Source organism: Methanobrevibacter sp. UBA412 (assembly GCA_002495685.1).
Lineage (GTDB): Archaea > Methanobacteriota > Methanobacteria > Methanobacteriales > Methanobacteriaceae > Methanobrevibacter_A > Methanobrevibacter_A acididurans.
Window position 1 is genome coordinate 1 of the sequence record DAGJ01000016.1, and the last position, 57,671, is coordinate 57,671.

Annotated in this window: 55 protein-coding genes and 1 riboswitch (1 of these 56 running past the window's edge); of the genes, 31 read left to right on the top strand and 24 right to left on the bottom strand. The window is 26.2% G+C overall.

Annotation, left to right across the window (positions count from 1 at the left end; genetic code table 11):
* Nucleotides 1-87 precede the first annotated feature (87 nt).
* From BP997_RS04400 to BP997_RS04410, 3 genes are read right to left on the bottom strand one after another with little or no spacing between them, the layout of a single operon-like run.
* Nucleotides 88-612 carry a beta-class carbonic anhydrase gene (locus tag BP997_RS04400; RefSeq protein WP_409198330.1) on the bottom strand — a complete coding sequence of 175 codons (525 nt, stop codon included), beginning with the start codon at nt 610-612 and terminating at the stop codon, nt 88-90.
* 43 nt (nt 613-655) lie between these two features.
* Entirely contained in the window at nt 656-1,162 is a 507-nt protein-coding gene (gene ilvN, locus BP997_RS04405) for an acetolactate synthase small subunit (RefSeq protein WP_409198329.1), read from the bottom strand.
* Nucleotides 1,163-2,872 (bottom strand): acetolactate synthase large subunit, encoded by a 1,710-nt coding sequence (locus BP997_RS04410; protein ID WP_409198328.1) that lies wholly within the window; start codon nt 2,870-2,872, stop codon nt 1,163-1,165.
* A gap of 198 nt (nt 2,873-3,070) precedes the next feature.
* Here BP997_RS04410 and purD point away from each other — a divergent pair, with 198 nt between their 5' ends.
* From purD to BP997_RS04430, 4 genes are all read left to right on the top strand, one after another.
* On the top strand, nt 3,071-4,384 hold the full coding sequence (gene purD / locus BP997_RS04415) for a phosphoribosylamine--glycine ligase (protein ID WP_409198327.1): 1,314 nt from the start codon (nt 3,071-3,073) through the stop codon (nt 4,382-4,384).
* Between the two features lie 188 nt (nt 4,385-4,572).
* Nucleotides 4,573-5,475 carry an ornithine carbamoyltransferase gene (argF, locus tag BP997_RS04420; protein ID WP_409198326.1) on the top strand — a complete coding sequence of 301 codons (903 nt, stop codon included), beginning with the start codon at nt 4,573-4,575 and terminating at the stop codon, nt 5,473-5,475.
* Nucleotides 5,476-5,703: 228 nt separating this feature from the next.
* On the top strand, nt 5,704-6,132 hold the full coding sequence (locus BP997_RS04425; protein ID WP_413825482.1) for a universal stress protein: 429 nt from the start codon (nt 5,704-5,706) through the stop codon (nt 6,130-6,132).
* 84 nt (nt 6,133-6,216) lie between these two features.
* Nucleotides 6,217-7,656 (top strand): B12-binding domain-containing radical SAM protein, encoded by a 1,440-nt coding sequence (locus tag BP997_RS04430; RefSeq protein ID WP_413825479.1) that lies wholly within the window; start codon nt 6,217-6,219, stop codon nt 7,654-7,656.
* A gap of 77 nt (nt 7,657-7,733) precedes the next feature.
* Here BP997_RS04430 and argS read toward each other — a convergent pair whose 3' ends face one another.
* The 5 genes from argS to hcp all read right to left on the bottom strand — a co-directional run bounded on the left by argS (nt 7,734) and on the right by hcp (nt 13,608).
* A complete protein-coding gene (argS, locus tag BP997_RS04435) occupies nt 7,734-9,443 on the bottom strand; it encodes an arginine--tRNA ligase (RefSeq protein WP_409198323.1) in 1,710 nt (569 codons plus the stop codon).
* 158 nt (nt 9,444-9,601) lie between these two features.
* Nucleotides 9,602-10,024, bottom strand: a complete 423-nt coding sequence (locus tag BP997_RS04440) for a signal peptidase I (RefSeq protein WP_413825476.1) — start codon at nt 10,022-10,024, stop codon at nt 9,602-9,604.
* Nucleotides 10,025-10,109: 85 nt separating this feature from the next.
* Nucleotides 10,110-11,765, bottom strand: coding sequence for a dihydroxy-acid dehydratase (gene ilvD / locus BP997_RS04445; protein WP_413825474.1), 1,656 nt, complete (start codon nt 11,763-11,765; stop codon nt 10,110-10,112).
* Between the two features lie 173 nt (nt 11,766-11,938).
* Nucleotides 11,939-12,265, bottom strand: coding sequence for a cupin domain-containing protein (locus tag BP997_RS04450; RefSeq protein ID WP_409198320.1), 327 nt, complete (start codon nt 12,263-12,265; stop codon nt 11,939-11,941).
* A gap of 38 nt (nt 12,266-12,303) precedes the next feature.
* Nucleotides 12,304-13,608, bottom strand: a complete 1,305-nt coding sequence (gene hcp, locus BP997_RS04455; RefSeq protein ID WP_409198319.1) for a hydroxylamine reductase — start codon at nt 13,606-13,608, stop codon at nt 12,304-12,306.
* Between the two features lie 151 nt (nt 13,609-13,759).
* Between hcp and BP997_RS04460 the strand changes: the two genes are divergently transcribed.
* From BP997_RS04460 to BP997_RS04485, 6 genes are all read left to right on the top strand, one after another.
* A complete protein-coding gene (locus BP997_RS04460) occupies nt 13,760-14,527 on the top strand; it encodes a TrmB family transcriptional regulator (RefSeq protein ID WP_409198318.1) in 768 nt (255 codons plus the stop codon).
* 42 nt (nt 14,528-14,569) lie between these two features.
* Nucleotides 14,570-15,028, top strand: a complete 459-nt coding sequence (locus BP997_RS04465) for a ribonuclease domain-containing protein (protein WP_413825468.1) — start codon at nt 14,570-14,572, stop codon at nt 15,026-15,028.
* Nucleotides 15,029-15,042: 14 nt separating this feature from the next.
* Entirely contained in the window at nt 15,043-15,285 is a 243-nt protein-coding gene (locus tag BP997_RS04470) for a barstar family protein (protein WP_413828900.1), read from the top strand.
* Between the two features lie 174 nt (nt 15,286-15,459).
* A complete protein-coding gene (locus BP997_RS04475; protein ID WP_409198315.1) occupies nt 15,460-17,295 on the top strand; it encodes a threonine--tRNA ligase in 1,836 nt (611 codons plus the stop codon).
* A gap of 262 nt (nt 17,296-17,557) precedes the next feature.
* Complete coding sequence (locus BP997_RS04480) at nt 17,558-18,781, top strand: bifunctional 5,6,7,8-tetrahydromethanopterin hydro-lyase/3-hexulose-6-phosphate synthase (protein WP_413828902.1); 1,224 nt, start codon at nt 17,558-17,560, stop codon at nt 18,779-18,781.
* A 91-nt stretch (nt 18,782-18,872) separates the two neighbouring features.
* Nucleotides 18,873-19,142 carry a zinc ribbon domain-containing protein gene (locus BP997_RS04485; protein WP_409198313.1) on the top strand — a complete coding sequence of 90 codons (270 nt, stop codon included), beginning with the start codon at nt 18,873-18,875 and terminating at the stop codon, nt 19,140-19,142.
* A gap of 6 nt (nt 19,143-19,148) precedes the next feature.
* Here the strand turns inward: BP997_RS04485 and BP997_RS04490 are convergent, their stop codons facing one another.
* Nucleotides 19,149-19,688, bottom strand: coding sequence for a hypothetical protein (locus BP997_RS04490; RefSeq protein ID WP_409198312.1), 540 nt, complete (start codon nt 19,686-19,688; stop codon nt 19,149-19,151).
* A gap of 99 nt (nt 19,689-19,787) precedes the next feature.
* On the opposite strand from BP997_RS04490, the gene BP997_RS04495 reads away from it, so the two are divergent.
* From BP997_RS04495 to hisB, 5 genes are all read left to right on the top strand, one after another.
* Nucleotides 19,788-20,369 (top strand): flavodoxin family protein, encoded by a 582-nt coding sequence (locus tag BP997_RS04495; RefSeq protein ID WP_409199050.1) that lies wholly within the window; start codon nt 19,788-19,790, stop codon nt 20,367-20,369.
* 125 nt (nt 20,370-20,494) lie between these two features.
* A complete protein-coding gene (locus BP997_RS04500; RefSeq protein WP_413825456.1) occupies nt 20,495-22,054 on the top strand; it encodes a flippase in 1,560 nt (519 codons plus the stop codon).
* Nucleotides 22,055-22,179: 125 nt separating this feature from the next.
* Nucleotides 22,180-22,875: a winged helix-turn-helix domain-containing protein gene (locus BP997_RS04505; RefSeq protein ID WP_409198310.1), complete on the top strand. Its 696-nt coding sequence runs from the start codon at nt 22,180-22,182 to the stop codon at nt 22,873-22,875.
* Nucleotides 22,876-22,931: 56 nt separating this feature from the next.
* Nucleotides 22,932-23,123: a 4Fe-4S dicluster domain-containing protein gene (locus tag BP997_RS04510; protein WP_413826783.1), complete on the top strand. Its 192-nt coding sequence runs from the start codon at nt 22,932-22,934 to the stop codon at nt 23,121-23,123.
* A gap of 75 nt (nt 23,124-23,198) precedes the next feature.
* Nucleotides 23,199-23,777: an imidazoleglycerol-phosphate dehydratase HisB gene (hisB, locus tag BP997_RS04515; protein ID WP_413826780.1), complete on the top strand. Its 579-nt coding sequence runs from the start codon at nt 23,199-23,201 to the stop codon at nt 23,775-23,777.
* Between the two features lie 126 nt (nt 23,778-23,903).
* Here the strand turns inward: hisB and BP997_RS04520 are convergent, their stop codons facing one another.
* The 5 genes from BP997_RS04520 to BP997_RS04540 form a co-directional block, all read right to left on the bottom strand.
* Nucleotides 23,904-24,734: a F420-dependent methylenetetrahydromethanopterin dehydrogenase gene (locus tag BP997_RS04520; protein ID WP_413826785.1), complete on the bottom strand. Its 831-nt coding sequence runs from the start codon at nt 24,732-24,734 to the stop codon at nt 23,904-23,906.
* A gap of 137 nt (nt 24,735-24,871) precedes the next feature.
* Nucleotides 24,872-26,017, bottom strand: coding sequence for a hypothetical protein (locus tag BP997_RS04525; protein ID WP_413828904.1), 1,146 nt, complete (start codon nt 26,015-26,017; stop codon nt 24,872-24,874).
* Nucleotides 26,007-27,182: an oligosaccharide repeat unit polymerase family protein gene (locus tag BP997_RS04530; RefSeq protein ID WP_413828906.1), complete on the bottom strand. Its 1,176-nt coding sequence runs from the start codon at nt 27,180-27,182 to the stop codon at nt 26,007-26,009. Before BP997_RS04530 ends, BP997_RS04525 begins: the two co-directional genes overlap by 11 nt.
* A 621-nt stretch (nt 27,183-27,803) precedes the next feature.
* Nucleotides 27,804-28,490, bottom strand: a complete 687-nt coding sequence (locus tag BP997_RS04535) for a hypothetical protein (RefSeq protein WP_413828908.1) — start codon at nt 28,488-28,490, stop codon at nt 27,804-27,806.
* A gap of 563 nt (nt 28,491-29,053) precedes the next feature.
* The gene (locus tag BP997_RS04540; RefSeq protein ID WP_413828910.1) at nt 29,054-30,499 is read right to left on the bottom strand and encodes a cobyrinate a,c-diamide synthase; all 1,446 of its coding nucleotides are present in this window, start codon (nt 30,497-30,499) and stop codon (nt 29,054-29,056) included.
* A gap of 99 nt (nt 30,500-30,598) precedes the next feature.
* Between BP997_RS04540 and BP997_RS04545 the strand changes: the two genes are divergently transcribed.
* Nucleotides 30,599-31,705 carry a radical SAM protein gene (locus BP997_RS04545; RefSeq protein WP_413828912.1) on the top strand — a complete coding sequence of 369 codons (1,107 nt, stop codon included), beginning with the start codon at nt 30,599-30,601 and terminating at the stop codon, nt 31,703-31,705.
* Nucleotides 31,706-31,708: 3 nt separating this feature from the next.
* On the opposite strand, the gene BP997_RS04550 is transcribed toward BP997_RS04545, so the two are convergent.
* Nucleotides 31,709-32,416 (bottom strand): hypothetical protein, encoded by a 708-nt coding sequence (locus BP997_RS04550; protein ID WP_413826747.1) that lies wholly within the window; start codon nt 32,414-32,416, stop codon nt 31,709-31,711.
* A gap of 126 nt (nt 32,417-32,542) precedes the next feature.
* Here BP997_RS04550 and BP997_RS04555 point away from each other — a divergent pair, with 126 nt between their 5' ends.
* The 4 genes from BP997_RS04555 (at nt 32,543) to BP997_RS04570 (ending at nt 36,723) form a co-directional block, all read left to right on the top strand.
* The gene (locus BP997_RS04555; RefSeq protein ID WP_413826749.1) at nt 32,543-33,604 is read left to right on the top strand and encodes a DUF1786 domain-containing protein; all 1,062 of its coding nucleotides are present in this window, start codon (nt 32,543-32,545) and stop codon (nt 33,602-33,604) included.
* An 11-nt stretch (nt 33,605-33,615) separates the two neighbouring features.
* On the top strand, nt 33,616-34,302 hold the full coding sequence (locus BP997_RS04560) for a PHP domain-containing protein (RefSeq protein ID WP_413826752.1): 687 nt from the start codon (nt 33,616-33,618) through the stop codon (nt 34,300-34,302).
* Nucleotides 34,303-34,317: 15 nt separating this feature from the next.
* Entirely contained in the window at nt 34,318-35,112 is a 795-nt protein-coding gene (locus BP997_RS04565; RefSeq protein ID WP_413826754.1) for a DUF63 family protein, read from the top strand.
* An 81-nt stretch (nt 35,113-35,193) separates the two neighbouring features.
* Complete coding sequence (locus BP997_RS04570; RefSeq protein WP_413826773.1) at nt 35,194-36,723, top strand: 2-isopropylmalate synthase; 1,530 nt, start codon at nt 35,194-35,196, stop codon at nt 36,721-36,723.
* Between the two features lie 204 nt (nt 36,724-36,927).
* Here BP997_RS04570 and BP997_RS04575 read toward each other — a convergent pair whose 3' ends face one another.
* From BP997_RS04575 to BP997_RS04590, 4 genes are read right to left on the bottom strand one after another with little or no spacing between them, the layout of a single operon-like run.
* On the bottom strand, nt 36,928-38,121 hold the full coding sequence (locus tag BP997_RS04575; protein WP_413828914.1) for a PQQ-binding-like beta-propeller repeat protein: 1,194 nt from the start codon (nt 38,119-38,121) through the stop codon (nt 36,928-36,930).
* Between the two features lie 12 nt (nt 38,122-38,133).
* Entirely contained in the window at nt 38,134-39,318 is a 1,185-nt protein-coding gene (locus BP997_RS04580) for an ABC transporter permease (protein ID WP_413828916.1), read from the bottom strand.
* A gap of 27 nt (nt 39,319-39,345) precedes the next feature.
* Nucleotides 39,346-40,410 carry an ATP-binding cassette domain-containing protein gene (locus BP997_RS04585; protein WP_413828918.1) on the bottom strand — a complete coding sequence of 355 codons (1,065 nt, stop codon included), beginning with the start codon at nt 40,408-40,410 and terminating at the stop codon, nt 39,346-39,348.
* Entirely contained in the window at nt 40,407-40,889 is a 483-nt protein-coding gene (locus BP997_RS04590; protein WP_413828920.1) for a PadR family transcriptional regulator, read from the bottom strand. Before BP997_RS04590 ends, BP997_RS04585 begins: the two co-directional genes overlap by 4 nt.
* A gap of 158 nt (nt 40,890-41,047) precedes the next feature.
* Here BP997_RS04590 and BP997_RS04595 point away from each other — a divergent pair, with 158 nt between their 5' ends.
* Complete coding sequence (locus BP997_RS04595) at nt 41,048-41,797, top strand: sugar phosphate isomerase/epimerase family protein (RefSeq protein ID WP_413828922.1); 750 nt, start codon at nt 41,048-41,050, stop codon at nt 41,795-41,797.
* Here the strand turns inward: BP997_RS04595 and BP997_RS04600 are convergent.
* A complete protein-coding gene (locus tag BP997_RS04600; protein ID WP_413828924.1) occupies nt 41,794-42,585 on the bottom strand; it encodes an HAD family hydrolase in 792 nt (263 codons plus the stop codon). The genes BP997_RS04595 and BP997_RS04600 overlap by 4 nt on opposite strands.
* A gap of 195 nt (nt 42,586-42,780) precedes the next feature.
* On the opposite strand from BP997_RS04600, the gene gatA reads away from it, so the two are divergent.
* Together gatA and BP997_RS04610 are read left to right on the top strand one after the other, a co-directional pair.
* The gene (gene gatA, locus BP997_RS04605) at nt 42,781-44,160 is read left to right on the top strand and encodes an Asp-tRNA(Asn)/Glu-tRNA(Gln) amidotransferase subunit GatA (protein WP_413828926.1); all 1,380 of its coding nucleotides are present in this window, start codon (nt 42,781-42,783) and stop codon (nt 44,158-44,160) included.
* A gap of 58 nt (nt 44,161-44,218) precedes the next feature.
* On the top strand, nt 44,219-45,739 hold the full coding sequence (locus tag BP997_RS04610) for an AAA family ATPase (protein ID WP_413828928.1): 1,521 nt from the start codon (nt 44,219-44,221) through the stop codon (nt 45,737-45,739).
* Here BP997_RS04610 and BP997_RS04615 read toward each other — a convergent pair.
* Nucleotides 45,736-46,116 carry a DUF120 domain-containing protein gene (locus BP997_RS04615; RefSeq protein WP_409198290.1) on the bottom strand — a complete coding sequence of 127 codons (381 nt, stop codon included), beginning with the start codon at nt 46,114-46,116 and terminating at the stop codon, nt 45,736-45,738. The two genes, BP997_RS04610 and BP997_RS04615, sit on opposite strands and share 4 nt — an antisense overlap.
* 134 nt (nt 46,117-46,250) lie before the next feature.
* Nucleotides 46,251-46,397, top strand: a riboswitch (FMN riboswitch).
* Between the two features lie 82 nt (nt 46,398-46,479).
* On the opposite strand from BP997_RS04615, the gene ribB reads away from it, so the two are divergent.
* Together ribB and tfrA are read left to right on the top strand one after the other, a co-directional pair.
* Nucleotides 46,480-47,118 carry a 3,4-dihydroxy-2-butanone-4-phosphate synthase gene (gene ribB, locus BP997_RS04620; RefSeq protein WP_409198289.1) on the top strand — a complete coding sequence of 213 codons (639 nt, stop codon included), beginning with the start codon at nt 46,480-46,482 and terminating at the stop codon, nt 47,116-47,118.
* Between the two features lie 45 nt (nt 47,119-47,163).
* Complete coding sequence (gene tfrA / locus BP997_RS04625; protein WP_413828930.1) at nt 47,164-48,819, top strand: fumarate reductase (CoM/CoB) subunit TfrA; 1,656 nt, start codon at nt 47,164-47,166, stop codon at nt 48,817-48,819.
* A gap of 285 nt (nt 48,820-49,104) precedes the next feature.
* Here tfrA and BP997_RS04630 read toward each other — a convergent pair whose 3' ends face one another.
* A complete protein-coding gene (locus tag BP997_RS04630) occupies nt 49,105-50,409 on the bottom strand; it encodes an amidohydrolase family protein (protein WP_413828932.1) in 1,305 nt (434 codons plus the stop codon).
* A gap of 143 nt (nt 50,410-50,552) precedes the next feature.
* Here BP997_RS04630 and hisG point away from each other — a divergent pair, with 143 nt between their 5' ends.
* From hisG to pyrB, 4 genes are read left to right on the top strand one after another with little or no spacing between them, the layout of a single operon-like run.
* Entirely contained in the window at nt 50,553-51,425 is an 873-nt protein-coding gene (gene hisG / locus BP997_RS04635) for an ATP phosphoribosyltransferase (RefSeq protein ID WP_413828934.1), read from the top strand.
* 19 nt (nt 51,426-51,444) lie between these two features.
* A complete protein-coding gene (locus tag BP997_RS04640; protein ID WP_409198285.1) occupies nt 51,445-52,227 on the top strand; it encodes a fumarylacetoacetate hydrolase family protein in 783 nt (260 codons plus the stop codon).
* 2 nt (nt 52,228-52,229) lie between these two features.
* Complete coding sequence (locus BP997_RS04645; RefSeq protein WP_409198284.1) at nt 52,230-52,727, top strand: flavodoxin domain-containing protein; 498 nt, start codon at nt 52,230-52,232, stop codon at nt 52,725-52,727.
* Nucleotides 52,728-52,747: 20 nt separating this feature from the next.
* Entirely contained in the window at nt 52,748-53,683 is a 936-nt protein-coding gene (pyrB, locus tag BP997_RS04650; RefSeq protein ID WP_409198283.1) for an aspartate carbamoyltransferase, read from the top strand.
* Between the two features lie 8 nt (nt 53,684-53,691).
* Here pyrB and BP997_RS04655 read toward each other — a convergent pair whose 3' ends face one another.
* Entirely contained in the window at nt 53,692-54,843 is a 1,152-nt protein-coding gene (locus BP997_RS04655) for a Cdc6/Cdc18 family protein (protein ID WP_409198282.1), read from the bottom strand.
* A gap of 709 nt (nt 54,844-55,552) precedes the next feature.
* Nucleotides 55,553-56,068: a DUF2299 domain-containing protein gene (locus tag BP997_RS04660; protein WP_413828937.1), complete on the bottom strand. Its 516-nt coding sequence runs from the start codon at nt 56,066-56,068 to the stop codon at nt 55,553-55,555.
* 63 nt (nt 56,069-56,131) lie between these two features.
* Between BP997_RS04660 and BP997_RS04665 the strand changes: the two genes are divergently transcribed.
* Complete coding sequence (locus BP997_RS04665) at nt 56,132-57,229, top strand: cobalamin biosynthesis protein (protein WP_413828939.1); 1,098 nt, start codon at nt 56,132-56,134, stop codon at nt 57,227-57,229.
* Between the two features lie 24 nt (nt 57,230-57,253).
* A protein-coding gene (locus BP997_RS04670) for a cobalt-precorrin 5A hydrolase (RefSeq protein ID WP_413828941.1) crosses the window boundary here: on the top strand, nt 57,254-57,671 show its 5' end (the start). Its footprint extends 587 nt past the window's final position; only the first 418 of its 1,005 coding nucleotides appear in the window; the start codon lies at nt 57,254-57,256; its stop codon lies off the right edge, out of view.

Sequence of the window (57,671 nt, forward strand, 5' to 3'; positions counted from 1 at the left end):
AACTAAGTTTTTGACAGAGCCAAAAGTTCAAAAGTCAATTAAAAATTGAATAGATTTAAAAAAATAAAAAAAGTAAAAAAATTAAATTTAACCTTTAACTAAAACTTTTAATTCACCAGTTACAATATCAACTATTAAACCATGAACAATAATTCCATCAGCAATTAAAGGATGTTCTTTAATTTTTTTCACTGTTTCAATAACATTGATTTCTTCATCTTCAATAGACCCAATCCATTTACTTAAATCAACTTTATTGATTTCTTCTTCAGGTACACCTTTTTCAATCATTGAAGATTTAATCTTATCCACATTAGCATTTTTCATACCACAATTAGTATGTCCAATAACCATAACTTCTTCACAACCTAAAGAGTAAACAGCTGCTGCAACAGATCTTATAACATCTTCACCAACAATAGTATTACCTGCATTTCTAATAATTTTTGCATCCTCTCTATCAATACCTAAAGCAGGTTCTAAAAAATTAGTTAGACGAGTATCCATACAAGTTACAATACATAGATTCATTTTAGGCAAATGACCTAATTCTTCACCTTCAAAATTTTCTACAAAATTTTGATTATTTTCTAATACTTTATCAATTATCATATTATATACCTCAAAAATTTAATTAATGAAATATAAAAATTAATTAATAATTTCCACGAGCCATAGCAGTAGAACCAGTTCTAGCAATCTTTTTAATACCATGAGATTTAAGTAAATTAATTAAAGCATTAATTTTACCAACATCACCAGTTACTTCTATAATTAAACTATTATCACAAATATCAATAACTTTAGCTCTGAAAATATTTACATACTGCATAATTTCTAATTTAGATTTTTCATCCTCAGATTTAACTTTAATCAAACATAATTCTCTAGAAACAGAATGATTATGTTCTAAATCTTTAACTTTTACAACATCAACAAGTTTATTTAATTGTTTAATTACTTGTTCCAAAACTTTATAATCCCCTTTAACAATTATAACCATACGAGAAAGATTAGGAACTTCAGAACGACCTACAGTGATACTTTCAATATTGAAACCTCTTCTTGTAAATAAACTTGAAACTTTTTGTAAAACACCCGGTTTATCTTCAACTAATGTACTAATTATATGAAATTGATTACTATCATCATAATCATTCATTTAATCACCACCATTATTACAAACATCACATTCATGCTTAAATTCACCAAGAATATCATCAACAGCAGCACCAGGAGGAACCATTGGTAAAAATTCATCTTTTTTAATAACAATATCTAAAACAATAGATTCATTATCTTTAATTGCTTTACTTACAGCTTTACCTGTTTCTTCAGTATCAGTTATTCTTTGACCAGCAACACCATAACTTTCTGCTAACTTAACAAAGTCAGGAGTATTACCCATATCAGTTTCAGATAAACGTTGATCATACAAAAGATTTTGCCATTGATAAACCATTCCCAATTTACGATTATTTAGTATTGCAACTATAACTGGAATATCATACTCTTTAATAGTAGCTAATTCCTGATTAACCATTAAAAATCCCCCATCACCAACAATGGAAAGTACAGGATTATCTGGCATTGCAACTTTAGCACCAATAGCAGCAGGAAAACCGAAACCCATAGTCCCCAAACCACCAGAAGTAATAAATGTTCTAGGTTTAGTTGAATCATAAAAATGTGCAGCCCACATTTGATTTAAACCAACATCAGCAGTAAGTATAGTATCTGGTGTAACAGAAGCATTAATCTCTTTAAAAATTTCTTGAGGCATTAAAGGAGTACTATTATAAGATACTCTAGGAATGAAAGAATTTTTACATTCTAATATATTATTAAACCAATTCATAGAATCATTATTAGATTTAAATCCAGATAATTCATCTACAATAGAACCTAAAATATTTTTAGCATCACCAACAATTGGAACATCAACATCAACATTTTTACCTATTTCAGCAGGATCAATATCTATATGAATAACTTTAGTATTAGGTATAAATTCATCTAATTTTCCAGTGGTCCTATCAGAAAATCTACACCCAACTGCAATTAAAAGATCACTTTTATTAACAGACAAATTAGATACTTCTCTACCATGCATACCTAACATTCCAAGACAATTATCTTGATCCTCAGGAATAGCACTTTTACCCATTAAAGTAGTCATAACAGGCGCATTAATTAAATTAGATAAAATATCAAGCTCATGAGAAGCTCCAGAAATTATTACCCCACCACCTGCTAAAATCATAGGTTTTTTAGACATTTTAATTAATTCTGCAGCCTTTTTAACTTGTTTGATATTACCCTTAATTGTTGGATTATAACCTGGAGTTGAAATCAAATCATCAACATATTCAGTAATTTCACCTTCTTGAACATTCTTAGGAACATCAATTAAAATTGGTCCAGGTCTACCAGTACTAGCAATTTCAAAACTAGATTTAATAATAGAAGGTATTTCATTAGCAGATTTAGCTTGATAACTATGTTTAGTTACAGGCATTGTAATACCAACAATATCAGCCTCCTGAAAAGCATCATTACCAATTAAATGAACTGGAACTTGACCAGTAATAGCAATAAGTGGAGTTGAATCCATAAACGCATCAGCAATTCCAGTAACTAAATTAGTAGCCCCAGGTCCAGAAGTAGCAACACAAACTCCAACTTTCCCTGAAGCTCTAGCATAACCTTCTGCAGCATGAACAGCACCTTGTTCATGTCTAACTAAAATATGTTTTAAATCAGAATCATATAACATATCATAAAATGGTATAGTTTGACCACCAGGATACCCAAAAATGGTATCTACTCCTTGTTCCTTCAAAGATTTTATTATGGCTTCTCCGCCTTTCAATTTTATAGCACCTACTTAACTTTCTCTTATTATAAATTATTAATATAAAATTAATTATAATATGTTAATATTGTATTTCAATATTAATATAAATATATTATAAAAAAGTTTTTTAATTAAAAAAATACATAAAAAGAAATATAATTTATTTAAATTTATATACATAATACGAAAAAAAATAATGGAGATTAAAAGAAGATGAAGGTCTTAGTTGTCGGAACTGGAGCAAGAGAACACGCCATTTGTAATGCATTGAAAAATGATGTTGAATTATATGCATATACAGGAAAAATAAATCCTGGAATTTCAAAAATTGCAAATTTTAAACAAGGTTCTGAAGAAGAAATAGAAAAAGTAGCTAAATATGCTAGCGAAAACGGAATAGAAATAGCTGTTATCGGACCAGAAAGTCCATTAGGGAAAGGAATTGTAAATGAACTTGAAAAAAATGGAATTAAATGTGTAGGTCCTAAAAAAGAAGCTGCAAGAATTGAAACTGATAAATCATTCATGCGAAATTTATTTGAAAAATATGAAATTCCTGGTTCATTAACTTATAAAGTATTCGACAACTATGAAGATATTAGTAAGTTTTTAGACAGTTTTGATAAAGATGCCGTAGTTAAACCAGTAGGATTAACTGGAGGTAAAGGAGTAAAAATTGTAGGTGAACATTTAAAAAATAATGATGAAGCAAAAGCTTATGCAAAGGAAGTTATGGACAATGCAATGGGCGGATTTGCTCAAGTTATTATTGAAGAAAGATTAATTGGTGAAGAGTTTACAATACAAGCATTTTGTGATGGAAAACACCTAGCACCAATGCCTGCTGCACAAGATCATCCTCAAGCTCTTGAAGGAGATAAAGGAGATATTACTGGAGGTATGGGTTCATATTCTGATAAAGGAGGATTACTACCATTTTTATCAAAAGAAAATTATGATATTGCAGTAAACATTATGCAACAAACCATTGAAGCAATTGCTAAAGAAACAGAACCATATAAAGGAATTTTATATGGGCAATTCATGTTATGTGCCGATGGACCTAGATTAATAGAGTATAACGCTAGATTCGGAGATCCCGAAGCTATGAATGTTCTTCCATTATTAAAAACTAAAATGATAGATGTATGTAAAGACATTATTAATAATAATTTAAATAAAGTTGAATTTGAAGATAAAGCTAGTGTTTGTAAATATATTGTTCCAGATGGGTACCCAAATACAAAATATAATAATACTAAGATAGATATTAATGAAGAAAAAATTCATGAAATCGGTGCAAATGTATTCTATGCAGCAGTTAATCAAAAAGATGATGGAATCTATTTATCTGGTTCAAGAGCTTTAGGAGTAGTGGCTCAAGGTGAATCAATTTCTGAAGCAGAAAAAAAAGCTGAAAAAGCTTGTGAATTTATAAATGGAAATGTTTATCATAGAAAAGATGTAGGTACAGATACTCTTATTAACAAAAGAGTAAAACATATGCATCAAATTTTAGGAATATAAAAAGTTAATAAGATATTCCTACTCTCCTATTTTTTTTAAAATATTTTATTTTAAACGAAAGTTTTAATTATTAAAAAAATGAAATAGTATAACTTATTATAAAAACATGATAATTTTTTTAACAAATTTATACTAATTAATTAAAAACTTTATTTTGAAAATTATTTTTTTAAACGGGGAAATTTTAAATGAAAAATTTATTATCAATAAAAGATATTGAAAACGAAGTTGTAGACATTTTAAATTTAGCTATTGATTTTAAAGCAGGAAACATAGAGGATAAACCATTAAAAGGGAAATCATTAGCTATGATTTTTCAAAAATCATCTACACGTACTAGAGTGTCTTTTGAAGTTGGTATGTACCAATTAGGAGGACAAGCATTATTCCTTTCTAATAATGATATCCAAATGGGTAGAGGAGAACCTATTGCAGATACAGCTAAAGTTATTAGTAGATATGTAGATGGAATAATGATTAGAGCTATTAATCATAAAGATGTTGTTGAGTTTTCACAAGAAGCCACTGTTCCAATTATTAATGGATTAACTGATATAGAACATCCTTGTCAAGCATTAGCAGATATGTTAACTGTCAAAGAACATTTAGGAAATTTTGATGGAAAATTTGTTTATGTTGGTGATGGGAATAATGTTTGTAATTCATTACTTTTAATTTGTGCTTGTTTAGGAATGGATATTACAGTTGCTTGCCCAATTGGATACCAACCAAATGAAGAAATTATTGAAGAATCATTGAAAATAGCGGATAATTATGGATCTGAAATTAATATAACCTCTGATGTCAAAAATGCTGTAAAAGGTGCAGATGTTATATACACTGATGTTTGGATTAGTATGGGTGATGAGGAAGAAACAGAAAAAAGATTACATGACTTCGCAAATTACCAAGTCAACTCAGAACTCATGGAATTAGCTAATGATAATGCAATATTTATGCATTGTTTACCGGCTATTCGTGGAAGAGAAGTAACAAGTGATGTTATAGACGGACCCCAATCTGTTGTTATAGATGAAGCTGAAAACAGATTACATGCCCAAAAAGCAGTAATGTATTATTTTTTAAAATAAAATAAAATCTTTAAATTCCCCCTTTTTTCACCTAAACAAATAACTTAAAAAAAAAATCTAATTTTAAACTAAAAATAAGTATAAATTAGAAAAAATTCTTATTCTAAATTTTAATTTTTAATCAAACAATTTTATTTGAAAAAAATCGATAAATTAATAAAAAAAATAAAATAAAATAATAATAATAAAAAAATAGGAATAAAATAAATAAAAAAACTTGGTGGAAAAATGTATCAAAAAATTTTATTACCAACCGATGGTTCAAAAAACGCTAATAAAGAAATAGAAACCGCATTAAACATAATCGACAAAGAAAAAGGAGAATTAATACTATTATCTGTTGCAAGTAATATAATAACACTCCAATTATCAAATGAAGACGATATAAGTAATTTAAACACCCTTCTTTCTAAAAATGCTGAAGAAAATGTAGCAAACATGAAAGAAAAAATTAATGCAAATGTAAAAATAAGTACAAAAGTAGTCACAGGATCCCCTGCAAAATCTATAATAGAAGTAGCTAAAGAAGAAAATGTGGACTTAATTGTTATTGCAAGTTCAGGAAAAAGCGGATTAGATAAATTATTCTTAGGTAGCGTAGCAGAAAATGTAGTTAAAAATGCAAAAAACGATGTATTACTAATCCATAAATTATAAACAAAATAATTATTTATAGTAATATTTATAAAAGGAAAATATGATAAATACTTACTTAATAAAAAATATTAAAGACTTGATAAAATGAATGTTACTTTTATAAATCCACCTCATTACAAATCTAAATACAAATTCATTGGAGTTATAGCTCCACCTCTCGGTATAGGTTACATGGCAGCAATGCTTGAAAGAAATAACATACCAGTGGATATTTTAGATGCATCCGCATTAGATTTAACATACCAAGAAATAGAACAAGAATTATTAGAAAGAAAACCCGATTTAGTTGCATTAACTGCACTTACACCAACAATAGGAACAGCATTAGAAACTGCTGCAGTAGTGAAAAAAATATTACCTAACACAATTGTAGCTATCGGTGGTTATCACCCTACTTTCACTTACAACGAAATTATAGAAAACCCAAATATAGATATTGTAATTCGAGGAGAAGGAGAAAACACTATAGTAGAATTAGCACAAGCACTTGAAAACAATACTGACTTATCAAACATTGATGGGCTTGTATTTAAAGACAAAAATGATTGTGAAAAAACTATAGTGACCAATGACAGAGAAGTTATCCAAGATTTAGATACATTACCATACCCTGCACTACATTTAATGCCTATGGACAAATATCGTATGTTAGATGTTACAACCCATATGACAACAATGATAACAACAAGAGGATGTCCAAATCAATGCTCATTCTGTTCATCAGCAGCCATGCATGGAAGAAGAATAAGAAGCAGAAGTACAAAAAATATTGTAGATGAAATAGAATATTTAAAAAACAACTATGACATCGACACAATAGCATTCCTCGATGATACTTTCACACTAAACAAACGTAAAGTAAAAGAAATATGTAACGAAATAATGGCTAGAAATTTAAACATTATGTGGGGTTGTACCGCACGTGTTGATAATTTAGATGAAGAATTATTAGACATAATGAAAGAATCTGGATGTATAACCATATTTTTAGGTGTTGAATCTGCAGATCAACAATCATTAGATGAAATGCATAAAGGTACTACAATAGAAAAAATACAACATGCATTTAAAATATCCCGAGAAAAGGATATTAGAACAATAGCTTCTGTAGCAATGGGAATGCCTGGAGACACTAAAGAAAGTATTAATAAAACTATAAAATTTGTTCATGACTTAAAACCTAATTATGCAATTTTTAGTTTAGCTACCCCATACCCAGGGACAAGATTTTATAAAGAAGCATTCGAGAAAAATTTAATCAAAGTTAAAGATTGGTCTAAGTATACTTTAATCTCCCCAATATTAGAAACAGTAGATTGCTCAATGAAAGATTTAAGAAGATTACAAACTATGGCTTTCATAAAATTTTATTTAAGACCCGGTTACATTATTAGTCAAGTCAGACAAGATGGAATGGCCCTTTTAAAAGCAATAGGTGGAGTAATTAAAACAGCAATAAAACCAAACAACGATTCTTATATGAAAGACTATGAAGAAAATGCAAGTGAAAAACCAACAAAATAAAATATAAAATCTAATAAATAAAAAAAAAAAATTAATAATTTAAACCAAAAAATTTAAATTATTAAAAAACCTATTTTTTACATCATTTCAGGAGCAGGTACTCCTAATAAATCTAAAGCATTTTTAAGAGTTATTTGGGATTTTTTAACAATGTTTAATCTAACCCCTTCAAATTCAGACCCTAATACTTGTTCAGATTTATAAAATTTATTAAAAGCACTAGATAAATCTTGACAATATTGAGCAATAGGATGCACATGTCTTGAAGAAGCAGAATTCTCAATAACTTCAGGGAACTTAGCTAAATTCCTAATTAAATCTTTCTCTACATCATCAGGTGACCAATTATCTTCAATTGAAAGTTCCTTATCACCAGCTTTTTTAAGTAATTTACAAGCTCTAGCATGAGCATATTGAATAGAAGCACAACCTCTTTCAAAACTTAAAGCTTCATCCCATTTAAAAGTAATAGGTTTTTCTGGAGATAATCTTGCAATATAAAATCTAATAGCTCCAATACCAATTTCTTCAGAAATATTATTTAACTCTTCATCAGATAAATCAGGACGTCTTTCATCTAACTCTTTTCTAGCTCTTGAAACAGCTTCATCAATTAAATCATCCACAGAAACAAAAATACCCTTTCTTGTAGACATTGAACCATCAGGTAAATTAATAAATTCATAGAATACAACTTCAAGCTCATCACTGTTTGGTTCAACAACTTCTAAAATTTCTAATGCAAGACTAACCTGTTTAAATGCTAATTTATGATCAGCACCAAGAACATCAAGAACAATATCCCCTTGTTGACATTTATGGATATGATAAGCAATATCTCTAGTTGAATATAATGAAGTTCCATTAGCTCTTCTAAGAACTAACTCTTTATCTATATCCCATTCAGTTAAATCAAGGTATAAAACATCACTTTTTCTAGCATAACCTATTTCATATAGTTCATCTGTAATTTTATCAACAGTACCATCTCGTACAAATTGACCTTCCCAAACAAAATCATCATGAATTATATTCATTCTAGATAATGTTTCTTTAACCCCATTAATACATTGAGAAACAACATTTTCAAAAATTTTATTAAGTTCGGCATCGTCACCTTTCTCGTATTTTTGAATCAAATCATCAACATTAGAAGTTAATTCCTTATTTTCATTAAGTTTTTGATTAGCTTTGAAATATAATTGACCAATCTTATGATCAATTTTATCTCCTTCTTGATCTTCTATTTTTAAACCTAATTCAGTAATCCCAAATACAATAATAGCTATTTGTCTACCCATATCATTAACATAATATTGAGTTTCGACATCTCGACCAGATTTTTTAAGTACTCTACTTAAAGAATCCCCAATTATAGAATTTCTAATATGTCCCACATGTAATGGGCCATTAGGATTAGCTGAAGTATGTTCTAAAACAATTTTCTCATCTTTATTTGGAAGTTGACCATAATTTTTTTTAATAGATTTTAATAATTCTTTAGAAAAAATATCATAATTAATAAAAAAGTTTAAATAAGGTCCTTTAGCCTCTACTTTATCAAATATTTTTGGAAATTCAATTTCCTTAACTAAATCTTGAGCAATTAAATTTGGAGACTTTTTTAATATTTTAGCTAATGAAAATGTTAATGTAGTAGCTAAATCTCCTAATTCTGGATTAGGAGGGAATTCTAATTTAATTTCATTATCTGGAATATCATATCCCTTTTTATCAAGCAAATTTTTTAATGATTTAAAAGCTTCATCTTTTACTGCAATATTCATCGTATACACCAAATTAATATATAAAATATAATTTTAATTATTGAATTTTTATAAAAAAATAAAAAAAGTGTGTAAAAGGGAGGAAAAAACTCCCTACAAATAGTCTATAAATTATTTCATTTTAATTAACTAGCTATATTAAAATTCTAGAATTAATATCATAATCCTTTTAAAGCAATCGTAATATAACCAATTTTTGGGATAATTAAAGGTTGATCACCAATAGTTACAACCCTCTCTTTTATTCGGGCAGACGTTACCCAGTAAGGGTCTGGAACTTTATTATTATCACCTTTTATCTCATAATACGTAGTCCCATTTATTTCAGTAATATTTATTACCCTGTGAATTACAGGACTTGAAAACCAACTAGCATCATAAACAACTATATCTCCAACTTGGACACTATCTGGATCAAATTCTTGGATACCGAGTAAATCAGTTTTTTGAACTACTACAATATCTCCCCTATAAAAAACAGGTTCCATACTACCAGAAACAACTACGTTCAAGTGTTGAGCAACCATTAATCCAATAATAATGATTACCACATATGCTAGTATTTCTTTTTTATTCGACAATTTAACACCTTATATTTTTGTTATATTTATTATAATATATTAAATTAAGGATTTAAAAAAAAATTAAAAATATAATTATAATAAATTATCTCATTATAGCTCCTTTATCTGCTGAGGTTACATTTTTTCTATAGATATCTAACCAACCTTTAACTTCTTTTTTAGGCAATTCAACATCTTTAGATCTTTGTTTAAATTCTTCTTCAGATAATTCAGCATTTAAAGTTCTATTATTAATATCTATATCAATTATATCTCCATCTTTTAATAATCCAATAGGCCCATCATCCATTGCTTCAGGTGAAACATGACCAATACAAGGTCCTCTTGTACCTCCAGAAAATCTTCCATCAGTTATTAAACCTACATTATTAAGTCCCATTCCTACAATTGCACTAGTTGGATTAAGCATTTCTCTCATTCCAGGACCACCAATAGGGCCTTCACATCTGATTATAAGGATATCCCCATCATTAACTTTATGCCCAAATATTGCTTCAACAACTTCTTCTTCACTATTATAAACTTTTGCAGGACCTTTAATATGCATTAAATCCTCAGGAACAGCACCAGATTTCACAATAGATCCATTAGGAGCAATATTTCCTTTAAGAATTGCTAAACCACCAACACCATGAACTGGATTATCCATAGGATGAATAACTTCTTCATTTTTAACTACAACATCTTTTATATTCTCACCAACAGTTGTACCTAAACAAGTTAAACAATCTTTATTAATTTTAGGTTCAATATCTTTTAAAACAGCTTGTACCCCTCCAGCATTATGAAGATCTAATATAGTATCTTCTCCTGCAGGAGATAAAAGAGCAATATGGGGAACTTTTTGACTGATTTCATCAAATAAACTCAAAGTTACATCTACACCTTTATCTGAAAATTCATTAGCAATTGCAGGAATATGAAGAGCAGTATTACTTGAACCACCTAAAGCCATATCTAAAGCAATAGCATTTTCAAAGGCTTTTTGAGTCATGATTTTTGAAGGAATTAAATCTTCCTCAACCATTTCAACTATTCTTTTACCAGTAGCTTTAGCTAACTCTTTTTTATTAGGGTCTAAAGCAAGAGTAGTTCCACAAGTAGGAAGACTCATACCTAAAGTTTCAGTTAAACAAGCCATAGAATTTGCAGTAAATAATCCAGAACAACTTCCTGCTCCAGGACATGCAACTCTTTCAAGTTCATCTAATTCTTCTTCAGTGATTTTACCGGAAGATAATTCACCAACAGCTTCATAAATAGTAATTAAATCAGCATTTTTACCTTTAAATTTTCCAGGCACCATTGCTCCACCAGTTAAAGCTATTGTAGGAATATCTAATCTTCCAGCAGCCATTAACATTCCAGGAACGACTTTATCACAACTTGGCATTAAAACTAGTCCATCAAAACTATGTCCTTTAACCATACTTTCTACTGTAGCAGCGACTATTTCTCTAGAAGGTAAAGAATATTTCATTCCCTCATGATTCATAGCTATACCATCACATATTGCCATAGTGTTAAATTCAAATGGTATTCCTCCAGCTGCACGTATACCTTCCTTAACATATTCAACTAAATCTCTTAAATGAATATGTCCAGGAACTACATCTGTAAAACTATTTGCTATACCAATAAAAGGTTTTTTAAAATCTTCATCATTAATACCACATGCTCTGAATAATGATCTATGAGGTGCTCTTTGAACACCCTTTTTTACTTTATCGCTTCTCATAATAAATCACTTTAATTAAAATAATTTTTAAAATTTATTTTTATAATAATTAATTTAAATTTTATAAGATTTATATTATTTTATAAAAAATATAATTTAGATAATTTATAAAAAAAGAATAAAAAAAAGATAATATCAAAAAAAGAATAAAAAAATAATTAATTTAATAGATTTTAATTAGATTTAATCATTGTTAAAATCATTTTATATGGTTCATTAACTGCTTGTAAAGCATGAGGTATGTTAGCAGGCATTATAATCATTTGACCTTTTGAAACATTATTTGATTTTCCATCAATAGTTATTTCTGCTTCACCATCAATTATTTGTACCATTGCATCAAAAGGAGCACTATGTTCACTTAAACCTTGTCCTTTATCAAATGCGAATAGTGTTACTGTTCCAAGCTCTTTTTTAATTACTTCCATACTTACTACAGAATCTTTTTGGTAATCAATTAAGTTTTCTATATTAATTGGTTTTGCTTTTAAATCTTCCATTTAATTCACTCCTCTGATTAATTTTAAAATATTAAATTTTAACCCATGATCTTTTTTATATCTTCTTTTGGATCGCCTATTGGAGTTAAATTAAATGTATCAACTAATACTTTAACTATTTCATCATTAGCCCATGCTGGTAAAATTGGACCTATTAACATGTCTTTTTTACCTAAATAGAATAAACTCCATAAAATAGCTGCAGCTTTTTGTTCCATCCAACTTAATACAATAGTGAGAGGTAAATCATTTAATTCAACATTAAATAAGTCACATAATGCTAATGCCACGTCAACAGCTGCAATTGCATCATTACATTGACCCATATCTAATAATCTTGGAATTCCTTCAATATCACCTAATTCTAAATCATTAAATCTATATTTTCCACAACCTAATGTTAAAATTATTGTGTCTTCAGGTAAATTTTCTACAAATTCACGATAATATTTATTCTTAGAGAATGGTGAATCACATCCACCTACTAAAAAGAATCTTTTAATTTTTCCTGCTTCAACTAATTCTTTAATTTTTGGAGCTAAAGATAATATTGTAGATACTCCAAATCCGGTTGATAAAGTAGTTAATTTTTCAGGTTCTAAATCGCCTAATTCTTTTGCTTTTTCAATTAATGGAGTGAAATCATAATTTTCTATTACTGGTACTTCAGGCAATTTTGTAACACCCATTGTAAAGAATCTATCTTTATAATCATCTTTTGGTAGTAAAACACAATTAGATGTAGCTAATATTGCAACATTATATTTTGAAAATATTTTCTTTTGATCATACCATGGACCTCCAAGTTGTCCTTTTAAGTGTTCATATTTTCTTAATCCCGGGTATCCATGAGCTGGTATCATTTCACTATGAGTATATATATTAATACCTGTTCCTTCTGTTTGTTTTAGTAATTCTTCTAAAGCTCTTAAATCATGACCTGTAACTAATATTCCAGGACCTGGTTGAGCTCCTACTTTTACTTCTGCAGGTTCTGGTTCACCATAATGGTCTATGTGAGCTTGTTTAAGTAATTTCATTACTTTTATATTAGCTTCTCCAGCTTTTAATCCCATATTTATTAAATCACCTGCATCAAAATTCACATTTGTTAATGTAGTGTATAATCCTTCTGTTAAAAATTCATCAACATCTTGATCTTTAGCACCTAACTCATTTGCATGGTAATTGTAGGCACTAATACCTTTTAATGCAAAAATAAGATTATCTTGTAATCTAGCAACAGTTGGTGTTTTTCCACAAGCTCCGCGTATAGTACATCCAGTTCCACCCATAGTTTGGGAACATTGATAACAAAACATATCTAATGGTTCATTTGTCATAATTTTTTCCTCCATGAAAAATATTTTTACATATTTTATGCTTAAATCATAATATAACCATAATACATATAAAGATAGTGTAACTTATTAAGGGTAAAAAGTATAATAAGGTATATTATAAAAAAATTTTACTAAAATAAGGGTAATAAAATTGAAAGATAAAACCATCCATTCATTACAAAAACTAGGGTTAAGCATGTACGAAGCTAAAGTATATCAAAGTTTAAATAGGATGATAACCGGAACTCCCCACGAAATAAGCATAGATTCACAAGTTCCTAGATCAAAAGTTTATGACGTGCTAAAAAGATTATACAACAAAGGTTACTTAGATTTAGAAAAAGGAAGACCTTTAAAATATACAGCTATCCCACCAAAAGATATATTCAAAAAAGAAAAAGATAAATTAATCGAAGAATTAAACGAAACAGAAAATAATTTAAACGACACATATGAAAACCAAATTTCACAAGTCCAAGCACCAATGTGGTTAATCAGAAATCAGGAAAAAATAATAAAAAAAGAAATAGAAATAATATCACGATCAAAAAGAACATTAAACATGAGAATAGGTTTTTTATTTGAAAATGAAAAAGAACCATTAGACAATATTTTAAAAAAAATGTCTAAAAACATTAAAATAAATATTTTAGCATCCCCATATTGTTATGTAAATAATAAAAAAACAGACATCATATCAAGTTTAGAAAATCCATACATAAATATTTACAAAGCTAATATACCCTTTGTAAAAATGATAATTAGAGATGGTGAAGAAATGATGCATATATATTCTAAATTTTCTAAAGAAAAGAAAAGTGTTATACCTGATACTTCAATTTGTGTATGGAATCAATACCCAGACATATCTAAAAATTATGATGACAGGTTCTATGAACAAATTAATAAAAAAATATAACTTATAAAAAAATATTATAATTTATATGAATATTATTTAAAGATGATAAATTTGAAAAAAATAAAGCCAATTATACTAATTTTTTTAATAATAATAATAATTTCTGGATGTATAATCTATACTCAAACCATAAATTCATCAAACAATCAAATATCATCAAATAGTTCTATCCAAATAAATGGACAATACGATCAAGAAAATGATGTTGCTGCATATATTGAAAAATTCGACAAACTACCAGATAATTATATAAGTAAATCAGATGCAAGATCTCTTGGATGGCATGGAGGATATTTAGAACCTTATGCCCCTGGAAAGAGTATTGGTGGGGATTATTTCACAAATCGTGAGCGAGTATTACCTCAAGGAAAAGAATACATAGAATGTGATATTGATACAAATGGATCAAAAACTAGAGGAGCTAAAAGAATAATTTATTCACCCGATGGAGATATATATTACACAGATAACCATTATAAAACTTTCACCAAATTAAATTAAAATTGAGGAAAATGATGAAAAAAATAATACTTAACGGAAAACTCATGGAAAACAATCCTCATGAATATATGAAAAAAAGCTTAAATTTTCCAGAATATTATGGTAAAAATTTAGATGCATTATTCGATTGTTTAAGTGAAATAGGTGAAAAAACTGAAATAACCATCATATATTCCAAAAAAATTAAAAAAACGATTATAACTACTTTTAAAGATGCAGAAAAAGAAAATCCATACTTATCAATCAAAATTGAATAAATAATCTTAAATTATTTATTACAAAAACTATGATTCTAAAAATAATAGATTATTGTTTGATTAAAAAAATAATATTATATAATATAATTTATAAAATTTAGAATATTATATAAATTATAAATAAAATGATTTATTTTTAAATTTTTATTAATTATTACTAAAAAAGGTGATTTAATGCGAGTATTAATTATTCACTCTGATTATTTAAAATATAATGTTAAAAACAAAACCTCAATGGCCGAAGAAATAAGTGAATCTCAAAAAAATGGTTTATTCAATGAATCATTAGTTGTTTTCACTGCAGTTGAAAAAAAAGATGAAATAAATCCTAAAGGAATAGTAAAAAATTTAGTTAAAGAAATAATTAAAACTAATGACCAAGTTAAAGCGGAAAATATTGTTTTATACCCTTATGCTCATTTATCTAATTCCTTAAGTTCACCTGAAACTGCTATAAATATATTAAAAGATACTGAAGAAGCAATTAAAGAAAAAGGATTAGAAGTTAATAGAGTACCTTTCGGATGGTATAAAGCATTTGAAATTTCATGCAAAGGACATCCTTTATCTGAACTTTCAAGAACTATTACTGCAGAAGAGGATGAAGAAGATGAAGAAAAGGATGAAAAAGGTCCAAAATCTAAATTTTATATTATGTATAATGATGAAATCATAGATACAGATAAATTCAATTATGAAAATGAAGATTTAGAAAAATTAACACAATATGAATTAGGTAAAGGTTCAAGTGATGAAGGAGAACCTCCTCATGTTAAAATAATGAGAGAAAAAGAATTGTGTGATTATGAAAGTGCATCCGATGTAGGGAACTTAAAATGGTATCCTAAAGGACGTTTAATACGTGATTTATTATCTGATTACGTTTACAACTTAGTTTTAGATCAAGGTGCAATGCCTATTGAAACTCCTATATTTTATGATTTATCAAACCCTGCAATAAGAGAGCATGCTGCTAAATTTGGAGAAAGACAATATAGAACAAATACTAAAAAAGATTTAATGCTAAGATTTGCTTGTTGTTTCGGAGCATTCAGAGTATTAGGAGACTCATTCTTAACATGGAAAAATTTACCTGCAAAAGTATATGAACTTTCCACATATAGTTTTAGATACGAAAAAAGAGGAGAAGTTGTAGGGCTTAAGAGATTAAGAGCGTTTACAATGCCAGATTTCCATAGTTTTTGTGCAGATATGGACTCTACATTAGAGGAATTCGAGAAACAGACAGAAATGTGTATTCAAACTGGATACGATTTAGATGTTAATTATGAAGTAATATTTAGAGCAACAAAAGAATTTTTCGACCAACACAAAGAATGGATGTTTAAAACAGCAGCAAAAACTGGAAAACCAATGCTTTTAGAAATATTACCAGAAAGAAAACATTATTGGAGTTGTAAAATTGATTTTGCTGCAATTGATTACTTAGGTCGACCAATTGAAAATCCAACAGTACAAATAGATGTTGAAAGTGGTAAAAGATTTGACATTAATTATCTTGGAGAAGATGGTCAAGAACATCACCCAACTATTTTACATTGCAGTCCAACAGGAAGTATAGAAAGAGTCATTTGCAGTTTACTTGAAAAAACCGCCAAAGAAATTAATGAAAAATCTCCAATGTTACCAACATGGTTAGCTCCAACACAAGTAAGAATACTTCCGATTAGTGATAAACATGTTGAATATGCTGATAAATTAGCTGATAAAATATCTGAAAATAATATTAGAGTAGATATAGACAACAGTGAAGATAGAATTGGTAAAAAAATTAGAAATGCTTCTAAAGAATGGATTCCATATATTTTCGTTATTGGAGACAAAGAATTAGAATCAGAAACTTTTTCAGTAACAGTTAGAGAAAGTGGTGAAAAGGTAGATATGAATTTAAATGATTTAATTAATGAAATAAATTCTAAAAATAAAGGATTACCATATAGAAGATTACCTCTCCAACGTTACGTAAATAATAGAATTAGATTCAACTAATCAAAAAATTTAAAATTTAAATTAATAGCTAAATATATTTTTAGCTATTTTAACACTATTTTTTTATATTTAAAGAAATTAAAAAACTTATTTTCAAAAAAATTTATTATTTGAAAAATATTATATATTACATTAATTCATAAATTAATATAGTATAAACATACTCATAGAAATTTTATAATTTTATCTATTTAAAAAAATTTAAAGTTTCATTAAAAAAATATATTTAGGTATTTTATATTAATATCGGAGGACATTAAATATGTATAGAATCGGTGAAGCCCTTATTGGGGATGGAAATGAATTAGCTCATGTTGATTTAGTTATTGGTGAAAAAGAAGGTCCTGTTGGAAGTGCTTTTGCAAACAGTATGACACAATTATCTATAGGTCACCCCCCTTTACTTACAGTTATTAGACCAAACTTATTAACAAAACCTGTAACATTAATTATTCCTAAAGTTACAGTTGGAGATTTAGATGATGCAAGTAAAATTTTTGGACCTGCACAAACAGCTGTAGGACGAGCAGTAGCAGATGCAGTTGAAGAAGGATTAATACCAAAAGATAAAACTGAAGATATCGTGCTTATGGTAAGTGTATTCATAGATCCTAAAGCTGAAGACTTTAGAAAAATCTACCAATACAATTATGGTGCAACTAAATTAGCAATTAAAAGAGCAATGAAAGGCTACCCAAATATAAATAAAGTATTAGCAGAAAAAGATAGAGGAACCCACCCAATAATGGGATTCAAAGTAACAAGATTATGGAACCCTCCATATTTACAAGTTGCTCTTGATTTAGATAATCTAAACGCTATGGAAAGAATAATCGATCAATTACCAGACCGAGAAAGAATCATTATTGAAGCAGGAACACCACTCGTTAAAAAATTTGGTGTTGGTGTAGTAAGTAAAATTAGAAAACTTAGACCAGATGCTTTCATTATAGCAGATTTAAAAACTTTAGATGTTGGAAGAGTAGAAATAAAAATGGCTGCAGATGAAACTGCAGATGCAGTAGCTATATCTGGATTAGGAACAATTGAATCTATAGAAAAAGCTATACATGAAGCCCAAAAACAAGGAATATATTCAATCTTAGATATGATGAATGTAGATGATTTCACTGGAAAAATAAAACAATTAAAACCTGAACTTAAACCAAATATAGTGCTCTTACACCGAAATGTTGACCTTGAAACAACAAAAGCTGAAAAAGGTGAAGATACTAGTGAAATGACTGAATGGGGAAACATTAGAGAAATTAAAAAACTTATAGGAAACGGATTAATAGCAGTAGCTGGAGGAATAACTCCTAATAAAGTTGAAGAAGCTATTGATAAAGGTGCAGATATTATTATTGCAGGAAGATATATTATTGGATCTAGAGATGTAAGAAGATCTGCAGAAGATTTCTTAGAACACTTCCCAGTAGACCCTGACAATATGAGATTAGCTTTAGATGAAGACGAAAATATTTAAAACTTAAATATTCTTTTAAAATGAATAATTAAATTTAAATATTTTTTCTATTTTTTCCATTTTTAAACAATAAAAATAAGAGGTCATTTAAATGGTATTTTGTAATTCTTGTGGAAAACCAATGGTAGAAAAAGAGTTTGGAACTAATATAGATGGATCTAAAAATCATGACTATTGTAATGAATGTTACCAAAATGGGGAGTTTACAGAACCAAACATCACACTTGAAGAAATGATAACAAAAAATGTTAAAAAAATGTTAAACAAAAATCCTAGAGCTGATGAAACAATGTTTACTGGAGTATTACTACAAAGTTTACCGGGTTTAAAAAGATGGAGTAATCAACTTGAAGAAGAATAATTTTTCTTAATCAGATTTATATAAAATAAAATTTCTAAATTTATTAGCTAATCCTTTCTGATATATTTCACCGATTTTAGCATTTTCTAATTCAGATTGAAGTAAATCATTTTTTTCTAAAAGAGAGATGTATGATTTTTGAAGTTCTAAAAATTCAGCATCAGAAGGAATTTCATCCACAACATCTTCATCCTCAATTTTTTCTGAATTTAAATTTTCAATTTCTTTATTTAAATAATCTATTTTTTTATTAAGATTATCAATAATAGAATCCTTAATTTTTATATCCTCATTTAATTTTTTTGTTTCTTCTTTTAAGATGTGATTGTGAAAAGATAAAGCTACAGCTACATCATCTTGTGATTCTAATTTATTTTTATCAGAATCATGTAAGATAACAACTTCTTCATCATCATTGAAAATATTTTGTTGTTTAGGTATTGTGATTTGAACCTGCTCGGTTTTATATTTCTTTTTCTCACCATCTTTAAGAGTTCTTGTATACTCTCTTGAATATTTTTTCACTTTACCTTTGGCATAATCCATTACTAAACCTCTAAAAGAAAAATTTATTATAATTATTTTGTTTTTTCATATATTAAAAATTTTTCAAAAAATATAATAAATTTAAGATAAATAGAATTAATTATGATTTTAGGAATATGTGGGAGTCCACGAGACCAAACTACAAATTATGTATTAAACATTGCTTTAAGTAAATTAAAAAATAATTCTTTTAAAACAATAGATTTTGAAGTTAGAGGTAAAGATATTCATCCATGTCAACATTGCGATTACTGTTTAAAAAATAAAAAATGTATTATTGAAGATGACATGCAAGAATTATATCCTTTAATCGAAGAAGCAGAAGGGTTTATAATAGCTACTCCTATTCATTGTGGAGGAATAAGTTCACAAATTAAAATGATTATGGAAAGATGTCGGGCTTTAGAAGCTAAAGATTTAAAAATTTTAAGTGGAAAAACTGGAATGAGTATAGCGGTAGGTGGAGATAGGGTAGGTGGCCAGGAATTAGCTATCCAAGAAATAAATACCTTTTATATAATTCATAATATAAATATAGTTGGAGGAGGATCATTTGGAGCTAATTTAGGTGCTTCATTTTGGTCAAAGGATTCCTTAGAAGAAATTAAAAAAGACAAATATGGTTTTGAAACTTTGAATAGAACTATAAATAATTTCATGAACAGTTTAAAAAAAAGTTAAAATAATTTCTTAAAAATAGTATTAAACAATTAAGTTTATTAACAAAAAAAAAGTTAAATTAATAAAGTTATATAATATTTTTTTAAATTATTTTTTAAATTATAAATTTCTTTTTAGGTGAATTAATGGCTTCTAAATTAGCTAAAGGTAGTATAATAATTTTCATAGGAAATATAATCTTTCGTGTCGGAGGTTATGTTTACCGTTTTTTAATGGCAAGTCTTTTAGGGCCATCTGCTTATGGTATACTTGGTTTAACATTACCATTCCAAGGAATTTTTCAAATTTTAGCTGCTGGAGGACTACCCCCTGCAATTGCTAAATATGTTTCAGAATATAATGCATTAGATAAAAAAGATTTAGCTAATCAAACAGTTTATACTGCATTGAAAATCATGGCATTTTTAGGTATTGTTATGGGATTACTGATGGTTTTCATTGTAGCTCCTTGGTTAGCTGACTTTTTTGGTAAACCTGAAGTTTTATTACCTTTACAAGCAGTAGGGCTTATAACTCCTTTTAGTGTTATTGTTGGAGCTTATCGGGGAGCATTTCAAGGGGTTTATAAGATGGATTACATTTTATACACCCGTGCTATTGAACAGTTATTCATGATAATATTTGCTGTAGCTTTAGTTATGATTGGATTATCTGCATTTGGTGCAGTATTAGGTAGTGCTTTAGGATTTGCATTATCTGCTTTATCTGCTTATATTATTTTTAAGAAGCATATGGGAAAATATATAAGAAAACCTAGCCCTGATTTTGAATTTAGTAAAAAACAAGAGATGGAATTAGCTTTTAGTCTTATTTCATTTTCAATACCAGTAACTGTTGCAGCATTAGCTGAAATGTGTATATATAGTGCTTGTACAATTATTATGGGTTATTTTTTAACTTCAGAAACAATTGGTTATTATACCGCTGCAGATCCTATTGGTCGTTTACCATTGATGATTTCTTCTTCTCTTGCAACAACAATTTTACCTGCTGTATCCGAAGCATTTAGTTTAAAAAATAAAAACCTTTTAGGAAAATATGTTACAAATGTATATAGGTATGGGATGGTTTTTGTAGTTCCAATGTGTGTTGGAATTGCCATGTATGCAAAAGAGATAATAGGTTTAGTATATTTCACTAACCCTGCATACATAGCTGGAGCAGGTGCTTTAGCTGTATTAGTTATAGGAATGACATTTTATTCAATGTTTACAATTTCATCTAGTATAGTTCAAGGAATAGGGAACCCTAGAATACCTATGTATTTATTATTATTTGGAACTCTTGTCACAGTACTATTAGGATATTATCTTATCCCAATTTATGGAATTATTGGAGGATCATTAGCGATAACTATTGCATCATTAGCAATGATGATACCTATGTTAATTGTTACATTCCATATTACAAAAACAAAGGCACCTATAGGATTTTTTACAAAGATAATTATTGCATCAATTATTATGGCTATACCAATATATTTCATACAATTCTTTTTAGGTCATAATACTGTAGGATTAATTTTAGGATTAATTATTTGTCCCATAATCTACACAATTTTTTTAATAGCTTTTAGAACATTAAACCCTGAGGATATTAATGCTGCAAGAACTTTTGGAAATAAATTTGGGCCGTTAACTAAATATGTACAAAAATTCATAAATATTTTAGAAAGATATGTATAAAAATAAAAATTAAATAGAAAATTTTTTAAATTATATTAAAAACATAATAACATATTACATAAATAAAGATAAAAATATTTGGAGATTATTTTTAATTAGTAATTATTTATAGAAGGGTAAATAAAATGACTGAGGTAAAAGCAGGCGTAGAATATAAAATTAGTATAGATGATAATTCATTTTTACTGAATAGTAAAAAATTCGATTTATTAAAGTATATAAATAATACAGGATCTATTACTGAAGCTGCAAAATTAACTAAAATTTCATATCGAACTGCATTAAATTATATTAGTAAGATAGAATCTAATTTAGAAATTGCAATTGTAAGCACACAAAAAGGTGGAAGTGGTGGGGGAGGAAGTGCCACTTTGACTTCTGAAGGTAAAATGATTTTAAAAGAATGTAAAAAAATCAATGCAATTATGGAGTTACATCGAGACGTTAATGAGATTGAAGCTAATATAATAAGTATTGATAGACCTAAAGGTATTATGAAAATTGAATTGAATCCACAAGTTCAATTAACTATTCCATTAAATGAAAATTATAATGTTGGAGATAAAATTTTAGCTTTGATTAGCTATGATAATATTTTCATAATGTTGAAACCTCAAGAATCTAGTATTAGAAATATATTTAAAGGTCAAATTATTGAAATGAAACTTGAAGGTGAAATGATCAGAGTTAAAATTGATATTGGTGGAACCGATATTTTCTCAGATATTACTGTATCTGCAACTAAAGAATTAAATTTAACTTTAGGAAAAGAAATTTATATTGGTTTTAAAGCGGTGTCAGTAGCGACTTTGAAATTATAATTAAATAAATTTTTATTTATTTTCTTAGTTTTTGTGAGGGGATTTATATTTTAAAAATTAAAATAGATGAAGATAAATGTACAGGATGTGGTAACTGTGAAGAAATTTGTCCTAAAAGTGGGAAAATTTGGAAAATTAATACCGTTGCACATGTATCTCATTTAGAATATTGTCATGTTTGTACTTTATGTGCCATGAAATGTCCAGTAGACGCTATTAAAATTATGAGAAATGCTCCAAGGGAATAAATTATTAAAGCATTTATTAATTTAATTAAATAAAATTTTTATACATAATATAAAAAATTTAAAAATGGGATTCAAATGGAAAGAACAGCAAAAGTAAATAGAAAAACATCAGAAACCGATATCAATATAGAACTTAATATTGATGGTGAAGGAAATTATGATATAGATACTGGAATAAACTTTTTTAACCATATGTTAGAATCTTTTTCAAAACATAGCTACATGGATTTAAAAATAAAAGCTATTGGAGATATTGAAGTAGATGATCACCATACAGTTGAAGACATTGGAATATTATTAGGTACTGCATTTAACAAAGCAGTTGGAGACAAAAAAGGAATACGAAGAATGGCAGATGCAACAATCCCAATGGATGATTCAGTAGCAAAAATTGCAATTGATATTAGTGGAAGAAATTATTGTAATATGGATTTAAAATTCAAAAATGATAAAATCGGAGACATGACTTCAGATATTATTATACATTTCTTTGAATCATTTGCTAGTAGTGCAAAAATCAATATTTATGGAACAGTAAAAGGGTCAAATGATCACCATAAATCAGAAGCATTATTTAAAGCATTCGCTAAATCATTACATTATGCTTGTATTATAGAAAATGATAAAATTCCTAGTACTAAAGGAGTTTTATAAAAATAACTATTTTTTAAAAATAATCTCTAAAAAAAGTATAATTAAATTTATTTAACTATTTTTCTTAATTAATAAAAAAAAATAAAAAAAGTAGTAGCTAAAAAAAGCTACTTATAATAATAGTATTTATTGTGGTTTTTCAGTTAATACAGTTTTAGAACCAGTAGATCCATCTTTCATATGTGGAGTTCTTAAAACAGTATCGTTAGCTTTTTCAATTTCTCTTGCTTCAGTTGCTAATTTAGCAGCTTGGGAAGCAGTTTCGTGTGCAGCTTCTACAAGGTATATGAATTTTTCAAAGTCTTGTACCATGAAACAACCTTTAAGATCTAAGTCTGCAACGTGTTCAGCCATAGTGTATGCTGCAATAGCTTTAGCTTTTGCGTATGGGTTAGAGAAATCACCTGCGTCAGCAGCTTTTTCAGCAGATACAACTAATTGAGGTAATTCTATTTCTTTACCTGCTTCTGCTTGTTCAATCATACCATCAATAGTGTTTTGTATTAATCTGTAAGCTCCAGTACAAGCTAATACTTTAATAAGATCAGAGTTGAAAGAAGCCATTTCAGTTGGGTCTAAAAATTCTCTTCTAGCACCAATCATAGAGTCAGCTTTAACTATGATGTATCCTATTCCTTGTTCTTTCATTTCATCTTTAGCTTTAAGTCCAGGAGTATCTCCAATAATCATTGCAGGTACATCTAATTGAGATAATAATTCTCTTGCTTTAGCTGGTCCTGGTGCTGTAGGATTTGGACTTGTGAATATACAAAAGTCTGGGTCAAAGTCCTTTACTTTAGGAACAACTTCTTCTGTTTGTTCTGGGCTCATTTTAGCTCCAGAACTGATTATTCTTACGTCAATATTTGGTCTGTCTGCTCTTTCATCTAATAAAAGTTCGAGAACAGGTGAACTTGCTATATTTCCACTTTTTATAATTCCAATTTTAACTACCATATTATCACAAGAATAAATCTATACTTTAAACTATTTAAGTACTTTTGTTAAAAAGATACCGGTAAGTTTATATATTAGAACATATTGAGAAAGTGAAATATGTTCAAAAAAGAGTTAAACATTGAATAAATAAATATTTACCTATATTTCTTTCTTTGATTCCATATTTTTTTTGTAGAACTTAAACCACTTTTATTTAATGAATAATTAAAATTATTTATAATATCAATTAAATTATCAATAGCAATTTGACTATTTTCTATTAAATCCTTACTGTTAGATTTAGATAAATTATTAATAACATGACCAATATCCTCAATACTGACAATTGGAATATTTAAATCATTAGCTAAATCAACACTAGCATGATCTTTATGAAAACCTTTTATTTTAATACTAGGAATTTCAAAAATACCCGCTTCAATAGTCATTCCCATACCCGCAGCATAAATTAAAATTTTAGCATGATGAAGATAATCATATAAATCCACATAATTATCTAAAACATTAATATTAAAAGAGCTAACTAAACTTTCAACTAATTGTTTATCAAATCGATATGGGGCAATGATTATAGGATAATTTAAACTTTCACAAACCTGTATTAATTTTTCAAGATCATTATCTCTTAAATCACCACCTAAAACAAGTAAAATATAATCATCAGTTAATTTTAAACCATTTTCACTTAAAATTTGTTCTTTTGAAATATTTTTATGATTTTTAATGGAATCAATAACATAAGATACCATTGGATATCCACCAATATTTAGAACATTAATTAAATTATAATGATTTTTTAAATAAGAAACATATTTTTCAGAGGGAACAGTAACCAAATTTGCATGAGAAATAATTTCAATTGGGTTATAAATATCTTGTTCTATATGAATAATAGGAATATGTAAAAAATTAGCAACCAAAATAGATTTTCTAACATCCCCTGCATTTCCGGCAGTGATAAGAAGATCTATATTTTTACCTCTCATTGCGGAAAAAGCTTTTAAAAAGTCCTTAAAAATTAAGTAGGATAATTTTATATTAGAATTTTTTTTCTTATTAGATCCTCTACCTTGACCTATTGAAAAACATTCATCACAAAAAGGACTTAAAATATTTTTTACACTATCTCCATGATATAAACCTATTATTTTAGAATTTTCCCAATTTAATTTATTTTTGGATTCTAATAATTTAATTTTTTTAATAATAGGAATAATTGTTTTTGCAGGTGTGATTTCTGCCGCAATTGCAATTGTCATTAACTTTTTTTTATTTGACATTTTTTTCCTCATTAAAAAAATTAATTTTATAAAAACCTATAAAAATTAAAAAAATACATATAGCATAAAAAATCCAAACTACTAAATCGGTTGGTCCTGTTTCAATCCAAATTAATGTTTGAGCTAGAACAACTGCATAAAATGCAGTGAAAATGTCTTTTTTATATTTTTGTATTATATATAAAAATTTTAAAATTAGACCTAATAAAAACATTTGTATACCCATACCCATAATTCCAAAATCTAAAGTTGCAGGACCAAAAATAGTGGAAGTTATTGAATGATTTTCATTAAGAACAGCTTGCCCTACAAGAACTCTTGGATCTACTGAATTAAAAAATCCAGACAAAGTAGAATAGAAAAGATTACCATGAGTTAAAAATTGTCGACGTGTTACTTTATCAAATATATTTAAAGTAAATCCTGCCCTATAAGAAACTAATTCTAATGGACCAATTCTCCAATGTTGGGTAGAAATAGATTTAATAGCAATGAAACCTATTAAAATAAATAAAATTATTATTATTAAAATAAATATTAATTGATGTTTAGTTTCAAAATTTCGAGTATAATATAGAGTTATGAAAGTAGACAATAGAATAGCTATTGGAGTAGTTCTATAACCTGTTAAAACAAATAAAAATAAACCTAATATTAACAATAAATAATGTGAGTTTCTATTAAATTTAGCTAAAAGCAAATTGATTCCAGGTAAATAAATTATATAAGAAATTAACCAAATTTTAGTAGCAGCTTTAGTTTTTAAATAGCTACTAAATAATGGTATACCTCCTAATGAAATTAAATTAATTATCTGTAGAACAATACCTAAAATAACTATAAATAATAATAAAGATTCCATTCTAGAATAATTTCCAAAAAATGGAAGTTTTTCAAGATTTTTTTTAGGTTTAAACTTAAAATTCTCTATTTTATTTTTGAAAGAATTATTGAATTTATATAATATATTAGGAGTAAAGGTTCCTAATATAAAAAGTACTAATCCAAATAATATAAAAAAGTACATTGGTATTTCAGGAGTATGTAATTCTGTTGTTATATACCAAGTTGGTAATGCAATTAATACAAATAAAACGATTGCAAATACAATAATTAGTGGATTAAAAACATCTATATTTTTTAAATAAGATTTAATATTATTCATAAAATCACATTTTTTTTATTAAAAACTTAAGAATTATAATTATGTTTATTATTAATTTTATATATCAATAATGTTACTATTATTTTTTATTAAAAAAATATTAATTAAATATTATAAATTTTTTCTATTAGATCTAAAAATATATTATTAATATTTTTATGAATTAATAGAATTATATTAGATAAAAAAATTTTAAATTTTAAAGAAAACAAAAAGAAAATCCCAAAAATAGTAATAATATTATTTTTAAAATTATTAAAAATATTAATTTTTTATGTTAATAACATTACAATGACTTAAAAAAATGATAACTTAAATGTAATATCAAAAGTAAAAATTGTTAATAAAAAGCTGTTAACATGACAACTCACTGATATTATCCCACACAAAACATAAAGACTAAAGAAGCCATAAACTTACACTTGAAATATACCTTTAACATGAAAAAAAGAAAAAGAGAGACTACAATGATATTAACATGTAGATACAAAATACAGTTGAAAAATATGTCTAAGAGTTACAAAAATCAAATAGTAAAAAAGAACATTACAATAACCCCAAAATGATAATAATATTACATTATCAAAAAAATAAAAAATAAAAAATAAAAAAATTAATAAATTAATCTTTTTTCTCAGTGTCTAAAATATAAGTATCTTTAGAACCTACATTCAAATCAGTTTCTGAAGGCTCTTTATTCAATAAACGATCAATAAAACTACGAGATTTATACCTTTCAATTAATAAACGATAAGCAGTCAAAAGATTATTTTTATCCATACTTTCCTCTAAACATGAATTCAACTTAGAATTTAAAGATTTAATCTCATCATTTTTAGAAGTTAATAAATTATCATTTCTTTGACGTTCCAATCTAATTTCTTCAGTATAATTTTTAGAGATATCATCAGATTTTTCTCTTTCCAACCGAATCTCTTCAATTGAATGTGAAATAGATTTATCTTTCTCATCAATTATATCATAACATTTTTGCAAAGAAACTTGATTCTCATCCATAAGATCTTTAATCTCTTCATTTTTTTTAGAGATTTCAAAATTACGTTTGTCAACTTCTTTGCTAATACCAGATTTAAGATTATTATTTTCTTCCCTCAAAGAAGAAATAATATTATCTTTATCATCCAACATTTTATTGAAATCATCGATTTTATTATTGAATTGATTATATTCATTAAGAGTGAGAAGCATAACTTTTTCTCCACCATCAAAATTATCTTTTTTAGAAAGATCAATTCTGTAGGTAAAACTATTACCTCTTTTATATTGTTTAATTTCTTTTTCTAACATAAAAGTTCCTTCTTAATGTTATAATAAATTTATACTAATAAATTAAGTATAATATGTTTAATTGTTTGTTAATCATAGCATATATAGTTGAGTTAATTATAATATTAATTACAATAACAAAAAAATTATTTAAATAATATTTAAAGAAATTGAGTTATAGTATAAAAAAATTTAAAGCATAAAAAAATGATTGAGTTACAATGATATTATCAATTAATTTTTAATAAAAAAATTGAGTTAACATATGCAAGAAAATTATATTTCTTAAAAAAAATAGTGCAAGCACCATTTCAAGTGAAAAAAATTGAGTTACAAAAATTTTCAAAAATAACTCAATGAAAAGGATCGTCATTAACATTAAAAATTATTGAAAAAAAATTTTAAAACTAAAAAAATAAAAATGAAAAAAATAGAAAAAAACAATCCAAAAAATCATATAAAATAGTACATTAATGATATTAAAAGATACATGTAATGTCATTGAGTTAAATGATAATATCTTTGAGTCACAAAATATATACTAAAAGTTAACAAAAAATAAAAAATAAAAATAGAATAAAAAACTACAAAGAAGAATTTTTAGTAAAATTATAAGCAAAATTAGTATAGGAACATGGGTGAATATGAAGATAACTAGCAACAGTATTGCCTAAAGCAATTCCATCCATAGAATTAACAATTCCTTTACCCCTTTGGACATCAAAAACAAAATTAGTATTATCATTAGGCAAAATTTTAGTATAATGAAATTCATGCCCTCTTATAATATCATTTTTTTCAGAAATAATAGAATCTTTAGATGCCTTACCTATAACATAACTTAAACCTTGGACATGAGAAGTCATTTTTGATTTATAAGGTAAAGCATTCACCATAGGAACATTATCTATAGATTGAGACAAGTATATTAAACCACCACATTCTGCATAAATAGGTAACTCATCTTGATGAAATTTATTAATTGAATTAATCATTGAAAAATTATTAGATAATTCTTGTTTGAACAATTCAGGATAACCACCACCAATATATAAAGCATCTACATCAGGAAGATCATCATCTTTATAAGGACTAAAATAAATTATTTTAGCTTTATTATCTTTTAATGCATCAAAAGTATCTTGATAATAAAAAGAAAAAATTTCGTCTTTAGCAACACCAATTTTTACTGGATTTTTATTTTCAACTTTCCATAATTCATTATTATTAGATTCATTTGTAGATTTATAATTTTCTATTAGTGATGTTGAAGATATATTATTATTTATATTAGACAAATTATTTTCATGTAAAATATTCATGTTTTCTTTTATATTAGAAAATTTAGATTGCTTGATAATATCCATTAATAAGTCCAAATCAATATATTTTTTAATTATATTAGACCAAATTTCAATATTATTAATAATTTTTTCTTTTTCTAAAGCAGGAACTAAACCTAAGTGACGTTGTTTAACCATCAAAGAGTCATCTCTAGGAATTCCCCCAATTACTTTAGTATCTGTTAATTTTTCAACAGATTCTTTAGCTTTTAAATAATGTTTTTTACCACGAACTTTATTTAAAATAACACCTTCAATTTTAATTGAAGGATCCAAAGATTTGAATCCTAAAACAACAGCTGCAGCACTTTTAACTAAACTTCGAGCATCTAAGATTAAAATTACAGGAGCGTCTAAAGCTTTAGCAATAGATGCCGTATTACCTACATCACCAGTAGGACTTATACCCTCATATAAACCTCTAACACCTTCAATTATACCTATTTTAGAATTAGATTTTTTTAAACCTTGATTAAAAACATTAATAATTTGATAATCTGTCATAAAAAAAGAATCTAAATTTCTAGAAGGATTACCAGTTGCTAATGTATGGTATGAAGGATCAATATAATCTGGACCAACTTTAAAAGGTTGAATATTATGTTTTTCGGATAAAGCTTTCATAATCCCAGTGGCTATTGTTGTTTTACCTACAGCACTACTAGTACCAGCTAATACTATTTTCATGATAAATAGTTGTAATAAGTTCTATTTATAAATTTTCTTATTCAATAGAAAATGATTATTTACAATAAAACTATTAATATAAAAAATACATTTTATACTATGACAATATTAGGAAAAATGCAAATTTTAGCAGATTCCGCACAATTTGATTTATGTGATTATGTAAACAAACAGAGAAATTCTGAAGTTAATTTACCTGGAATTTATAATGCAAGTTCAAATGGTTGTGAAATTCCATTATTTAAAACATTAATGACTAATAAATGTAAAAATGATTGTAAATATTGTATTAATGAATGTAAAAGAAATTTTACAAGAATGGAATTAAGCCCTAGAGAAATAGCTAAAGTATTTTTAAATTATTATGATAGTAATTTAGTAAACGGTTTGTTTTTAAGTTCTGGTGTAGGTAATACAATAGATCAAACTATGGAAAATTTAATAGAAACAACAAGGATATTAAGAAAAGAATATGGGTATCAAGATTATATTCATCTAAAAATTATTCCAGGTGCTTCTAAAGATTCAATAAAGAGAGCTATGTCATTATCAGATAGAATAAGTATGAACATTGAAGCTGCTACTAAAGATGGTTTATATGAATTAAGTTCAACAAAAGATTATAATAAAGATATTTTAAAGAGAATTAAATGGATTAATGACTTATCAATAAGAGATTCATCATTAGCTCCTTCTGGACAAACTACGCAATTAGTAATTGGTGCCAATGATGAAACGGATGAAGAAATATTAAAAAGAATGGAATCTTTATATAATAAATTTAATTTAAGACGAACTTATTTTAGTGCTTTTACACCGGTTCAAGGTACTGAATTAGAGAATAGAGAAGCACAATCCACAGAACGTACTGCACAATTATATCATGCTGATGCATTATTAAGTGAATATAAATTTAAAAAAAATGAAATAGTATTTGATGAAAATGGTCAATTATCCTTAAGTGAAGATCCTAAGATATTAGCAGCACAAGAGATGGATATATTTCCTGTTGAAATTAATTCAGCACCTTATATTGAATTAATAAGAGTTCCAGGAATTGGTACAAAATCTGCTAAAAAAATTATTAATATACGTAAAAAAATGCCATTTAAAAAATTAAGTGATTTAAAGAAAATTGGTGTTGTAACTAAAAGAGCAGAACCATATATAAAAATAGAAGGTAAATATCAAACAACATTTCAATAATAATTAATCTAAATCATCAAATAGATTCCAGATTTCTGAATATTTAAATTTTATCGCATTATCTATTAATAAAGATGCTTCTTTACTAATACTAAATTCCGGAGAGGTTTTTCTTAAATAACGAAGAACTGCAGCAGATCTTGGTGACCATAATGTAATTCTTGGATTTTTTTTAACTTTTTGGTTAATTTCTTCAATGATTTCATAGTTAATTTTTGATGATGCTTGAGGTGGATTCTGACTTTTTTTTATAATAGATTTATTTTCAGATTTTTCAATCTTAAAAGTGTCAACATCTAAGTTAGGTTTATATTGATTATAGCTATTATTAAATTGCATATTTTTAGATGAAGTATCTATTTTAATATCGGCTTTTTCTATTAAAAAATCATTCTCTAATAAAAATCTATTATTATTATGGTTTGAGTTATATGATTGTATTAAATTAGATAAATTATTATGATTTTTATGATTTTTTGATAAATTATTTAATTTAAAAACGATCCTTCTTTGAGAATGATTACCTGTTTCTTTTTCTCCGAAATTATTAAAATCGTTAGATTCTTTAATTAATTCTTCTTTAATATGTAAATCATCCAAAATTCTATCATTTTCCAAAATACTTTCTAAATCATCAAAATGATTATTAGAATAATTTTCTTTTGAAGAATATGACTCTCTGAATTTTAAATTATAATTCTTATTTACCATGACAAAAACCTTAAATTTTAATTATTGAAGAATTTATAAGTTATAATATATAAGTTAAATGTTATAAGTTATAACTAATAACTTATAACTAAAAATAATATATAATAAAAAAAACATAATAAATTTATGAGAATTTTAGCAATTGATGTTGGAACAGGGACAAAAGATATAATGTTCTACAATACAGAAAAAGAAATAGAAAATTCAATAAAATTTGTTTTACCCTCCCCTCATTTAACTATATGTCAAGAAATTGAAAAAACAAATAGTAATATTTATTTAAATGGGGTGATAATGGGTGGAGGAAAAATAAAAAATCAATTAGTTAAACACATGGAAAAAGGATATGAAGTGGCCGCAGAAAAACTTGCAGGAAAAACAATAAGAGATAACTTAGAAGAAGTAGCATCTTATGGAATAGAAATTGTTGAAGATGAAAATAACAAAAAATATGAAAACTATACTAAAATAACACTTCAAGATGTGAATATTAACAAAATATCAAACATTATCTCACAATACGATTTAAATTATAATTTTGATGCATTAGCTATAGCAGTTCAAGATCATGGATACAATGAAAAAATGGGAGACCGTGACTTTCGTTTTGAAAAAATTAGAGAAAAATTAAAAAATCCAATAAAACCTGAAGAATACGGATTTTTAAAAAATGAAATACCCGAATATTATAGTAGAATGCAATCAGTGAAAAAATCAGTCCAATTAACAATAAAAAATAAAAACAATGAAAAACCATTATTATTAATGGATACTAAATTTGCATCTATATGTGGAATGTGTTATGATAAATCAACAAAAGGACTAAATAGTTATATAGTGATGGACATTGGAAATGGACATACAACTGTAGCATCAATTGAAAATGGGAAAATACAAGGAGTTTATGAACACCACACATCTAGATTAAATGGGGAAAAAATAGATAAATTAAATAAAAGATTAGCTAATGGAACTATAACATTTGAAGAAGTTCATGACGATGATGGCCACGGAGCACATGTAATAAACCCAATATCCAAAATAGAAAAAGTAATTGTATCCGGACCAAAAAGAAAATTAATAGAAGATACAAAATTAGATTATCATTATGCTTCTCCAGGTGGAGACGTTATGATGACTGGAACCATAGGATTAATCAAAACTATAAAATATAAATTAAATCAATAGGAAATAAAATAATGAAAATCGATCCACATATTCATAGTATATATTCGGGAGATTCAAACTCACAAATTAAAGATATTTTAAAACAAGCCCAAAAAGTTGATTTAAATGCTATAGCTATAAGTGACCACAACACAGTTAAAGGATCTAAATTTGCAATAAAAGAATCAAAAAATATGGATAATTTACTAGTTGTTCCATCTATAGAAATATCATCATATTCAGGACATATATTAGGATTAGGAGTAACAGAAAACATTCCAAAAGGAAAATCTGCAATAGAAACTGTAGAAAGAATACGGGATCTTGGGGGATTAGCAATTATACCTCACCCTTATTCTTATTATAGACATGGACTCTTTACAAAAATTGATGATAATTTATCAAATGACGGTGTTGAAACATTAAATGCAAGATACATAATTGGATACTCCAATAGTCATGCTAAAGAACTAGCTAAAAATAAGAATCTAGCAAGATTTGGATCTAGTGATTCCCACTTTATAAAATCAATAGGAGATTGCTATACAGAAATTGATTGTGATTGCAATGTAGATGATATTATAGATGCTATACAAAAAAAGAAAACAACACCTAAAGGAAAGAAAACATCTAATTTTAGAGTATTGGGAAATGTTATAAAACGTAATTTTAAAAGATCTAAAACCATACCTAATGAGGTATTAGAAAAAGAACAATAATATGGTTTTTATCAAATGCCAACAATAGATCAATTTTTACCAACAACAATTCAGAACATATTTTTCTCAGGATACACAGTTTTAAACACGTTAATTTACGGAATAATATTAATAATCATATTATTTTTAATATTAAAATTATTTAACCACCTAAAAATCAATCCAAAAGATATAATTTATTCATTAATTCCCTTCATATTTTTTGGAACAATTATTCGTGCATTAGTAGATAATAATATTTATCCAAAAACAATATTTTTAATCACCCCCGGAATATACTTTTTAGTGGGTATTTTAGCTATCACCTCCCTTTTAATAGGTTATTATTTAAACAAAACAAAAAATTTAGATTATAGATACACAATATTTTTAATAGGATTAACAATATTAATAATTCCACTATCAAAAATTCCTAATTTTAATATAAATTCAATATCATTAATTATAATAGTCTGGTTAATATTAACAATAAGTTTTTATATACTAGGGAAAAAATGGAAATTATATAATAATAAATTAAATCTATCAATTTTATCAGCACATTTATTAGATGCAAGTTCAACATTTGTAGCAGTGGATTATTTAGGTTACTATGAACAACATGTCTTACCAAATTTTATCCATTTTTATATAAATACTGCTGCAACAATGATTCCATTGAAAATTATTGTAATTTCATTTGCATTATACATAACTGACAAATACATTGATGATGAAAATATTAATGGACTTTTAAAATTAACAATCTTTGTATTAGGACTAGCACCAGGTTTGAGAAATATAATCACAATAGCAATAAGTAGTTTTTAAATAAATTTGTAAATAAAACTTATAACAAAATTTTATTAAATAATGTAAAATATACAAAAATGAGGAATTACTGTGTATAGTATAGACATCAATAGATTAAAGAAAAAAATGGACATTGCAGATAAGATAAATCTATTTGACACTACATTAAGAGATGGAGAACAAGCACCTGGAATAGCATTAACACCAATAGAAAAAATCAAAATTGCTGAAAAATTAGATAAATTAGGTGTTGACACTATAGAAATTGGTTTTCCAATAGTTTCTGAAGGAGAAAAAGAAACAGCTAGAAAATTAAGCAAATGTGGATTAAATGCAGAATTATGTGGATTATCTAGAGCTTTAAAAAAAGATGTAGATGCAGTATTAGATTCTAATTTAAACTATATTCATACATTCATAGGAACCTCTCCTCTTCACAGAGATTATAAATTGAGAATGTCTAAAGAAGAAATTATTGAAAAAACAGTTGATACAATAGAATATGCAAAAGATCATGGTTTAACTGTGGAATTTTCTGCAGAAGATGCTACAAGAACAGAACTAGACTATTTATTAAAAGTTTATAAAGCAGCAGAAGAAGCAAAGGTTGATGTAATTAATATTCCTGATACAGTAGGAATATTAGTACCTATAACCACTAAAGAGTTAATTAGACAATTAAAACCTAATATAAATGTTCCATTAAGTGTACACTTTCATAATGATTTTGGTTTAGCAGTGGCAAATTCAGTTATTGCTATAGAAGAAGGAGTTAAACAAGCACATTTAACTGTTAATGGTATTGGTGAAAGAGGAGGTAATGCATCATTAGAAGAATTTATCATGACCCTAAAAATAGCTTATGGAATAGATTTAGATGTTGATACCACAAAATTATATAATTTATCTGATTTTGTGAGTAAAATTACTGGATTTAACTTATCTCCAAATAAACCAATTGTAGGGAAAAATGCATTTGCACATGAAGCTGGTATTCATGTCCAAGGAATTCTTAAAAATAGTTCTACATATGAACCTATACCTCCAGAATTAGTGGGACAATCAAGAAAAATAGCATTAGGTAAACATACTGGAGTAAATGCATTGAAAGCTAAAATTTCAGAGTTTAATTTAGATTTAACTGAAAATGAATTTTATTCTGTTTATAGACAAATTAAAGAGTTAGGAGATAAAGGAAAAATTTTAACAGATGCAGATGTTAAATCAATCGCCATAACAGAAATCAGTACTGCACAAGAAGAAGCAATAAAATTATTAGGATTAACAGTTGTGAGTGGTGAATCAGTTTCTGCAACAGCAACAGTAAAATTATTAATAGATGATAAAATTAAAGAAACATCTGAAATAGGTGTAGGACCTATAGATGCAGCTTTCAATGCAATAAAATCATTAGTGGAAGAGAAAATAAATATTAATTTAGAAGCATATCATTTAGATGCAATAACTGGCGGTACAGATGCATTAGCAGAAGTTTTTGCTATAACATCAGATAATAATAAAAATAAAGCTACAGGAAGAGCAACAAATGACGATGTTATAATGGCTAGTGTATTAGCTGTAATAAACTCCATAAATAAGATAATATTAATTAAAAAAAGTATTGATTAAATTAAAATTAAAAAAGATTTTAGCTAAAATAGTTAAAAATATTTAATGATATTTTAGCTAAAAATTATTAAATTTTTATAATTTTTCCTGATTTTCCTTGTCGATTATTTCTTTTTCTTCTTCCTCATCAGAAACTTTCTGATTATGGGATTTATTTTTTATTTTATTTTTATTCTTTATATTTTTTAAAAATCTAATAAGTAATTAAATAACCGCTATAAAGACTATTATGATAACAATAGCATAATATAAAAATATAGATGCAGGAGCTTCATTTTTTTGATCATTTAAAGAATATAAATAACCATCATGACCACTAATAAATAAACTATCACCATAAATAACAGGTGAAGCGGATATTGGACTATTGAAAAAGAAATATCCTGGATTAAAACTAAAATTACATTCTCCTGTAAATTTATTCAATATATATGCACTACCATCATTTGAACCAACTACTAAACCACCATTATATAAAGCAGGAGTAGATTGTACTTTATCTCCAGTAGAATAAGCCCATTTAAATGTTCCATCCCGTGTATCTAAACAAGACACATTACCAGAATCAGAACCAACATAAACATTATTATTATATTCATCTACAGTTGGAGATGATAAAATCTTGTTGCTTGAATCATATTTCCAATTAACTGAACCATCAGTTTGATTTAATGCATATAATGTTCCATCAGAAGAACCTATAAATACAGTACCATTAGAAACAGCTGGAGAAGATCTTACTTCATCACCAGTAGTGTAAGACCATGTTTGATTTTTAGAATTAATATCTAAAGCAACTATTTCATTATTAGTTGACCCAACATAAATTGTTTGATTAACAACAGTAGGAGAAGAAATAATTTTCCCACCAACAGCTACATCATAAACATTAGAACCATCTACAGAATCTAGACCATAAACATGACCATTATCTGAACCAAAATAAACTGTACCATTATTTACTGAAGCAGTAGATTCAATAGGTTTAGATGTATCATATTGCCATTTCAAATTTTTATTTTGAATATCATAAGCATACATAGAACCATCTTCACCTCCTACAAATAAAGTATTATTCACAATGACAGGTGAAGCAGTAACTTTAGTGCCTAAATTATATGACCAATCCTGAGTTCCATCTTCCATATCAATAGACTTTAAAATTCCATCATTTGATACAACATAAATATTGTCTCCATGGATTACAGGAGTAGAATAAATTGAACTTCCCATATTAAAAGACCATAAATTTGTAACAAAATCAGAAGCTTCTTCTATAAAACCTTCATGACTTTCATCCTGTTGAAACATTGCCCAATCGGCAGATGCTCCATAAATAGGACTAATACTTATGATTAAAATCATAAATAAAATTAATATTGATTTATTTCTTGACATAACTTATCACTTTTAAACATCCCTATTAAATCTTTTAACACCAATTAAGAAGAACAATAATGTAAATCCTAATAAAACAGCAATATCTAACCAAACATCCCCTAAAGTTTGTCCTTTAATCATTATAGCTCTCATAGCATCATTTAAATATGTTAAAGGAAATACATAAGCCAATTTCTGTAAAATCCAAGGCATAGTTTCTATAGGATAAAAAACTCCAGATACAAACATCATTGGCATTGCAAAAGGCATTACTAATTGAGTATAATCTTCTTGAGTAGCAGTTCTTGCTGACAACATAATACCAAAACCAACAAAACATAATGCTCCTAAGAATAATAATATTAATGTAGGAATTATTCCTCCTTTAATTGTAATACTGAACAATATAATAGCAGAAACCAACAAAACAATTGATCTAAACATTTCAACTGATAACTTTCCTAAAATTTTTCCTCCAATAACTGTCGCTACACTGGTAGGTGTCATGAATAATCTAGCTAATTCTCCTGTTTCTCGTTCACCAGCAATAGATGCACCCATACCCATCATACAAGACATCATAACAGTCATTCCTAAAATTGCAGGTACTAAGAAATCCATATATTTAATATTACCATAAATTCTATTAATTTGAAGATTAATTGTAGATTTAGCACTATCTAAACTTGCAGACAATGAACCACTAGTATCAGCATCTTCTGTTACAACATTGGTCCCATTAGAACCCATAGTTGAAGCTTGTTGTGCAGTTGCCTGTTTAATAGAAAGTTGATTAAAAATACTTTGAGTAGCAGGTACTAAAGTCTGTGAACCCATTTGATCTGAAGAATCTAAGTACAAAGTAGCCGTTTTTTGTTGACCATCCGAACTATCATAATTAGCAGGTAAAATAATTGCAGCTTTAACCTGCCCAGAATCCACCATTTCCTTAGCAGCACTTGTATCTGAAGTAATATTTACCACATGATAAATATCCTCAGATTTAATTGTATTTAATGTTAAATCAGTTAAATCACCATGATCTTGAGAAACAACAACAACAGGCAAATTAGATAAATCTCCACCCATACCATATCCAAATAATAAAATCATAATTATAGGAAATGCAATAATAGAAACTAATCTACCTGGATGTCTTCTTAAACTTAACCATTCTTTTTTAACCATCCAACTAAGTTTTTTAAATTCTAGCATACCATCACCCAATCAAGTAAAATATTTCTATGCTCTTGCATCTTTATCAACCTCTGATGTAACTTTCATGAAAACATCCTCTAATGATGGTTCTTCAGTAGATACTGCACTAATTTTTCCATTTTTAGAAATTATTGTTTTAATAACATCATTTACTACATCATCATCAAAACTACTTATTTTTAAATTAACACGGTTATTTTCACCTAATTTAACTTCATTAACATGTTTTATAGCTTTAATTGAATTAATAATTTCTTCATTTTGATTTTCAATAACAAAGGACATTTTTTTCAAATAAATATTATCCTGATTTTGAGAAAGATTAATAGGTAAATTACTACCTGTTTCCGTATGTACTTCATTTAAAGTATGAGAAATATTTTTTTCATATTCCCTTTTTTCATCTTTTAATAAATAATCTTTTAAGCCTTGAGGAGTATCATAAGCAACTAGTTTCCCTGTGTTTATAATACCAACATTATCACATAACATATCTACTTCGTGCATATCATGGGAACATAAAATAATGGTATGGCCACTATTATTTAAATCTTTAATAAGGTTCCATAAGACTCTTTTAGTAGTAGGATCTAAACCAATAGTTGGTTCATCTAAAAATAAAATATCTGGACGATGAACTAAACTAGCAACTAAAGAAGCTTTTTGTTTTTGCCCTCCAGACAATTGAGAAATCAATTTATCTTTTGCATATGAAATATCCACTAATTCCATTAAACTTTCTATCCTATCATTTTTTTCTTCATCAGGAATTCCATAATAATCAGAACATAACTCCGCATTTTCCCGAACAGTTAAATCCTTATATAAACTAACAGCTTGAGGAACCATCCCGATTTTTTCCCGAACTTCATTAGGATCTTCTTGCACATCAAATCCCGCAACTGATGCAGTTCCAGAAGTTGGTTGAGTTAAACAATTTAACATTTTAATTGTAGTAGTTTTTCCTGCACCATTAGGCCCCAACATTCCAAAAATACTTCCTTTCGGTATTTTAAAATTAATAGAATTAACAGCCGTGAAATTTTTATATTTTTTTGTTAAATCATAAGTTTCTATTGCATATTTCATTTATTCACCTCACAATTTTTACTATTAAAAAATTGCTGATTATTTAATTCTTCATCAATTATAGGGTTTAAAATCATGTCTTGCATAAATTCTGACCAAATAGGATTAGAACCTACATCATGAAATCGATATTTAACAGAATTTAAAATAATTTTTCCCTTATTAGTTATTTCATAAAATTTAACTTTTTTATTATTATCATTAATATCCCAGTAACCTTGTATAACTCCACTTTGTTCCATTTTTTTTAAAATTGGATATATTTTACTAGGGTTAGATTTTTTTATAATATTTTCATCAATTTGTTTTTGAAAGAATAAATCTATTTTTTTCATGATCCCATAACCATGAATAGGAGCTTTATTAACTTCCCATAAGATTATAATTCTATAAAAACCATTATGAATCTGTTTAATAATGCTTTTCTTTATTTTTAAGTTTTCTTCAATATCTATATCACTAAATTTTTTCTCATCCATTTTTTCCTCCAATTTTTTATGATAATTTATATTTTAAAAATAAAAATTCATATATTAATTTTTGATATATTAAAATTTTATATATAAATTTAATATATATAAATGTATAGGAAAATAAAATATTATTATTATTAAATCAATACAGGAGAAATGAAAAAATGAATATAGGATTTTCAACTTTAGCACTATTTATGAAACCTATAGATGAAATGTTAAATATAGCTAAAAAAGACAAATTTAACATGATTGAACTATTAACAGAGGGATTCTATAGTCCAGAATACTTATTAAAAAATAAAGAAATGTTAGAACCATTTAAATCATACGATTTTGATTATTACCTACATGCACCTACAGTAGATTTAAACATAGCAAGTATCAATCGAGGAATAAGAAAAGAATCAATAAGACAAACATTAAGAACTTTAGATTTAGCAAATGAAATTGGGGCAAAAGCCATAACAATTCATCCTGGACAAATAGGAAGAATAGAAGATAGAATTAGAAAAATGGCATTAAAATTAACAACAGAATCCATTAAAGAATGTGTGGAGTATGCAGAAGGTATGGAAACAAAAGTATCAGTGGAGAATATGCCGGGAAAACCAAAATTTTTATGCACAAAACCAGAAGAATTAACAAAAATAGTAGAAGAAACAAACTGCTCAGTTACAATAGATTTAGGACATGCCAATACATGTGAAAACACTCCTGAATTTTTAGAAATACCTAACAGAGCATACTGCCACTTAAGCGACAATGACGGAATTAAAGATCAACATACCATATTAGGAAAAGGCACATTAGATTTAAATCTATTAAAACAAGTACAAAATGGTATATTAGAACTAAATAATTATCAAAAAGTATTAGAAAGTAAAAAAGTATTAGAAAAAATAATAAATTAAAAATCAATATTTAAAACTTCAGAAATATCATGAATAACATAATCTGCATGATCAAACATTTTAGGAGAAACTTCTTCTTTTTGTTCTAAAGTTAAAACAGATACATTAGCTTTATTAAAAGCTAAAATATCATTTGGGCCATCTCCAACCATCATGACATTAAAGCCTTGATTTTGTAAACTAGACACAATTTCACATTTATTTTTAGAATCAGCTGTAGGAAAAGCATTACTCTCATCTATTTGAATTATATTAGCCAACTTTTTAATAGCTCCAGAACGATCACCAGAAGCTATATAAACATTAACTCCCTTTTTTTTAAGTTCATTAACTGTAAAAAGAACTTTAGGAAATAATTTTCCTGCAGAAGTAATAGTATAAGCAACTTTATGATAATTAAGATCCAATATAATTGCAGATCCATTACATAAATGCATATTCTTAACTTTACCCCCCAAAACATCAAATGCATCAGATATATCACCTATAATAGAAGAATCATTTTCTAATATACTCAAAACATCTTCTTTACTAACAGGATAATTAGAATAACTAACATCAAATTCAATATCATATTTTCTAATTAAATCATAAATTTTAACATTAGGGTCAAGTTTTGTTAAACATGAAGAATTAAATTGAAGAATTACCAAAGCAGCATTTCCTAAATCATCAATTAGTTGAAGGGAATTAATATTAGTGAAAATTTTTCCAGTAGATAAATTTTTAATTGCTCTATATCTTTCAAGTAAAGTTCCAGAATTATCAAAAACAACTGCTTTATCCATAATAACAACCACAATAATAAAAGTATATATATTAATATATTATCTTAAATTATTAAAAATACTTTTTATTTATAAAAATATTTTACTTAAATTATTTAAACAAAAAAAACAAATCTAATTATTATTAATTAAGTATAAAAAAAATATTATAAAATTTTAACATTACTTATCAAAATTATTAAATTAGGTGTTTTAATGAATATTATTGAAAAATTAAATTCCATCAAAAATCAAGAGTTAACAGCAAAAGAAAATTTAGAAAATTACTTAAAAATTATAGATGAAAAAAATAATGAAATTAATGCTTTCGTATATATAAATAAAGAAGATGCATTAAATAAAGCTAACGAAATAGATGATAAGATAAAGAATGGTAAAAAAGTAGGTTCTTTAGCTGGTTTAGTATTTGGTATAAAAGCAAATATCAATATTGAAGACAAAATCATATCTGCAGCATCAAAAACACTTGATAATTATATAGGAAGCTATGATGCAACTGTTACTAAAAAAATCAAAGAAGCTGATGGGATAATCATTGGAATAACAAATATGGATGAATTTGCTGCTGGAAGTTCAACTGAAACATCTATGTATGGAACAACAAATAACCCTGCAGCACCAGGTAGAATCCCAGGAGGATCAAGTGGAGGGAGTGCAGCAGCAGTTTCAGCCAACATGTGTGATATATCAATTGGTTCAGATACTGGAGGTTCTATAAGAAATCCGGCATCACATTGTGGAGTAATAGGTTTTAAACCAACATACGGAGCTGTTTCTAGACAAGGATTATTAGACTTAGCTATGAGTTTAGATCAAATAGGTCCTATGTCTAATGACATAACTGGAATAGCTTTAGCATTAGATACAATAATTTCATATGACCCCTCTGAATGTACAACCTTAAAGTGGGATTCACCAAATTTTACAGAAATAGCTACAAACCAAAAAGGAAACAAACCATTAAAAGGCATGAAAATAGCTAAATGTAAACAATTTAGTGAAATTACTGATTCTGAAATTAATAAAATAATAGATGAATCAATAGGTAAATTAGAAGAATTAGGTGCTGAAATTATAGAAATTAATTTTAATTATATTGATTTATGTTTACCTACATATTACTTAATTAATTATGTGGAATTTTTCTCTGCAACTAGAAAATATGATGGTAGAAAATATGGTCATAGAATAGAAGAAGTATGCGGAGATGAAGTTTTAAGAAGAATTAAAATGGGATCTTACATATCACAAAAAGAATTTAGTGGAAAATATTATAAAAAAGCATTACAATCAAGATCACTTATTAGAAATAATATTAACGAAATATTAGAAGATGTTGATTTAATAGTAGGCCCAACTGTTCCTAAATTACCACATAAAATTGGAGAAAATTTAACACCTATGGAAATGTATGCTTACGACACTTTAACTGTAATAGCTAATTTAGCAGGTATTCCTGCAGGAAGTATTAAAGCTGGAGAAGTTGATGGTATTCCTGTAGGTTTACAATTACAAGCTAAACCATTAGATGATGATAAAATTATTAAAGTAATGGCTGCTTTAGAAAATAATTAAATACTTAATATATCTCTTTTTTTTTTAATTTTTTAATATTTATTAGGATTTGATAAAGTTGAAAATTGGATTAACTTATTTAAAAGGAACTGTACCAGGATTTGAAGATTTTGGTAATTTACCTACAAATTTAATAAAATCAAATGGTTTAATAAATGGATTACCCATACATAAAGAATTAGATGCTTTAATTATACCAGGAGGAACATTGATTGAATCTAATTCTTTAAATGAAAATATATTTAAAGAAATTAAATTAATGGCAAAAGAAGAAAAACCAATTATTGGAATTTGTGCAGGATATCAAATTTTAGGTAATCAAATTGATATCGGTCGGAATTCACCAAGTCCCATAATAAAAAAAGGATTAGGATTAATAGATGTGGAATTTTCACCTTTAATCAGTAATGATAGAGTAACAGCTGAAGTTGTATCAAAATCTTATCTCACAGATAATATTGAAGAAGATATAACAGGTTTTCATTGCCATACATATGGTTTAGTAAAAGGTAATGCAAAAACCTTATTTTATTCACCAATTAAACGGATGAATTATGGAGATGTAGAAAATAAAATAATTTCTGGATCATTAAATGATGATGGAAATGTGATTGGAACTATGCTTCATAATTTATTAGATGAAAATCCAGAACTTATAAAAAATTTTTTAAATTTTATAGGAGCAAATGAGAATGATATTAAAAACATTTACTCTAAAAACAAGGAATTAAAAGTTAAACTAAATAAAGAAATAGGTATTGAATCAGGTATAACAATTAAACAATTACCTAATAATGATATTAATAATCCCTTTAATGAATTTAAAAAAATAAAAGGAGATATGCCTTTATGTATTTGTATTGGAAGTATAGGGTCTGATTCAGGGAAAACATTTATAACAACAGGATTAGCAGGAGCTTTAAGACATCAAGGATTGAACGTTGGTATATTAAAAGTAGGGCCAGATGTGAGAGATACTGTAACTTCATTATATTTAACAAAAGGAAAGATGGAAGATTATGCTTCTATTAAAATAGGACATTTAGGTTGGGTAGATATTAAAGAAACACTAAACAAATTAAAAGAATCCCAATACGATATTGTCCTAATTGAAGGAGTTATGAGTGTATTTACTGGATTTTTAAATAAAAAAACTCCATATTCTGCAGCTGAAATTTGTGCATCTTCTAACATTCCAATGTTATTAATATCTGGTGTTAATAAAGAAGGGATAGAATCTGCTGCGGTTAACTTAATTTCACACACCAAAATGCTTAATAAAATAGGGATTGATGTTAAAGGAATATTATTTAATAAAGTTTATGATATGGATATATTTAATGAAGTAAGTTCTTATGTGCAGAAAGAAACAGGTATTAATGATATATTATCTATTCCTAAAGTAAAATTAGAAAAAAGAGGAGGAACTCCAGAAATAGAAATAAGATATGATTTATTTGGTAAATTAGCATTAGAAGTTATTGAAGAACATATTAATATTCAAAAAATAGCTAAAATGGGAAATAAACCATTATTTAATAAATATTTAACTTTTGAAGAAAATAAAAGTTTTTTTTAAATATTTATATATAATTTAACAATATCATTATCTTTTAATTTTAATTTTTTTCTTAAATTATTTTTAGAAATAAATTCTAAATAGTTTTCTTCATGTGTTGTTTTATCAGGAAAAACTATAGCCCCATTTTCAGTGTTATTTAATCTAGATTTTATATATTTTACACCACCAAAACCCTCATCAGGTTTAATAGTATTATTACAATTATTTTTTATAGAATTAATCTCTTTTAATTTATCTTCAGGTATGATTATATTTAAAGTTCCTGGAAAAGGTATAAAACCACATTTTTCTTGAAATTTTAATTTATAAAATTCTTGTCCTAAAAAGTATGCACCTTTTCCATAACCTGTTGTTACTATTCCTTCAATTTCCATTATTTGCCTCAATTATTATAAAAATTAAAAATTTTAATAATTTTTTATTATTTTAAATTTATAATCTTTATTTAATAAATTTATTTATTAAAGATAAAAATTTATTTAAGTAATAAAAACATATTTGTAAATTAATAAGTTCTCAGGGCGGAGTGAAATTCTCCACCGGTGGTTATTCAAGAAAAATTTGATAAGTCCACGAGCATTGCAATTAAATTGTAAATGTTGATTTGGTGTAAATCCAAAACCGACAGTTAAAGTCTGGATGAAAGAGAATTGGAAAAATACATATATAATTTAAAGTATTAATCTTTTTTTAAGCCCTGGTTCATGTATAAAAGAAACTATTTAGGAGACATTACTATGAATCATGAAGAAATGTTAAAAGGTACAGCTAAAGAACGTGTAGAAATAGCACTAAAATCTGTAAGAGATGGAAATGGAATCATCATAACCGATGATGAAAATCGTGAAAATGAAGGAGATATGATCTTTTCAGCTGAAAAATTAACTAATGAACAAATGGCACTTTTAATCCGTGAAGGAAGTGGTATAGTTTGTTTATGTTTAAAACCTGAAAAAGCAGACTCTTTAAATCTTCCATTAATGGTTGATAATAATACAAGTACTTATGGAACTGCTTTTACAATCACAATTGAAGCAGCTGAAGGAGTTACCACAGGAGTATCTGCTGCAGACAGAGTAAGAACTATTAAAGCAGCTTCAAAAGATAATGCTAAACCTGAAGATTTAAATCATCCCGGCCATGTATTTCCTTTAAGAGCTAAAGCAGGTGGCGTACTAGAAAGAGATGGACACACAGAAGCTAGTGTAGATATAATGAGTATGGCAGGATTAAAACCAATAGGTGTACTTTGTGAAATAACAAATGAAGATGGTACTATGGCTAGAATGCCTAGAATAATTGAATTTTCAAAGGAAAAAAACTTACCTATTGTCACAATTCAAGACATTATAAAATATAAAAAAAACAATTCATAAACATTAAAAATAATTTTATATTATAAATAAATGTGGAATGATTTTATGAAAAGTGAAATTTATCAAACTGATGTATTAATAATTGGTTCTGGAGGTGCAGGTTGCAGAGCCGCTATAGAAGTAGCTAAAAATGGATATAAACCTGTAATTGTTTCTAAAGGTTTATCATTTAGATCCGGATGTACTGGTATGGCAGAAGGAGGATATAATGCTGCAATTGGTGCTGTGAATCCTGAAGATAATAAAAAAATCCACTTTAAAGATACATTAAAAGGTGGAAGTTATTTAAATGATAAACAACTAGTTAAAACATTAGTTGATGAATCACCTGATCGATTAAAAGATTTAGAAGAATATGGAGCATTATTTGATAGACAAGAAAATGGAAAACTAAATCAAAGACCTTTTGGAGGTCAAACTTTTAAAAGAACAATATATGAAAGTGATCGTACAGGCCATGAAATCATAACCTCATTAAAAGAAGAAATCATTAAAAGAAATATTGAAACACTTGATGAAATAATGATTACTTCTTTAATATTAAGTAAAAAAAATCCAAATTTTCCAAAAGTAATAGGAGCAGTTGGAATAAAATTAAAGGACTCTTCAACAATATTTTTCCAAACAAAATCTGTAATAATTGCATGTGGTGGAGCAGGACAATTATATCCAGTGACATCAAATACAATACAAAAAAATGGAGATGGGTATGTATTAGCATTTAATGCTGGAGCAGAAGTTATAGATATGGAAGAAGTTCAATTTCACCCAACAGGGATGATTTATCCAAAATCAAAAGCAGGAGTTCTTGTAACTGAAGCAGTTAGAGGAGAAGGTGGAATTTTATTAAATAAAAATAATGAAAGATTTATGGAAAATTATGATCCAAGAAAAGAATTAGCAACACGTGATGTTGTTGCAAGATCCATTTATAATGAAATAAGAGAGGGAAGAGGAACAAAAAGAAATGGTGTATACTTAGACATTAGCCATTTACCTGATGAAGTTATAGATAAAAAATTAAAAACCATGGTTGAACAATTTGAAGATGTTGGAGTAAATATTAAAAAAGAAAAAATGGAAGTGGCTCCAACAGCCCATCATTTCATGGGTGGAGTGAAAATAAATGATAAATGTGAAACCAATATTAAAAACTTATTTGCAGCTGGAGAAGCTAGTGGTGGTGTTCATGGTGCAAATAGGTTAGGTGGAAATGCTTTAGCAGAAACACAAGTATTTGGTGCACGTTCTGGTATTTCAGCATCTGAATGTTGTGAAAATACAGAATTTGAAATAAATAAAGAAATGATTGAAAATGAAGAATCACGTATTAATGGATTAATCAAAAAAGGAAAATATGATCCATTGAAATTGAAAAATGCATTGAAAAATATAATGTGGGAAGATGTTTCAATAATTCGTAATGAAAAAGGATTAAATAGAGCATTGAAAAATATATTAAAAATAAAAGAAGAAACAGAAGATTTAAATATTTCAAACGACTCACAATATAATAAAAAACTTATTGATGGTTTAGAACTAATAAATATGGTTGATGTAGCTATACTTGTTGTTAAATCTGCTATAATCAGACAAGAAAGTAGAGGTGCTCATTTTAGAGAAGATTTTCCTGAGACAACAGATGAATGGAAAAAAAGTATTGTTATGAGCCAATATAACATTAAATTTATACCAAGATAAAAAAATTATTGTTAAAAAGTGTAAAGTTTATATACTATTTACAATAAATAAAATATTGCTATATATAAAATAATATTATGTATAGTACTTTTTTTAAAAAATGGTGAAAAAAATGGTGGATTAGGTTCGGGAAAATATGTTATTGTATTGGTGGTGCAATAACATATGAACCTAATATTTAAAATAACTAATTTTGAGATTATATACAAATTTTACATCTTGTTTTTAAATATAAAATAGTCTAATTAAACAAAATTTAGTAAAAATATAAAAAAAGAGAATAAATTATAAATTTTTCATTTCTAAAATAGCTTCATTAGCTAAACTCTTAACTTTATCTTCATTTAAACATAGAATCTTTTTATCTTCCATTAAAATCTGACCATTACAGATAGTGGTTAAAACATCAGATCCATTTGCTGAATAAACTAAATTAGAACTTGATATTTTACTAGCTGGAGTCATATTAATAGATTTTTTATCTAATAAAATTAAATCAGCTTTTTTACCAACTTCAATTGAACCAATATCTTTATCTAAACTTAAAGCTTTTGCACCATTAATTGTAGCCATGTTAAAAACTTGATTAGAAGGTAATACTTCGGGATTTAAATCATTTACTTTTTGAAGTAAAGAAGCAAACTTCATTTCTTCAAATAAATCAAGATTATTATTAGATGCAACACCATCAGTTCCAATTGAAACATTGACCCCTTTATTTAATAATTTTGAAACAGGAGCAATACCAGAAGCTAATTTCATATTACTACAAGGATTATGAGAAACTTGTACATCTTTTTGTTTTAAAATATCAATTTCATTATCAGATAACCACACACAATGAGCCGCTAAAACATCAGAACTTAAAAAATTTAAACTATTTAAATATTCAAAAGGTCTCATCCCAGTAGAATCAACAACATCTTTTATTTCTTTTTGAGTTTCATTCATATGAATATGAATTCCCACATTGTATTTATTTGCTTCTTCTCTAACTCTTTCTAAAAGCTCTTTAGAACATGTTACAGGTGAATGAGGACCAAACCTACATGTTATTCTACCATTAGCAGAATTATTAAAATCCTTAATTAAATCAATATTTTCCTTAAATTCATGCTCTCTTTTTTCTTCATCACCAAAATCAATCATACCATAAGATAAAACTCCTCTAATACCTGCTTTATCAATAGCTTGAGCAACACTACCCATGTAAAAATACATATCATTGAAAGTTGTTGTTCCAGATTTAATCATTTCAACAGCAGCTAAAAGAGCACCAATATAACAATAATTAGAATTTAAATGAGATTCCATCGGCCAAATATGATCATTTAACCAAGTATTTAATTCTAAATCATCAGCTAAACCTCTAAATAAGTTCATTGAAATATGATTATGAGTATTAACAAGCCCAGGCATTAAAATTTTACCTTTACCATCAATCACTTTATCGACACTTTCATTAATATTGTTACCAATTTTAGCAATTTTATCATTTTCTATTAAAACAGAACCTTGAAATTCTTTTACATTTCCCAAATCAAGATTTAAAATTGTTATATCTTTAATTAATATAGTTTTTGTTTCCATTAAATTTACCACATTTTTTTTAATTATATAATTATGTATATAAATTCTTATTATAAAAATATTAAATTTATAAAAATTTATTTATACAATATTAAAGAAAATTAAAAATAATAAAGAAAATTAGATAGGAGAAAAATCTAAATATGAAACTAATAATTGCAGTACCATCTAAAGGTAGAATTAGTAATCCTTCAGTAGAAATGATTGAACAAGCTGGTTTGGGATTAAAAGATTCATCAAATAGAAAATTATTTTCATCAACATATAATGAAAATATTGACATAATGTTTGCAAGAGCAGCAGATATACCAGAATTTGTTGCTGAAGGAATTGTAGATATGGGTATAACAGGGTTAGATTTAATAAAGGAAAGCAACGCCGATGTAGAAATATTAACTGACTTAAATTTCGGACAAACTAGCCTCGTTTTAGCATCACCAGAAAATTCAAAAATAAAAAGTGAAAAAGACTTAAAAGATGGAATGGCGATTGCAACTGAATTTCCAAATTTAACTAAAAAATATTTAGATTCTAAAAATCTAAAAAAAATTAAAATAGTTAAATTAACAGGATCAACCGAAATCGCACCATTTATCGGTATTGCAGATGCAATAACAGATTTAACTAGTACAGGAACTACTTTAACTATGAATCATTTAAAAATTGTAGATACATTACTTAAAAGTTCTATTAAATTAATAACTAATAAAAATATTTATAATAACAACAAAAACAAAAAAATCTTGATAGATGAAGTAAAAACTAGTATTTGTGGAGTAATTAATGCAAAACAAAAAAAATTAATTATGATGAATGTTGCTAGTGCTGACTTAAATAATGTTAAAGATGTTATGCCTGCTATGACTGGACCAACAATATCAGAAGTTTTATCTAAAATAGATACTGTTGCTGTTCAAGCTGTTGTTGATGAAGATGAAGTATTTGAATTAATTAATAAACTTAGAAAAGCAGGAGCTCATGATATATTAGTTGTACCTATAGAAAGAATTATTTAAAATAAAACAGGTAAATATAATGAAATTTTTAAAATTCATATCAGAAAATCAAATAAAAAATGGATATTATGATGGTGAAAAAGTAATAGAAATTAAAAATGATATTTTAGAATATAATGATTTGAATATTACAAATTTAAAAAATGAATTAATTAAAAGTTATAATATTAATGAAATTAAAATTATAAATCCTGTTAATCCAAGTAAAATAGTTTGTGTAGGATTAAATTACAAAGATCATGCTGAAGAAATGGATTTAAATTTACCATTAGAACCAAAAATTTTTATAAAACCTTCAACATGTGTAATTGGAAATAATGATAAAATAATTTATCCTAAAACCTCAAAAAGAGTAGATTATGAAGGCGAATTAGCTATCATTATAGGTAAAAAAGCAAAAAATGTGACTCAAGATATTGCTAATAAATATATTTTTGGATATAGTATAATAAATGATGTAACTGCACGTGATTTAACTATTAAAGACGAACAATGGACAAGAGGTAAAAGTTTTGATAGTTTTGCTCCTATAGGTCCTTTTGTTCAAACCGAAATGAATCCTTTAAATCAAAATATTAAAGTATATTTAAATGACACTATAAAACAAGATTCAAATACTAAAAATATGATTTTTTCACCATATAAGCTTCTAGAATATATATCAAATATTATGACTTTATATCCAGGTGATGTTATAGCAACAGGGACCCCTTCAGGTGTAGGGCCAATGAATAAAAATGATATAATTAAAATATCAATTGAAGATATTGGAATTTTAACAAATGAATTAAAAGAGGATTAAATATGAAAACAGCTATAATTTATGGAACAACATATGGTACAACACATAAAGTAGCTAAAATTTTAGCTAAAGGTATTAAAGGAGAATGTGTTACAATACCTATAAATAAAGCAAAATCCGAATGTTTACAAAAATATGATTTTATTATAATAGGTGGATCTATACACAAAGGAAGAATTCAAAGCCAAATAAAACAATATACTTCAAGAAACATTAAAACATTATTAGGTAAAAATATTGGTTTATTTATTTTAGCTAATAATGATAAAGAAATCGACAAATATTTCAGAGATTCTTTTACTAAAGGATTAGTGGATTCAACTGTAACAACTGGATTTTTTGGTAATGAAATTCATCCTGAAAAAGGTAATTTAATAACTAAAAAAATAATGATTAATGAAATTGAAAATTATTTAAAAAATGATGAAGAATTACCATCACTGAAATTTGATCAAATACAAGATTTTATGAATGAGATAAATAAATTAAAAATAAGATGAAATAAGAAATTTAAAGGAGAATGATTAAAATTTTTCGTCTAAAAAATGTGATATCAATTAAAGATTTTGAAAAAGAGGATATTAATTATATATTAAATGAAGCCAATAAACTTGAAAATATTGCAAAATCTAAAGATAAGTCTGAAGCATTATCTGGGAAAATTCTTGGAATGATGTTTTTTGAGCCATCTACTCGAACTAGATTATCATTTGAAACCGCAATGAAAAGATTAGGTGGAAATTGTGTTGGTTTTCAAAACAGTAATACTAGTTCAGTTGTTAAAGGAGAAAGTTTAGCTGATACAGCTAAAATGTTAGAAGGTTATTCAGATGCTTTAGTAATTAGGCATGATTTAGAAGGAGTATCACGATTTATCTCAGAAATAGTTGATGTTCCAGTTGTAAATGCTGGAGATGGTGCTGGTCAACATCCTACACAAACTTTATTAGATTTATATACTATGAAAAAAGAATTTGGTGAAATTGAAGGATTAAAAGTAGCTTTAATTGGAGATTTAAAATATGGACGAACTGTTCATTCATTAGTTTATGCTTTAGCATTATATGGTGTTGAAATGACTTTTGTGTCACCTGAAGAATTAAAAATGCCTAAAGATGTAATACATGATTTAAAAAAGAATAATATTAGAATTAAAGAAACTAATAACATAAAAGATGTAATTAATGATGTTGATGTATTATATGTAACCAGAATACAAAAAGAAAGATTCCCTGATATTGAAGATTATTTAAAAATAAAAGGTGCATATTTAATTGATAAAAAATTAGTAGAAAACAAAAATTTAATAGTAATGCACCCATTGCCTCGTATAGATGAAATTTCAACAGATATAGATAATACTAAATATAATAAATATTTTGAACAAGCATATAATGCAATTCCTGTTAGAATGGCAATTTTAAAAAATATAATTCAAAATAATGTAAAAAAATAATGTAAAAATTATAAAGAATATAAAGTACTTTCTAATAAATCTGTATCACATTGTAATGAAATTATATTAGTTCTCCCTTTACCTCTACCTCTAGATATAGTATTAGTTGAAATAATTCCAAGCATTTCTAATTCATTAATAAAATCAAAAATTCTCCTATAAGTTACAGAATCTCCTTTAGAAACCAATTTATATGCATCATATAACTTACCGGAAGTTATTTCTTTATTTTCTTTTGTTAAATTTAAAAGAGCTTCAAGAACTCTTTGTTGTTGAGTAGGAAGAGTAATTATTATATCTGTGATTTTATTATGTTCTATCCGATCTTTAGCTTCTCGAACAAAATTACCATGAATTATTTCTGAATCTTTTTCATCAGCTAATTCACCTGCAGTTCTAAGAAGATCTAAAGCATACCTAGCATCCCCTTCTTCTTTAGCAGCCATAGCAGAACATAAAGGAATAACATCATCATCTAAAACTCCTTTATCAAAAGACAATCTAGATCTTTCTTGTAAAATATCGGATAATTGTTCAGCATTATAAGGAGGGAATACAATTTCTCGATCTCTTAAACTACTCATAACTCTAGGTTTTATAAATTTTTTAAAATCTAAATAATTACTAATTGATAAAACTGAAACATTTTCAGTTCTTGTTAATGTATAAAGTATTCCATCTCCATCTTTTTGAAGTAAAATATCAATTTCATCAAGAATGACAATAAGAATAAGTTTTTTACCAAAAGCATTAGTTTTAAAAATATCTCTAAAAGTATTAATTACTTCTGCTTTAGTCCATCCTCTATGAGGAACATCTCTACCTAATTGTTGACATAAATGAGCAATAACTTGATATTCAGTTGTATAATCTGTGCAACGAATATATTCTACTTTTACAAAAATACTTTTATTTTTAGCTGCTTCTTTCAATTGTTCTTTTGCGAATTTAGCAGCTGCTGTTTTTCCGGTTCCAGTTTTTCCATAAATAGTTATATCAGATGGTGCTACATTATTTAAAGCTTCAACCCAATATTTAGCTATGGATGTAATTTGTTCTTTTCTGTGTGGTAAGTGTTCAGGTAAAAACCTATGATCTAAAGGTTTTATGTCTTTAAAAACAGAATCTTCACCTTCTAAATTATCAAAAATATTTGTCATTAAATCGCCATAAAAAAATTAATTAATTAAAAATTATTTAATAAGAATAATTTCAAGTGTAAAACTTATAAATTAATTTTTGTTATGATTATATTTAAATTTTATGTTAAAGTACAAGTGTAAATAATCAAAATTTAATAAAATTATAATATTTAAAAATGAATATTAATAATAAGCAAATTAAATTAATGTTTTAGCTAAAATTAATCTTTAAATAAGGTTATATTAAATTAAAATAATTTTTATTTAAATGAATGTTAAAAAAAATAAATGAAAATAATTTTTATATAGTTAAATTTCAAGTGTAATATTATGTATAAATAGATATAACAGGCAAATAGCTAAAAAATAAAAAATTTTCAATAAGGGATTTAAAATCAAAAATAAGGATTTATATTAAATTAATTTTTTTAAAAAATTAATATTAAAGTGAGAGAGGTGTATTTCAAGTGAAAAATAAAAATTTGAAAAAGCGAAATATAAAGACATATATTTCAAGTGTAAAATAAATTTTAAATAACGTTTAATAATTCATAATTTTACAAAAGAAGTAATAAAATTAGTAATTTTGTGAAATATTACTAACAAAACAGAGAGGTAAATTTCATGAATTTTTCAGATGAAATGTATCTCTTCATCTTTAATAAACACAATTTTCTCTTTCACTTGAAGAGTATGTCTCTCTCTTAAAAACAAAAAAATTAATAAATTATATATAATTATTATTATTATTATTATTATTATAATTATTATTTTTATTATTATTTATATTAGATTTAGAGCTATATTCACCAAATACTTTATTTAATTTCCAAATACATTGTAATTTACCTTTAAAAACTTTTTTAATACATAAAATTAAATTATTTTTATTTAAATTATCTTCATATATTTCATCTGTAATAACAAATCGTTGTAAAACATCATTAGGATGTTCTAATTCAAAATCCAATAAAAATTGATTTAAAGTTAATTTAATATCCCAAATAAAATTTCTTTTTCTTTCACTTGAAGCATTACTCATTGCTTCAATTTGACTAGGATCAATTTCAGTTGCACAACCAATTAGTAACATATCTTCTTTACCTAATGGCTGAATCAAATCCATAATATGATTTTCAGGATAATTAATTATAAAATGAAAATTAGATTTATCATCAGAAATTTCATTTTTAAACATTCCTTCATCAACTAACCATTTTTGAACTATATTTTTATCTATCATAATTTAACTTCCTATTATATTAATAAATAAATTAATATATAATTTATAAATAATATAAAAATAATGTTTAATGAAATTATAAACTTCATATTTAACAATTATAATATATACTTAATTTTTTTATTAATTTTAAGCATATTAATTGACTTAATCATTGAAGAAGTACCATCTAAATATCATTTTGTTGTTTTAATTGGGAAAATAATAGAATATTTTAAAAATAATTTTATTAATATAAAAAATAGATCTTCTGGAGTTTTATTAACATTTTTTTCATTAATATCAATATCATTAATTTTGATAATAATATATAGTATTAATATATTTTTATCAACTTTTTTAGCTACTTTCTTAACAATATTTTGTAATAAATTTATAAATAATTTATTTGCATTGAATTTTTGGATTATAATAAATTATGTAATATTTGGAATTTTAACATCAATATTTTTATCCCAATTTTTCTCAATAAAAATGTTAATAAATTCATCATTAAAAATTAAGAAAGATTTAAAAGATAATATCAAAACAGCTAGAAAGTCAATTTCAATGTTTGTAAGTAGGGATACATCTAATCTAAATGAACAATATATAATATCTGCTTCAATTGAATCAATGACTGAAAATATTACAGATTCATATGTTTCATCTATATTCTACTATTTCCTATTTAGTTTGATTGGAATATTTTTTGGATTAAATTATTATTATATAATTTTTTTAGCTATTTTAGGTGCAAATATTCATAGAGTCATTAATACATTAGACGCAATGGTTGGATATAAAACAACAATTTTAGCTAATATAGGGTGGTTTCCAGCACACTTAGATGATATCTTAAATTATATTCCGTCACGTTTTGCGGGAATAATGGTTGTTTTATCTGCATATATTCTAAAATTAAATGGTAAAAATAGTTTTAAAATTTTTAAAAGAGATTCAAAAAAAACTCCAAGTCCTAATTCAGGTTATACAATGGCAGCGGTTGCTGGAGCTTTAGATATTCAATTAGAAAAAAAAGAAACTTATATTCTTGGAGATAATAATCATAAATTAAGCATTGATAAAATTGATGATTCAGTTAAATTAACAAAAATGAGTATCTGTTTATCAACTATAATTTTAAGTATAATATTTTTAATATTAAATTTTATTTTTTAAAAAAAATAAGGAAAGTTAAAAAACATGAAAATTGCAATAATATCAATAACTGAAAATGGGAAAGAATTATCTAATATTATTAAAGATTATTTAATAAAAAATCCTAGATTTATAAAAATTGATATATATTTTAAAAATGTAAAAAATACTATAAATAATATTTTTTTTAAATATGATGCTATAATTGGAATAATGGCAACTGGAATTTTAATAAGATCTATAGCAAATCAAATAACATCTAAAGATAAAGATCCTGCAATATTATCCATAGATGAAAAAGGACAATATGTAATAAGCTTATTAAGTGGACATCTAGGTGGGGCTAATGAATTAACAAATATAATTTCAGAAATAATTAATGCAGAACCAATTATTACAACTGCTACAGATATTAACAATAAATTATCTATAGACTCATTAGCTAATAAATATTTTTGGAAAA

What these genes read in the sequence shown, in the direction of transcription:
- BP997_RS04645 (WP_409198284.1), top strand. Translation starts at nt 52,230, where the DNA reads ATGAAAACAGCTATAATTTATGGAACAACATATGGTACAACACATAAA.
- BP997_RS04575 (WP_413828914.1), bottom strand. Translation starts at nt 38,121, where the DNA reads ATGTCAAGAAATAAATCAATATTAATTTTATTTATGATTTTAATCATA.
- BP997_RS04520 (WP_413826785.1), bottom strand. Translation starts at nt 24,734, where the DNA reads ATGGTAGTTAAAATTGGAATTATAAAAAGTGGAAATATAGCAAGTTCA.
- BP997_RS04465 (WP_413825468.1), top strand. Translation starts at nt 14,570, where the DNA reads ATGATAAATTTGAAAAAAATAAAGCCAATTATACTAATTTTTTTAATA.
- BP997_RS04450 (WP_409198320.1), bottom strand. Translation starts at nt 12,265, where the DNA reads ATGGAAGATTTAAAAGCAAAACCAATTAATATAGAAAACTTAATTGAT.
- ribB (WP_409198289.1), top strand. Translation starts at nt 46,480, where the DNA reads ATGAATCATGAAGAAATGTTAAAAGGTACAGCTAAAGAACGTGTAGAA.
- BP997_RS04655 (WP_409198282.1), bottom strand. Translation starts at nt 54,843, where the DNA reads ATGACAAATATTTTTGATAATTTAGAAGGTGAAGATTCTGTTTTTAAA.
- BP997_RS04485 (WP_409198313.1), top strand. Translation starts at nt 18,873, where the DNA reads ATGGTATTTTGTAATTCTTGTGGAAAACCAATGGTAGAAAAAGAGTTT.
- ilvD (WP_413825474.1), bottom strand. Translation starts at nt 11,765, where the DNA reads ATGAGAAGCGATAAAGTAAAAAAGGGTGTTCAAAGAGCACCTCATAGA.
- BP997_RS04545 (WP_413828912.1), top strand. Translation starts at nt 30,599, where the DNA reads ATGACAATATTAGGAAAAATGCAAATTTTAGCAGATTCCGCACAATTT.
- BP997_RS04585 (WP_413828918.1), bottom strand. Translation starts at nt 40,410, where the DNA reads ATGAAATATGCAATAGAAACTTATGATTTAACAAAAAAATATAAAAAT.
- argS (WP_409198323.1), bottom strand. Translation starts at nt 9,443, where the DNA reads ATGAATATTGCAGTAAAAGATGAAGCTTTTAAATCATTAAAAAATTTG.
- gatA (WP_413828926.1), top strand. Translation starts at nt 42,781, where the DNA reads ATGAATATTATTGAAAAATTAAATTCCATCAAAAATCAAGAGTTAACA.
- BP997_RS04505 (WP_409198310.1), top strand. Translation starts at nt 22,180, where the DNA reads ATGACTGAGGTAAAAGCAGGCGTAGAATATAAAATTAGTATAGATGAT.
- hisG (WP_413828934.1), top strand. Translation starts at nt 50,553, where the DNA reads ATGAAACTAATAATTGCAGTACCATCTAAAGGTAGAATTAGTAATCCT.
- BP997_RS04665 (WP_413828939.1), top strand. Translation starts at nt 56,132, where the DNA reads ATGTTTAATGAAATTATAAACTTCATATTTAACAATTATAATATATAC.
- BP997_RS04560 (WP_413826752.1), top strand. Translation starts at nt 33,616, where the DNA reads ATGAAAATCGATCCACATATTCATAGTATATATTCGGGAGATTCAAAC.
- hcp (WP_409198319.1), bottom strand. Translation starts at nt 13,608, where the DNA reads ATGACAAATGAACCATTAGATATGTTTTGTTATCAATGTTCCCAAACT.
- BP997_RS04425 (WP_413825482.1), top strand. Translation starts at nt 5,704, where the DNA reads ATGTATCAAAAAATTTTATTACCAACCGATGGTTCAAAAAACGCTAAT.
- BP997_RS04595 (WP_413828922.1), top strand. Translation starts at nt 41,048, where the DNA reads ATGAATATAGGATTTTCAACTTTAGCACTATTTATGAAACCTATAGAT.
- BP997_RS04590 (WP_413828920.1), bottom strand. Translation starts at nt 40,889, where the DNA reads ATGGATGAGAAAAAATTTAGTGATATAGATATTGAAGAAAACTTAAAA.
- BP997_RS04565 (WP_413826754.1), top strand. Translation starts at nt 34,318, where the DNA reads ATGCCAACAATAGATCAATTTTTACCAACAACAATTCAGAACATATTT.
- BP997_RS04470 (WP_413828900.1), top strand. Translation starts at nt 15,043, where the DNA reads ATGAAAAAAATAATACTTAACGGAAAACTCATGGAAAACAATCCTCAT.
- BP997_RS04400 (WP_409198330.1), bottom strand. Translation starts at nt 612, where the DNA reads ATGATAATTGATAAAGTATTAGAAAATAATCAAAATTTTGTAGAAAAT.
- BP997_RS04530 (WP_413828906.1), bottom strand. Translation starts at nt 27,182, where the DNA reads ATGAATAATATTAAATCTTATTTAAAAAATATAGATGTTTTTAATCCA.
- BP997_RS04640 (WP_409198285.1), top strand. Translation starts at nt 51,445, where the DNA reads ATGAAATTTTTAAAATTCATATCAGAAAATCAAATAAAAAATGGATAT.
- BP997_RS04660 (WP_413828937.1), bottom strand. Translation starts at nt 56,068, where the DNA reads ATGATAGATAAAAATATAGTTCAAAAATGGTTAGTTGATGAAGGAATG.
- BP997_RS04480 (WP_413828902.1), top strand. Translation starts at nt 17,558, where the DNA reads ATGTATAGAATCGGTGAAGCCCTTATTGGGGATGGAAATGAATTAGCT.
- BP997_RS04490 (WP_409198312.1), bottom strand. Translation starts at nt 19,688, where the DNA reads ATGGATTATGCCAAAGGTAAAGTGAAAAAATATTCAAGAGAGTATACA.
- BP997_RS04615 (WP_409198290.1), bottom strand. Translation starts at nt 46,116, where the DNA reads ATGGAAATTGAAGGAATAGTAACAACAGGTTATGGAAAAGGTGCATAC.
- ilvN (WP_409198329.1), bottom strand. Translation starts at nt 1,162, where the DNA reads ATGAATGATTATGATGATAGTAATCAATTTCATATAATTAGTACATTA.
- tfrA (WP_413828930.1), top strand. Translation starts at nt 47,164, where the DNA reads ATGAAAAGTGAAATTTATCAAACTGATGTATTAATAATTGGTTCTGGA.
- argF (WP_409198326.1), top strand. Translation starts at nt 4,573, where the DNA reads ATGAAAAATTTATTATCAATAAAAGATATTGAAAACGAAGTTGTAGAC.
- BP997_RS04550 (WP_413826747.1), bottom strand. Translation starts at nt 32,416, where the DNA reads ATGGTAAATAAGAATTATAATTTAAAATTCAGAGAGTCATATTCTTCA.
- purD (WP_409198327.1), top strand. Translation starts at nt 3,071, where the DNA reads ATGAAGGTCTTAGTTGTCGGAACTGGAGCAAGAGAACACGCCATTTGT.
- BP997_RS04600 (WP_413828924.1), bottom strand. Translation starts at nt 42,585, where the DNA reads ATGGATAAAGCAGTTGTTTTTGATAATTCTGGAACTTTACTTGAAAGA.
- BP997_RS04580 (WP_413828916.1), bottom strand. Translation starts at nt 39,318, where the DNA reads ATGCTAGAATTTAAAAAACTTAGTTGGATGGTTAAAAAAGAATGGTTA.
- BP997_RS04475 (WP_409198315.1), top strand. Translation starts at nt 15,460, where the DNA reads ATGCGAGTATTAATTATTCACTCTGATTATTTAAAATATAATGTTAAA.
- hisB (WP_413826780.1), top strand. Translation starts at nt 23,199, where the DNA reads ATGGAAAGAACAGCAAAAGTAAATAGAAAAACATCAGAAACCGATATC.
- pyrB (WP_409198283.1), top strand. Translation starts at nt 52,748, where the DNA reads ATGATTAAAATTTTTCGTCTAAAAAATGTGATATCAATTAAAGATTTT.
- BP997_RS04500 (WP_413825456.1), top strand. Translation starts at nt 20,495, where the DNA reads ATGGCTTCTAAATTAGCTAAAGGTAGTATAATAATTTTCATAGGAAAT.
- BP997_RS04525 (WP_413828904.1), bottom strand. Translation starts at nt 26,017, where the DNA reads ATGTCAAATAAAAAAAAGTTAATGACAATTGCAATTGCGGCAGAAATC.
- BP997_RS04630 (WP_413828932.1), bottom strand. Translation starts at nt 50,409, where the DNA reads ATGGAAACAAAAACTATATTAATTAAAGATATAACAATTTTAAATCTT.
- BP997_RS04535 (WP_413828908.1), bottom strand. Translation starts at nt 28,490, where the DNA reads ATGTTAGAAAAAGAAATTAAACAATATAAAAGAGGTAATAGTTTTACC.
- BP997_RS04540 (WP_413828910.1), bottom strand. Translation starts at nt 30,499, where the DNA reads ATGAAAATAGTATTAGCTGGTACTAGTAGTGCTGTAGGTAAAACAACA.
- BP997_RS04555 (WP_413826749.1), top strand. Translation starts at nt 32,543, where the DNA reads ATGAGAATTTTAGCAATTGATGTTGGAACAGGGACAAAAGATATAATG.
- BP997_RS04430 (WP_413825479.1), top strand. Translation starts at nt 6,217, where the DNA reads ATGAATGTTACTTTTATAAATCCACCTCATTACAAATCTAAATACAAA.